Raw genomic sequence first — 57,122 nt, forward strand, 5'->3', positions numbered from 1 at the left:
CCGATTCTCTTCAATCTGCGCCGGCCGAGGAATCCGCCGATCCCCCCGTTGACCGAGGCCCGCAGTGCCTCGTCCAGATCGTCGAGACTGGACCCCGCGGAGAGCATGTCCAGCACGGCGGGTAGCTGCAGCGCGTACGAGATGTCACGGGCGACCTCGCCGGCCTCGATGAGCAGTGTGGAGTCCCAGGCGTCGTGCCCGCCGCGCAGATTCTCCACGACCAGGTCGAGCTCGTAGACGTCTTGGTCGAGTGGTGCAATGTCGGCCGGTTCCAGCCGTTCGGACAGTTCGTTCCAGCTGTCCAGTTGAGCCAGGTCGTTGGGTGCACCGGACCGGACGAAAGTGACCAGGGACTCGGGGGTCTTGAAGAGCAGCAGCCGGCCCTTGTGGCTGAGGAAGACCGGCACCTCCTCGTCGCCGGTGTCCTCCTCGGCGGCCGCTGAGTCCTCGTCCGCGTCGGCTTTCGCCCCGTCCTTCGTGTCGCGGCCCGCCTCCTCGTCGCTCTCGGCGAAATCCTGCGCGACCTCTTCGTCGAGGATGACGACGGCCTCGTCGTCATCCTCCTCCTCGGCCACGACCTGGCGCCGAGCGAGGAAGGGGTCGTCCTGGTCCCGCTCCTCGACGTCGGTCGGGGTAAGCTCCCGGGCCGGCCGGTATGCCCGCAGCGTGTAGCCGGTGCCGGCGGGCAGGGCGATCTCCACCGGGTCGATCCGCAGTTCCTCCCAGAGCGCGCGGGTCGCCCCGGCGGACGCGGATGCGGTGCCGGACTCGGCCGGGCCGTCGAGCTCGGGCTCGTCGGCGTCGGGCCGGTGAGGTGACTGGCGGGCCACGCTGACCTCCGTGTGCTCGGGCTGCTTACCCGCCGGACGCCTCCGGCGAGTGACTACGCGCACATACCCTAGTGGGCGACCCGGGGGTGACGATGCCCGCACCCCGGTGGCGGACCGGCCGGCTGACAAGTAGCGTTGCTACGTATGAAGGCCCAGGCGCTGCACGGACACCTCGACGCACTGCTGCTGGCGGTGCTGGAACAGGGGCCACTGCACGGCTACGCCGTCATCGAGGCGCTCCGCGCGCGCAGTGACGGCCAGCTCGACCTGCCGACCGGCACCATCTATCCGGCCCTGCGAAGGCTGGAGCGGGCCGGTTACGTGGCAAGCACCTGGAGCACCGTCAACGGCCGGGAGCGGCGGACGTACCAGCTCACCGACGCAGGCCGCGGTGCCCTGGCCGGCGAGCGGTCCGGGTGGCGGCAGTTCAGCAGGACCGTCGGGCGGTTCCTCGACGCCGACGTGCCGCCGACCGCGCCGGCCTGATCACCGCCGCCGGGGGCCGTGTCCCCGGCCGTCGCACCCGGTGGCCACTCGGGACCCGTCAACGAACGGCGTGTACCCAGCTTCGGGCGGCACGACCCAGCCAGAGGAAACCGACCCCCACCAGGACCGCGCCGATGATCATCGGTGGCCAGGTCAGCGCGCCGTCCCAGAGCCCCACCGACCAGCCGAAGAGGGCTGAGCCGGTGAGCGCGCCCAGGGCGGGCAGCACGGCCAGGCCGGCACCGACCAACCGGTGAAGCACCGGACTGTGCCGGCTCGCCCCGGCCACCAGGACGCCGAGGCCGCCGAGCACGGCGGCGAACAACCAGAGCCAGTCGATGGATGCCGCGAGGAGCAGATAGCCCGCCGGAGGGCGGGGGCCGTCGCTCCAGCTCGCGCCGCGCCAGGTGAGGTCGCCGGCGGCGATGCTGGCAGCGGCCACCGCCAACACCCGCCAGGACAGCCCGCGCAGCGCACCCACCGCCAGCTCGGCCTGATAGGCCGGGGCGAGCTGCGCCGGTGTGCCGAACTCGGCCACCGCCCGGCGGTGGGCCTCCGCCGTCGACAGCCCACCCTCTCGGTACGCCTCGACGGCGTCCAACAGCCCGTGCCGCGCCTCGGTCAAGAGGTCGGCCTTCAGCCCGCTCGGCCCGCGTAGCTGCTCGCCCAGCGCCCGCAGCCGCTCCTCCACCAGCAGATCATCGCCGCCCCGCATGGCAACCACCCTGCCACGCCCGTCGGTTCGATGCCGTCCGGGACATCCCTGGGCCGACCCGGATCCACCGGTTTCAACGCCGATCACGGGACGGCGGCGCGTCGCCCCGACCAACCGGTCCACGGTCAGAAGACAGGCCCGAGGGCCAGGTAGCCACGCTCGGCGGCCTCCTGGAGGAGCCACTGGTCCCGGTACCACCCCGGCGTGTCGATCAGGTCGGCGTGCCGGCCACGCTGGACCACCCGGCCGGAGTCGAGTACGACGATCTCGTCGAACCCGTCCAGGCCGCGCAGCCGGTGGCTGATCAGCAGCACGGAGTGCTGATCGGTGACGGCCAGGACGGAACCGAGCACGGTGTCCGCCGCGGTCGGGTCGAGCCCCTCGGTCGGTTCGTCGAGCACCAGCACCGCCGGCCGGGCGAGCAGCGCCCGCGCCAGGGCGAGCCGCTGTCGCTGGCCGCCGGAGAGCTGCCCGCCCTCCTCACCCACCACGGTGTCCCAACCCTCGGGCTGCTCGCGTACCCAGTCGCGCAGCCCCGCGGTGACGGTGGCCGCGACCAACTCGTCTTCGCCCGCGCCGGGCCGCCCGATCAGGAGGTTCTCCCGGACGGTGGCGTGGAAGACGTGCGCCTCGGCGAGCAGCCCCCCGACGAGTCGGGGCAGGATGTCGGCCGGGTACCCGGACAGGTCCCGTCCGGCTAGGAGAACCCGGCCGGACGTGGGTCGGACCGCGCCGGTCAGGACGGCGGCCAGCGTGCTCTTGCCCGCGCCGCTCGGCCCGACCACGGCGACCCGGCGCCCGGGCGGCAGGTCCAGGCGGAACCGGTCGAGGGCGGGATCGGCGCCGGCCCGGTACCGCACGGTCACGTCCTCGAACCGCATGGCGGCGGTCGCCGGCGGTGCGGCCTCGGCGGGGTGGGCCGGCACCGGCTCCCCGGCGGGGAGAGCTGCGGTCGACGGGACGCTTCCGGCCGCCGGCGTAGGGCCGGTGACCTCGTTCAGCAGGGCGGCCACCCGGGCCAGGCCAGCGCGCAGTCCGGTCCAGTGCCGGGCGGCGCCGACCAACGCCAGCGCGATCTCGACCGCGGCGAGTGTGAAGACCGCCAGCACGCCGACCAGCACCCCGTCCACGCCGGTGCCCAGGGCAACCAGCACGACCGCCGCAGCGGTCAGCCCCGCCACCAGTACGCCCGCCGCGTCGACTGCGAACCCGGTTGCGGCCAGCCGCCGTTCGAGCCGGGCCAGCCGCCGCGCGCGGTCAGCGGCCGTGGTCAGGGCCTGCCCGGTGGCGCCGAAGGCGGCGAGGTCGGCGGCGCCGTGGGTGAGGTCGACCGCGTCGGCGGCCAGCGCCCCACGCAGCGGAGCCAGTTCGGCGGCGGCGTGTCGGGTGAGCGCGGTGGCCAGGGCCGGCAGCGCGCCGCCGGCGAGCAGCAGGCCGGCGGCGAGCGCCCCGGCGGCGGCCGGTGAGACAAGCGCCGCGGTACCGACGGCGACCACGCTCACCAGCCCCGCGGCGGCAGCCGGTACGAGTACCCGCAGCAGCAGGTCCTGGACCGCCTCCACGTCGGAGACCAGCCGGCTCAACGTGTCACCGGTGCGCTGACCCGCGCCGTCCCGGCGGGCGGCCAGGGCGGCGAAGACCCGGGCCCGGACGTCGGTGACCAGCCGCAGCACCGCGTCGTGCCCGGCCAGGCGTTCGGTGTAGCGGAACACACCACGCCCGATCGCGAGCGCGCGGACGGCGACGATCGCGACGGTCAGGCGGTCCAGTGGCGGACGCCCGGCGGCGCTCATCAGCAGCCACGTCGCCGTGGCCATCAGGGCTAGGCCGGCGAACTCGGTGGCGGCGGCGAGCAGGCCCGCACCGAGCAGCCGGTTCAGGTACGGGCGGGCCAACCGCAGCACGGTCCGCTCGGGCGCACTCACGAGGCCGCCTTTTCCGCGGGGGCCGGGGTGAGTTCGGTGACCCGCCCGTCGGCGATCCGCAGGATGCGGTCGGCGTCGGCGAGCAGCGCGGGTCGGTGGGCGACCAGCACCGCCGTCCGGCCGGCCACCAGGGCGCGGGTGGCGTCGAGGACGGCCGCCTCGCTGGCCGAGTCCAGTCGGGCGGTCGGTTCGTCGAGCAGCACCACCGGTGCGTCCCGCAGGAACGCGCGGGCCAGCGCCACCCGTTGCCGCTGGCCGCTGGAGAGGCCGTGCCCGCGCTCGCCCAGGACGGTGGCCAGCCCGTCGGGCAGTGCGCCGACGACCTCGTCGAGCGCGGCGCCGCGGATCGCCCTGGCCAGCGCGTCGTCCGGGACGTCGGGGGAGCCGAGGCGGATGTTGTCGGCCAGCGAGGCGGCGAAGAGATGGGCCCGCTGCGGCACCCACGCGACCTGCCGGCGCCAGGCGTCCAGGTCGGCGTCGGCCAGGTCCACCCCGTCCACCGTGACCCGGCCTCCGGTCGGCGTGACGAAGCCGAGCAGCAGGTTCAACAGGGTGCTCTTGCCGGCGCCGCTCGGCCCGACGACGGCGACCCGTTCGCCCGGCCGGATGGTCAGCGTGACGTCACGCAGGGCGACCGTGCGGTCGTAGGCGACGGTCACCCCGTCGAAGCGGATTTCTCCGTGGCCGTCCGGCACGGCCGCTCCCGGACGGCGGGCGGCGGCAGGAACCGCGGCGGACAGCGTGAGTGCCTCGTCCAGTGCGGTGAGCCCCTCCATGCTGGCGTGGAAGCGGCTGCCGGCCGCGCGTAGCGGCAGGTAGGCCTCGGGAGTGAGCAGCAACACCAGCAGTGCCGTCTTCAGGGCCAGTCCGCCGCCGAGTAACCGGACGCCCACCGGCACCGCGACCAGCGCCACCGAGAGGGTGGCGACCAGCTCCAGCACCAGGGCGGAGAGGAACGCGATGCGCAGCGTCTTCATGGTCGCCACCCGGTGCCCGTCGGCCATCCGCCGGACCACGTCGGTCTGCGCCCGCGCCTGCCCGAAGGCCCGCAGGGTGGGCAGCCCGGCCACCATGTCCAGGAAATGCCCGCCAAGCAGCGACAGCCGTCGCCACTGCCGTTCGGTCGCCGCCTGCGCCTGCCAGCCGAGCAGCGCACCGAAGATCGGGATGAGTGGCACCGTGGCCGCGATGATGAGGGCCGAAGTCCAGTCGGCGACGAAGACCTGGGCCAGCACCGCCAGTGGCACCGTCACGCTCAGCACGAGCTGGGGCAGGTAGCCGGTGAAGTAGGCGTCCAACGCGTCCAGGCCCCGGCCGGCGAGGGTGGCGAGCTGCCCGGCCCGCTGCCCGGCGACCCAGCTCGGGCCGTGCCGGCCGACCGCGTCGAGCAGCTCGATCCGCAGCGCCGCCTTGACAGTTGCCGCGACCCGCGCTGACACGGTGCCCTGCGCCCAGACCAGCAGCGACCGAGCGGCCACCGTTGCGACGAACCCGGCGAGGGCCGGTCGGTCCAGCCGCCCCTCGAACGCGGTGGCGAGCAGAGCGGCGAGTGCCGTTGCCTGGGCCAGCACCAGACCCGCGGCGAGCACGCCGAGAAGCGCGAGCACGGCGATGTCGCGCCGGGCCGCGGGGACCCGACGCAGCAGACGCGGGTCGAAGGGACGGCGGTTCACCGGTACACCGGTGCCCTGCCGTCGGTCCGTCCCCGGAACACCCACCAACGCATCGCCTGAAAGCCTAGTAGGGCCGGCAGCGGCGGTTCCGGCCCGGCCGGCCGCGCAGCCGCACACCGACGGTTGGCGGGCAGCGGCCCCGCGTGCGCCGGGAGGCCACTGCCGCCCAGCTCGCGCGTGGGCACCGGCTCAGCTCAGGAAGAGGGAGATGGGCAGGGCGGCCAGGGTGGTGGTCAGGCCGAGTGCGGCGGTCCCGATCACCCGGGGTGGCCGCCCGGAGTCGAGCAGCCGCCGCACGCGGACGTCCAGGTCCTGGTCGCCCATGCCGAGCGTGCCAGCCGGCGTGATTCGGTTGCCGGCGGCGGCGAACCGGCGCAGTGCGCCCGCGAGTGGCGCCTCGGCGTGCAGCTCCCGAGCCTTGTCGTCGGCTCGCATCTCGACCAGCAGGGCGACCCGCTCGGATGCGTCGCGCACCCATCGGAACCACGGCAGCGCCCGGCGGAGCGCGGTGAACGGCAGCAGCACCAGATCGTGCCGCTCCTGGGCGTGTGCCCGCTCGTGGGTGAGCACCGCCGCCAGTTCGGCCCGGTCCAACAGGTCGAGCGCGCCGGCGCTCACCACCACGCGGGGCCGGACGCCGGGCAGGCAGTACGCCGCCGCGCTGGGGTGGTCGAGCACCAGCGCCCCGGGCACCGTCGGGTCCCGGCGGGCCACCAGCGTGAGCAGGTCGCGGTGGCGTCGCTGGGCGCGTACGGCGCTGTGCAGGCTGCGGACCGTCGTGGTCAGCAGCACTGCTCCGATGCCGAAGCCGACGCCGATCAGCCCGAGGTGGACGGCGCCCACCCCGACCGGCAGGGTGCCGTGCCCGAGATCCGCGGCGAGCGCCCACAGTGCGCTACCGGTCGGCAGGTCGTACGCGGCCAGGCCGACGGCCATCGGCAGACCCATCGCGGAAAGGCCGACGGCCAGCCCGACCGCCTGCCAGCAGAGGATCGCGACGCGGGGGCTGCGCCACGTCCACGTCGAGCGAGCCAGCACCTGGGCGGCGAGCCAGCAGGCCAGCACCGAGACGCCGAAGTGCAGCGCGTAGCCCATGGCCGTCGCCCTACCGGTCCGCCGCCTCGTCGGCCAGCCGCGTTCGCTCGGACCGGTCCCTTGCCGGCGGGGCTACCTCGTCGGTCAGTGACCCGGCGTCGGCCGGTGCGGAACGGTCGGCCGGGGCGGCGGTGTCGGTCAGGCTGGCCTCGGCGCCGAGTGCGGCACGTAACACGTCCGCCTCGGTGCCGGTGACCGAGCGAGCGAAGCGCACCAGCGCGGCATCCCGGCTGCCACCGAGATCGAGCGCGTCGAGCATGAGCTGGGCGATGTGCGCCTCGCGAGTCGCGGCGGCCCGGTACCGCCAGGCCCGGCCTTCGCGCTCCCGCTGCACCATGCCCTTGCCGGCGAGCCGGTCCAGCACCGTCATCACGGTGGTGTACGCCAACTCGCGGCTCCGCAACGCGTCGGCCACCTCCCGGACGGTGACGCCACCCGACGTGGCGGGGACCGCGTCCCACAGCACGTCCATCACCGCACGTTCGAGATCACCGAGTCGAGTCACCCCGCAATCCTACCCCGCGTAGTAGAGCGTTCGGTTCAGGGGCGGCGCACCTGACATCGACTCACTCGCCGGGACGAACTAGATCCCCTTGGGGTGCCAGACCGTCTTCGTTTCCAGCAGCGATGTCATGCGGGTGATGGCCGGGTCGGCGAGCCAGTCGTGGTCGGCCGGGGCCGGTCGGAGCACACGCTTGAGGTTGGCCGCGGCCCTGACCTCCAGGTCGGCGGCGAGGTCCGCGTCGGCCACGCCGGTCAGGTCGATCGCGTTGACGTCCATGTGGCTGGCCAGCGTCGGCACCGTCTCGGCGAGGCGGCCGGTGAGGATGTTCACCACCCCGCCGGGCAGGTCGGAGGTGGCCAGCACCTCGGCCAGCGTCACGGCCGCCAGCGGAGCCGCCGGCGAGGCAACCACCACCGCCGTGTTGCCGGAGACGATCGCCGGGGCGATCACGCTGACCAAGCCGAGCAGCGCCGGCGCCGCCGGGGCCACCACGGCGACGACGCCGGTCGGCTCCGGCGTCGACAGGTTCAGGTACGGCCCGGCGACCGGGTTCGCGCCCCCGCACACCTGGGGCAGCTTGTCGGACCAACCGGCGTACCAGACCCAGCGGTCGATCGCCGCGTCGACCTCGTCGCCGGACACGCCGAGTGCCACGAACTGCTCGCGGCGGCCCTCCAGCATCTCGGCGACCCGGTAGAGGATCTGACCCCGGTTGTACGCGGTCGCCCCGGCCCAGCCCGGCCCGGCGGCGCGGGCGGCGACGACCGCGTCCCGCGCATCCTTGCGGGAGGCCAACGACACGTTCGCGGATTGCACGATGTACGACCGTCCCGACTCGCTGCGCGGGAACTTCCCGCCGATGAAGAGCTTGTACGTCTTACGTACGGCGACCCGCTCAGACATTGAGGTACGCCTCCAGCCCGTGCCGGCCGCCCTCGCGACCGTGGCCCGACTCCTTGTAGCCCCCGAACGGTGCGGTGGGGTCGAACTTGTTGAACGTGTTTGCCCAGACCACGCCGGCGCGGAGCCGGTCGGCCAGCCACAGGATCCGGGAGCCCTTGTCGGTCCAGATGCCCGCCGACAACCCGTACGGCGTGTTGTTGGCCTTCTCGACGGCCTCCGCCGGGGTGCGGAAGGTCAGCAAGGACAGCACCGGGCCGAAGATCTCCTCCCGGGCGATCCGGTGCGCCTGGGTGACCCCGGTGAAGATGGTGGGTGCGAACCAGAAACCCCGGTCGGGTAGCTCGCACGGTGGCGACCAGCGCTCGGCGCCCTCGGCCGTCCCGGCCTCCGACAGCTCCCGGATCCGGGCCAACTGGGCGGCGGAGTTGATCGCACCGAGGTCGGTGTTCTTGTCCAGCGGGTCGCCGACCCGCAGCTGGGCCATCCGCCGCTTCAGCGACTCCAGCACCCGGTCGGCGACGGATTCCTGGACCAGCAGGCGGGAGCCGGCGCAGCAGACGTGGCCCTGGTTGAAGAAGATGCCGTTGACGATTCCCTCGACGGCCTGGTCGACCGGGGCGTCGTCGAAAACGATGTTGGCGGCCTTGCCGCCAAGCTCCAGGGTGAGCTTCTTGTGGGTACCGGCGACGGCGCGGGCGATGGCCTTGCCGACCTCGGTCGAGCCGGTGAAGGCGACCTTGTCGACACCGGCGTGCTCGACCAGCGCGCGGCCGGTGTCGCCGGCGCCGGTGACGATGTTGACCACGCCGGCTGGCAGGTCGGCCTGTTGGCAGATCTCGGCGAAGAGCAGCGCGGTCAGCGGGGTGGTCTCGGCCGGCTTGAGGACCACGGTGTTGCCGGCGGCGAGCGCCGGGGCGATCTTCCAGGCCAGCATGAGCAGCGGGAAGTTCCACGGGATGACCTGGGCGGCGACGCCGAGCGGCCGCGGGTCGGGGCCGAAGCCCGCGTACCGCAGCTTGTCGGCCCAGCCGGCGTAGTAGAAGAAGTGCGCGGCGACCAGCGGCAGGTCGACGTCCCGGGCCTCCTTGATCGGCTTGCCGTTGTCCAGGGACTCCAGCACCGCCAGCTCGCGGGAGCGTTCCTGGACGATCCGGGCGATCCGGAACAGGTACTTGGCCCGCTCCCGGCCCGGCATCGGGCCCCAGACCTTCTCGTACGCCGTCCGGGCGGCTTGCACCGCGCGGTCCACGTCCCGGTCGCCGGCCTCGGCGACCTCGGCGAGGACCTCCTCGGTGGCCGGGTTGACCGATTTGAACGTGCCGCCGTCGGAGGGATCGACGAACTCGCCGTTGACGAAGAGCCCGTACGTGGGCTTGAGGTCCACCACCGAGCGCGACTCGGGGGCGGGTGCGTATTCGAACATCGCGCTCAGTCCAGGGTGAAGTAGTCGGGACCGGCGTAGACGCCGGTCGTCAGTTTGGTGCGCTGCATCAGCAGGTCGTTGAGCAGGCTGGACGCGCCGAAGCGGAACCAGTCCGGGTCAAGCCAGTCAGGGCCTACCGTCTCGTTGACCATCACCAGGTACCTGATGGCGTCCTTGGTGGTCTTGATGCCGCCGGCCGGCTTGACGCCGACCTGCCGGCCGGTGGCGGCGCGGAAGTCGCGTACCGCCTCCAGCATCACCAGGGTCACCGGCAGGGTCGCCGCGACCGGTACCTTGCCGGTCGAGGTCTTGACGAAGTCGCCGCCGGCCAGCATCGCCAGCCAGGACGCCCGGCGTACGTTGTCGTACGTGACCAGTTCGCCGGTCTCCAGGATCACCTTGAGGTGGGCGCCCTGGCCACCGGCATCAGCGCTGCCGCAGGCCGCCTTGACCGCGACGATCTCGTCGTAGACCTCCTTGTACCGGCCGGACAGGAAGGCGCCCCGGTTGATCACCATGTCGATCTCGTCGGCGCCCGCCTCGACGGCGGCCCGGGTGTCGGCGAGTTTGATCTCCAGCGGGGCCTGCCCGGACGGAAAGGCGGTCGCCACGCTCGCGAGGTGCACGCCGGATCCACGCAGGACATCGGCGGCGTGCGGGACCATCGCCGGGTAGACGCAGACCGCCCCGACGTGCGGGCAGGACGGGTCGGCCGGGTCGGGACGCAGCGCCTTGGCGGCGAGCGCCCGCACCTTGCCGGCGGTGTCGGCCCCCTCGAGGGTGGTCAGGTCGACCATCCGGATCGCCAGGTCGATCGCCTGAGCCTTGGCCGTGGTCTTGATGGAGCGGGTGCCGAGCTGTGCCGCCCGCTGCTCCGCGCCGACCTGGTCCACGCCGGGCAGGCCGTGCAGGAAGGTCCGCAGAGCGGTCTCGGATCGTCCCAGCTCGGAGAGGTCCGACCGGGCCGACGTCGCAGTCGCCGTCATGGCCCGAAGTCTACGCACGTCATCAGCACGTGATCTTGGCCATGGTGGCGGTCCACCGTCAGTCGTCGGACCGCCGGGTCCGGCACGGGCGGACTCTGGGGCGTCTGGGGGCGCGGGTGCCGGTGGGCGGCGGAAGCCGACGGACGACCACGGAAGGGATTCCGGCAGGCGCCGGGCGTGGGCGGCGTCGCCGGCCTGGCCACACCTGCGGTGCCCGCCGCGGCGGGCGGGTAGGTTGAGCGACCGTGGACGTACTCGTCATTGACCACCCGCTCGCCCAGTCGCGGCTGACCGCCATGCGGGACGCCCGGACCGATTCCGCCTCGTTCCGGGCCGCGCTGCACCAACTCACCACCATGCTGGTGTACGAGGCCGCGCGCTTCTTCCCCGTCGAGCGGCACCCGGTGCAGACGCCGGTCACCAGCACGCAGGGCACCCGGCTGGCGAAACCACCGCTGCTGGTGCCGGTGCTGCGGGCCGGCCTCGGGATGGCGGACGCGGCGCTCGGTCTGCTGCCGGAGTCGTCGATGGGCTTCGTCGGTCTGGCCCGGGACGAGGAGACCTACGAGCCGCGTGCGTACATGGAGTCGCTGCCCCGCGACCTTGCCGGGCTGCCGGTACTGGTGCTCGACCCGATGCTCGCCACCGGCGGTTCACTGGAGCACTGCTGCCGACTGCTCGCCGACCGGGGCTGCACCGACATCACCGTGCTCTGCGTGCTCGCCGCGCCGGCCGGCATCGAGCGGATGGAACGCTCCGGTCTGCCGCTGCGCCTGGTGACGGCCTCCATCGATGAGGGTCTGAACGACCGCAAGTTCATCGTCCCCGGCCTCGGTGACGCGGGCGACCGGCAGTTCGGCGGCATGCCCCGCTTCTGACTCCGTCTCCGGGCGCCCGACCCGCTTCCGGGTGGGTCCGTTCCCACGCCCACCCGATCCGGTCGACCGTCGGTGTGAACGATCGGCGAGCGCCGGGCGCGTCCGTGCACGCGGGGTGCGGGGAGGCGCTAGCGTTCCGGGCCATGACTGGTGTTGCGCTCGCCGAGGAGTTGCTGCTCCTCGCGTACGACGACGAGACGGGCAAGGCGACCATGCCACGGATCAGCCTCGACCTGGGCATGGCGGCCGCGACGCTGATCGAGCTGGCGCTGGCCGGGCGGATCGTGTACGCCGAGGGCAACCTCGCGGTCGTCGACGCGACGCCCACCGGCGAGCCGGTCACCGACGAGGTGCTCGCCCGGATCGTCGCCGACACACCGCACACCCCGTCGTCCTGGGTGCAGCGGCTGCGGCACGGCCTGCGCGACCGGATCCTCGGCGACCTCTGCCGCCAGGGTGTGGTGCGCGACATCGACGAGACCGAGCTGGGATTCATCCACGTGCATCGCTACCCGGTGCTGGATCCCACGGTCGAGGCTGACACCCGCCGGCGGCTCGCCGAGGCCCTGACCGGCTCGGCGGCGCCCGACGAACGGACCGCCGCGCTGGCCACGCTGGTGGCGGTGCTCCGGATGGAACCGGCGCTCAGAGTGAGCGGCGACGCCGCCGCCGATGCCCGCCGCAGACTGACGGAGATCGCCAGCGGCGCCGGCTTCTCCGGCGAGGTCGGCCTGGAGGACTCCGACGTCCGCCCGTCGGTGGCGCTGGTCGTGAGCGCCCTCGGTCATGCCGTCGACGCCGCTCTGGGCCCCCGCCGCTGATCGTGCCCCGCCGCTGACCCGTGGCGTACCCGCCCGGCGTCCCACCCGTCACCGGCGCCGTGGTGGCGGATGGTCCGAGTGGCGGGCGCGGTGTCGGGCCGCTCGCGGCGGCCGTGCCGGTGGTGTGGCCCGCCTCAGATCCCCAGCGCGGAGGCTACCTCGGCGCGGAGCGCGGTGCCGGCGGTCGCCGCCCGGGAACGGGCCGCGGCGACGTCGCCGTCGGCGACCGGCTCCGTCACCTCCAGGTATGCCTTGAGTTTTGGCTCGGTCCCCGACGGGCGGATCACCACCCGGGCGGTGGCGCTGCGCAGGACGACCACGTCCGCCTCGGGTAGCAGATCCCGGCATTCGGTGACCGGCTGCCCGAGCAACGTGGTCGGGGTGGCGGACCGGACCCGGGCCATCGCGTCGCTGATCACCCGCAGGTCGTCGACGCGCACCGAGAGCTGGTCGGTGTGGTGCACCCCGAACTCGGCAGCCAGTTCGTCCAGCCGGTCGGTGAGTGTCCGGCCCCGCGCCTTGAGCTCCGCGGTCAGCTCCGCCACGGTCAGCGCCGCGGTGATGCCGTCCTTGTCGCGGACGTGGTCGGGCGCGACGCAGTAGCCGAGCGCCTCCTCGTAGCCGAAGACCAGCGGCGCCGATCCGCCCCCGGCCCGTACGATCCACTTGAACCCGGTCAGCGTCTCGTCGTACGGCAGGTCCCGGGCGGCGCACATGGCACGCAACAGCGACGACGACACGATCGTGGTGGCGTACAGGCCGGTGACGCCACGCCGCATCAGGTGGTCGGCGAGGAGCGCCCCGACCTCGTCGCCGCGCAGCATTCGCCAGCCCGGCGCTCCGCCGCCCGCCCCCGAGCCGGCGACCTCGCCCCGGGCGCGGGCCGCTGGGTCGCTCTCGCGGACCACCACCGCGCACCGATCCGCGTCCGGGTCGTTGGCGATGGCGATGTCCGCGCCGGTCGACTCGGCCAGGTCGGTCAGCCGGTCGACGGCCCCGGGCTCCTCCGGGTTCGGGAAAGAGACGGTGGGGAACGCCGGATCCGGCTCGGCCTGGTCGGGTACCACCCCGGGGACGGCGAACCCGGCCCGGGCGAAGGCCGCCGTGAGTACCGCCGCGCCGACGCCGTGCAGCGGCGTGTACGCCACGGTCAGGTCGCGCGGCCCGTCCGGCGCGACGACTGCCGCGGCCTGCTCGACGTACCCCGCGGCCAAGTCGTCGCCGAGTGTCTGCCCGGGCGGGCCCAACCGTACGTCGCCCAGCGGGCCGACCGCTCGGATGGCCGCTTCGATGCCGGCGTCGGCGGGTGGCACGATCTGCGCGCCCGCGCCCAGCTCACCGCCCAGCTCCGCGCCGAGGTAGACCTTGTAGCCGTTGTCCTGCGGCGGGTTGTGACTGGCGGTCACCATCACCCCGGCCGCCGCGCCGAGCCGGCGCACCGCGTAGGCCAGGACCGGCGTGGGCAATGGCCGGGGCAGCAGCAGCGCCGGACGGCCGGCGCCGGTGGCGACCCGGGCGGTCTGCTCGGCGAACGCGCGGGACCCGTGCCGGGCGTCGTACCCGATCACCAGCGGGCCGGACCCGCCCTGGGCCGCGAGCCAGGCGACCAGCCCGGCGGCAGCCTGCGTGACCACCGCGAGGTTCATCCCGTTCGGTCCGGCGCGTAGCGGGCCGCGCAGGCCCGCGGTGCCGAAGGTCAGCGGGCCGGCAAAGCGGTCTGCCAGCTCCGGTGCGCTGCCCGGCAACCGGTCGAGCACCGCCTGCAGCTCCGCGCGACTGGTCGGGTCCGGGTCGTCGGCGAGCCAGCGTCGGGCCTGCTCGTGGATGGGGTCGATGTCAGTGGTGTCCGCCGGCATGCCTCTTGATAGCACGCCGACGGATCATCATGTCGACTCGGCCCGGTCTCAGCCCGCCTCGGTGAGCTGGAACGACCGCACCATCTCGGCGAAGATCGGCCGGCTTTCCTCGAATTTCGCGTCCGTCGAGGTCAGGTAGAACGAGTATGCCCTGCCGTCGTGGGCGACGCCGCGCCACACGCCGTGCCGCATGCCGTCGCCCTCGCCGCAGGTGTACTCGAACTCGGCTGCCGGCCTGCCGGCCAGCTCGGTGGCCGTGTCCTCCGACACCCGGTTGTACGGTTTGACGCACGATGTGGAGCGGGTCTTCAGCCCGTTCTCGGCGACCTCCGCCCAGCGTTGCGAGGTGGCCGACCACTTCTCGTTGATAATCCGGATCTTGCGGCCGGAGTCCTCTGGGTCGACGTAGTCCACCCAGTCGCCGGCGCTGTTGCGTAGCCAACCGTCGGGCACGAGCACCCGGACACCGCGTGCCGAGTGCTCGGCCATCTCTGGCAACCCGGCCGCGGGCGCCGTCGAGGTCGGCGCGGCCTGTGGGGCGGCGGGCGTCTTGTCGTCGCCGCCGGACAGGGCCAACACGCCGAGCAGTAGCACCATGGCGACCCCGCCGGCGGCGGCCACCTGGATCTTGCGCGGCCAGCCCCTGACTGTCCGGACGAGCCGGTCGCCCGTCGCGCGGGCGGTGGCGATCGCGCCGCCGGGCGCAGCGGGCGCCCAGGGTCGGCTGCTTCCCGGCGCCGTCCACTGGGCGCCATCCAGGTGCTGCGTGGCGTCCGGATGCCCGTAGCCGCCGGCGCTGACCCGCTGGGTGGCCTCGGGCTGGCCCAAGGCCCCGACCTGCTGGGTGGCGTCGGCGCCGTAGGTGCGACCGGGGGCGGTCATCGCGTCGGTCGGCGTGTGCAGCGGCCCGGCGAGCGCGTCGGCGCTGGTGTCGTCCAGCGCGGCGGCCTGACCGGCGTCGGCCGCCGGGCGCTTGCCCCGGTGCAGCGCTGCCAGCCGGTCGGTGAGCGACTCACCCGGCGCGAGCATCGCGCGCCCGCCGATCTGGTTGTCCTGCTTGGGCGGCTCCGGTCGGGCCGCTGGCAGTGGCCGCTGCTGGACCGGCACCACCGAGTACGGGTCGGTCACCGAGTTCACCGCGGCAGCGGTGCTGGCCAGTGGGCCGGCGAGCAGCTCGCGCAGCGTGGCCCGGGCGGTGTGCACGTTCACCCGGCGGGCCGGGTCCTTCTCCAGCAGGCCCATCAGCACCGGTACCAGTGGCCCGCTGCGCTGCGGCGGGGCCGGCGGGTCCTCGACGACGGCGTGCATCGTCTCGATCGGGTCACCCTTGTCGAACGGCGGTCGGCCCTCGACGGCGGTGTAGAGCGTCACACCGAGCGAGAACAGGTCGCTCGGCGGGCCGAACTCCTGGCCCATGGCCCGCTCCGGGGAGATGAAGTGCGGGGAGCCGAGCACCATGCCGGGGGTGGTGAGCTGCACGTCGGTGGGCATCCGGGCGACGCCGAAGTCGGACAGCACGCAGCGTCCGTCGGAGCAGATCAGCACGTTGGCCGGCTTGACGTCGCGGTGCAGCACGCCGATCGCGTGCGCCACCTCCAGCGCGCCGAGTAACGCGATGCCGATCTTCGCGACCACCCGCTGGGCGACCGGCCCGTCCTCGATCACCATGTCCGCGAGGCTGCGTGCGTCCAGCAACTCCATCACGATCCACGGTCGGCCACCCTCGGTGACCACGTCATACACCTGGACCACGGCTGGGTGCTGGATCGCGGCGGCGGCGCGCGCCTCCCGGAGGGTGCGTTCGTACATTGCGTCGCGGTCGCTGGGGGCCAGCCCGGGAGGGAGGACGACCTCCTTGACGGCCACGTTCCGGCGCAGGAGTGTGTCTGTCGCACGCCAGACCGTGCCCATGCCACCGTTACCCACGGCCGAGCGCAACGAGTAGCGCCCGCCGATGGTGGTGCCGGGTGTCGCGCGGCTGCTGGGGGGACTGACTGGTCCGCCGCTCCACGTCGGGATCTGAGTCACTGAAGAGCCACCGGGGGATATCGAGGGGGCTGGGACACAACCCCGCTATTTTGCTGGTTCCGACACCCGATGCGGAAGCCGACGCGGCGGACGTTTGCGAACTCGACGAAGCGTGTCCGACTGTTCACTCTCCGATGCGCGTCGCTGACCTGCGGTTCGGCGCCCTCCTCCGATGCCCGGCGCGCCTGTCCCGCCGCCCGGTATCCGGGGTCACGCGGGTCGGGTTTCCAGATCAGGGGCGTCTACGCGGCGGCGGACCGCCCCGCCGACCCCGGACTCCCGGCCGGGCGGCCGTGGCGTGCCCGGAAGATCTCTCCGGGCGGCCGGCCGCGTGATGGGGACGCACACCGTGTGCGGTCGGGCGGGGCGCGCCTGTGTGAACGTCGGCGAGGCCTCGTCGCCGAGCGTGGTCGGGTAGTTGTCGGACCGTCAGGATCCAGGACCGACTAATGCCACAATTCGGAAAGGAGGTCTGGAGCCCGGTGACGTTTTGTTGACTGCGGACTCGGTTACGGGTTGTAGGAGGTGTGGGGCAGATGACGGCGTTCGACCGCGATCTACCTGCAGTCCCGCTGCTACACGCACGTCCCGAGCTGGGTGTTCGTGACGCAGCGCGCTCCGATCGCTACGGGAACGAGGTTGCGCAGCGTCACCGTCGGAGGGCTAGGCTGTCTGCTGTTCCCGAAGATCCATCCATTTCTAGTGATCGAGAATTCGACGTGACGAGTGCGTTGACGCTGCCAACGGGCAGCCAGCTGGCGTCGTCCTGGACAGCGGCGCCGCCCGGGTCCCAGCCCCTGCCGTTCGAGCTGGACCACCTGCTCGCCCTCCGGGTGCCCGGGTTGATCGCTACCCGCCGTCACATCCACTCGCATCCGGAGCTCTCCGGCGAGGAGTTCGAGACCGCCGCCCTGATCGCCCGAGAGCTGTCCCTCGCCGGGCTGCGTCCGCGGATGCTGCCCAAGGGCAACGGCGTCATCTGCGACATCGACGGGCGCCCCGACGGCCCGGTGATCGCGCTCCGCGCCGACATCGACGCGTTGCCGCTGGCCGACTCCAAGGAGGTGCCCTACCGGTCCACCGTCGACGGGGTCTGCCACGCCTGCGGCCACGACGTGCACACCACGGTCATGCTCGGCGTCGGCATGCTGCTGGCCCAGCTCGCCGACCTCGGCGAGCTGGCCGGCCGGGTGCGCCTGATCTTCCAGCCGGCGGAGGAGATCCTGCCCTGCGGGTCGCTGGAGGTGATCGAGGCAGGTGGCCTCGACGACGTGGTGCAGATCTTCGCGCTGCACTGCGACCCCAACCTGCCCGTGGGCCAGATCGGCCTACGGGTCGGGCCGATCACCGCGGCCGCCGACAACGTCACCGTCCGGCTGACCGGCCCGGGCGGGCACACCGCCCGCCCGCACCTCACCGTCGACCTGGTCGACGCGCTGGGCCGGCTGATCACCGAGGTGCCGGCTCTGGTCAGCCGCCGGGTGCCGGCGAACAGCGGGCTGCTGCTGGTGTTCGGCCACGCCTCGGCCGGCACCCGGTACAACGTCATCCCGTCGGAAGCCTGTGCCTCCGGCACCCTGCGGGTGATGGACCGCGACACGTGGGAGCTGGCTCCCACGATCGTCGGTCAGGTCGTGCGGGACGTCATCGCGCCGACCGGGGCCACGGTGGACCTGGAGTATCTGCGGGGCCGTCCGCCGGTCAGCAACGACGCGCGGGCAATCCAGATCCTCACCACCGCCACCGCCGCCGCGCTCGGACCCGAGGGCATCGCCGAGACCCCGCAGAGCATGGGTGGCGAGGACTTCTCCTGGTACCTGGAGTACGTCCCCGGCGCCCTCGCCCGACTCGGTGTCGGCCGCTCCGGCCCGAACGTCGACCTGCACCGCGCGTCGTTCGACGCGGACGAGCGGGCCATTCCGGTCGGCGTCCGGCTCATGGTGCAGACCGCGCTCCGGGCACTGGCGGCGGCGGCGAGCTGATCCCGGCTGCCGGAGTCGCGGCGGCGGGGCCCGGGACGGTCGTATCCGCGCCGGCGGGTGGGTCGACCGCGAGCGTCGACCGTGGTCGGCGACGGCGCATCAACCACCAGAACAGTCCCAGGGGTACGCCGAAGACGATCAGCCACGGCAGCACCGCCCCGAGGACGGTCACCAGCACGGTCATCGAGGTCAGAAAGACCCCCCAGCCGCCCTTCAGCCCAGCCAGGAAGCCGAGTTGGCGCTCACCGTCGCCGGTGCGGGCGTCCGGACCCACCAGCGAGACCGTGATCGTGGAGAGCGCGGTCAGGTCCGCCAGGCGGCGCTTCTTCGCCTCCAGCGAGGCCAGGTCCGCCTCGCGGCGGGCCAGCTCGTTCTCCAGCGACACCAGATCGCTGATCGACTCGGCGCGGGCGAGTAGCCGTCGGGCGTTCTCCACCCGGGCCCGCTGCGTCTTGATCCGGGCGTCCAGATCCACCGTCTCCTCGGTGACATCCTCGGTGTTGATCTCCTGTCGCTGCCGGGTGCCCAGCTTGGCGATGTCCTCCACCACCGACGTGAACTTCGCGGCCGGCACCCGCAGCGTCAGCTCGACGGTGGCGTCCCCGTCGGCGCTGCGCCGCTGGTCGCCGCCGACGAAGCCGCCGGCCGCCGTGGTCAGGGTGATCGCGTCCCGGGCTGCCCGCTCCACGTCCTCCACCTGCACCCGCATCGAACCGGTGTAGATGATGGCCCGCTGGTCGATGCGTAGGTCAGCCGGGCTGCTGCCTTCGGTGCTCCCGGACTGCCCGGCCCCGGCCCGGGTGTCGGCCGCCCCCGCTGGCGCCTCGACCTGTTCGCCCAGGTCCGCGCCGGTGGCCGACTCCGCCCCCGTAGTGTCGTCTCCGTCGCCCGCCGCGCCGCAACCAGCGACCGCCAGCGCCGCGGCCAGCGCCATCGCGATCATCACGCCGCGCCGGCGTGCTTCGTTTCCACCCATCCCGACTCCGATCAATCATGGCCGACCCGCTGGCCGGCACCGCCTGCCTGGAGCCCCATGACCGGGGCCGATCGGTCAGACGGGACGCGGTGCCGCGTTCGTTCCGGCAGACTGCGCTCAGGACGTCACGATTCGATAATCGAGGAGTCACGAATGCGGCTGACCAAGTACGGCCACTCCTGCGTACGTGTCGAGCACGACGGGGGAGTGCTGGTCATCGACCCGGGGATCTTCAGCGAGCGGGTCGCGCTGGACGGGGCGGACGCCGTACTGGTCACCCACGAGCATCCCGATCACCTCGACGTGGCCGCCCTGGCCGAGCAGCACGACCGCCGCCCGTTCGCCCTGTACGGCCCCGCTTCGCTGGTCGCCACCCTGGACGATCTGACCGGCCTGCTCTCGCCCGTCGAGGTCGGTTCGGAGTTCACCCCCGCCGGCGTCCCCGTCCGCGCCTACGGCGGACGGCACGCCGTGATCCACCCCGATATCCCGATCGTGGAGAACCTCGCCTATCTGGTCGACGACCGCGTCTACCACCCGGGCGACTCCCTGGTGGTCCCGGAGGACGTCGAAGTGGACACCCTCTTCCTGCCGATCCAAGCACCGTGGACCAAGTTCTCCGAGTCCCTGGACTTCCTCCGTGCGGTCGCGCCACGCCGGGCGTACGCACTGCACGACGGACTACTGAACGAAAACGGGTTGACCGCGTTCAACAACAACGTCACCCGGCTCTCCGACGTGGACTACCGGCGCCTGGAACCGGGCACCCGGGTCGACGCCTGAGCGACGATGCCCGACCCGACCCGGGAACTGGTGCGGCAGCTCTACCGCACGCCACCCGACCGGTTCGTGGCCGCCCGGGACGCTGCGGCCGCCGAGGCCCGCCGCAGCGGTGACGTCCGGGTCGCCCGGGAGATCGGCCGGCTGCGCCGCCCCACGGTGGCAGCCTGGCTGGTGAATCTGCTCGCGTTGGACCGGCCGGAGCTGGTCGCCGACCTGGGCCGGCTGGCCGAGTCGCTGCGGTCCGCCCAGCGCGAGCTGCGTGGGGCGAAACTTCGGGACCTGTCCGCACAGCGCCGGGCCGTGGTCGGCGCGCTGGTCGCCGAGGCACGCCGGCTGGCGGCCGGGGTCGAGGGTGCCCCGTCGGCCGGGAAGCTTCCGCTGGCCGAGGTGGAGGGGACCCTCAACGCCGCCATCTCCGACGTCGAGGTGGCCGAGCAGGTTCGCTCCGGTCGGTTGCTCCGCGCCGCCAGCTACGCCGGTTTCGGTGAGGTGCCTCGGCCGCAGCTGCGCCTTGTCACCGGCGGAGCCGACGAGGAGGCCGCCGGGGTGGCTGTCCGGCCGCGGAGCGACGACCGGTCGGCGCTCCGCGCCGAACAGGCGGAACGGGCCGCCCGAGCCGAGCGGGCCCGCCGGCGGCGCGCGTTGGAGAAGGAGCTCGCGCGGGCACGAACCGATCAGGAGCGGGCCGAGGCGGCGCTGACCGACGCGGCGGAGACCGAGCGCGGCGGTGCTGCCGTCCTCGACACGATCGAGACGGAACTCGCCGATTTGGAACGGCGGCGGGCCGTCGCCGGAGAGGACCTCAGCCGAGCCCGGCTGGCCCGCCGGTCGGCCGAGCGGTCGGTCACCGCCGCCCGCCGCCGTACCGGCGAGGTCGAGGCGGCGGTCGAGGCGCTCGACGCCGAAGAGGGGGATGTCGGCGGCGGCGTTGGCACGGCAGACTGACCCCTGTGGACAGACGGGACGGACCGGGAGCGCGAGCGTGACGCCGGAGCAGGTGGCCGCCGGCTGCAAGGCGGCCGTGCTGGACCTCGGGGACGCGTACACCCGCTGCCCGGTCACCCTGCGTCAGGCCCGGCTGCTCGGCATCTCCGGCTGGGCGTTCCACATCGCCGGACGGGCCGGCGCGCTCGGCGACGTCCGCGCGGAGACGGTGGCCGCCGCCCTCGGGTTCATCGCGCCGGACGCGGTCGCCGACGGCTGGGACGCGGCGCTGCGGACCGTACCGCCGATGCGGGTGGCCACCGTCACGGTGGCGGAGTGCTGCCGGTGGGGCGACGAGAACTTCGACGCCCGGCCAGGTGCCGGCCGGCTTGCCGGGCTGCTCGGTAGGGCGGTCGAGGCCGCGGACGCCACGGGGATGCCGTTGTTCGCCGCGTGGCGGGCGATGCCCGTTCCGGAGCGGACGGCTGGTGCCCGGGTGGCGGTGAGCCTGCGCCTGCTGCGGGAACACTTCGCCGGGGCGCACCTGCTCGCCGTACGCGCCGCCGGGATGACCCCGCTGGAGGCGGTGCTCGCCGGGCCCGACGGAGAGGCCAGCGCCGTGGCGTGCGGCTGGCCGCCGCCGTATCCCCCGGTGGGGCCGCTGGTCCGGCGGCGGCTGTGGGCGGAGGCGGTGACCGACCGGCTGGCCGCGCCGGCGTTCGCGGCGCTCGGCCCGGCAGACGGCGCGGAACTGGTGGAACTCCTGGCGACCTTCCGCGCCGACCTGAGCCACCCCTGATCGTGCCGACTCCGCACCGGCGGCATCGCTCCCGCAACGTCGGCGACCGTCCCGGTCACTCGCTACCAGCCGGTCAGGCTGCGCGAGGTGCGTTGGACCGACAGATACGAGCTGGGTCGCGCCGGCCGCGGGTGTGGGATTGACGACCTCGGTCGAACCCGGTCCCCGGTGGCGTCCGGGCCGGTAGCAGACTGGACGCCGTGCGACACGCCTTAGGCCGACGCGGTGCCGGTGGGGCGGGAACGCAGTTCGGTGACGTAGTCGTCCGGCGCGCCCGCCTTCTCGGCGGCATTCGCGATCTCCGAGAGGTACCACGAGGTCGGCAGCCCGCCCTCGTAGCCGTCGAAGACGTAGATCCACGCCGTGACCTCGCCGTCCAGGGTCGAGATCCGCACGTGCAGCTTCCGGTATGTGCCGGACGTGACGCCCTCGATCTCGTCGAGCTGTGCGGCGTCGTACGGGTGGATGTCGTAGAGCGCCACGAACACCCGGTCGCCGGGGGATTCGACGACTGTGCTGACCGCCCCCTCCCATCCGATGACGCCCTCGCCGCCGAAGGTGAGTCGCCAGCCCTCCAGCCAGCCGGTGCCCACCATCGGCGAATGCGGACAGTAGGCGCGCATCCGGGCAGGGTCGAGGTTTGAGCCGTAGGCGGCGTAATGACGCACGGCGATGACGATAGCCGGGTCGGCGGGTGGGGGAGAATACGACGGTGCGTGTCGGACACGTTCGGGAGAAGAAAGTCACTGTGAGCATGGACGAGGGGCGAGCGCTGTGAGCCGGATCGTGATCATCGGCGGAGGGCCGGCCGGCTACGAGGCGGCCCTGGTCGCCGCCCAGCTGGGCGCCGACGTCACCGTCGTGGAGGCGGAGGGCGCCGGCGGGGCGTGCGTACTATCCGACTGCGTTCCGTCGAAGACCTTCATCGCCAGCTCGCAGGTGGTGACCGGGTACCGGGACACCGAGGAGTTCGGGGTGCACTCCGACGGGCTGGAGGCGGTCACCGTCGACGCCGCGGCCGTCAACGGGCGCGTCAAGCGGCTCGCGCTCGCCCAGTCCGCCGACATCCACGCCAAGCTCGTCAAGGCCGGGGTGACCTTCGTGGCGGGCAACGCCCGGCTCGGTGAGGACACACTCGGTCACACCCATCGGGTGATCGTCAACTCGGCCGACGGCGGCGCTGAGTATTCGATCGACGCCTCCACCGTCCTGGTCGCCACCGGCGCGACGCCCCGCCAGCTCCCCACCGCGGTGCCGGACGGTGAGCGGATTCTGACCTGGCGGCAGGTGTATGACCTCACCGAGCTGCCCCGGCGCCTGATCGTCGTCGGCTCCGGCGTCACCGGCGCGGAGTTCGCCAGCGCCTATCTGGCGATGGGTGTCGAGGTGACCCTCGTCTCCAGCCGCGACCGCGTGATGCCGCACGAGGACGCCGACGCGGCGATGGCCATCGAACGGGTCTTCCGCAGCCGGGGGATGAGCATCCTCAACAACTCGCGGGCCGACGCGGTCCGCCGGACCGATGACGGCGTCGAGGTCGCGCTCTCCGACGGTCGCACGGTGTACGGCTCGCACGCCCTGATCGCGGTCGGCTCGATTCCGAACACGGCGGACCTGGGGCTGGCCGAGTACGGTGTCGAGCTGGCCCGCGGGTACGTCGCGGTCGACCGGGTGTCCCGCACCAACGTGCCGGGCATCTACGCGGCCGGTGACTGCACCGGTGTGCTGCCGCTGGCCAGCGTCGCCGCCATGCAGGGTCGGATCGCGATGTGGCACGCGCTCGGCGAGGCGGTCCGCCCGCTGCGGCTGCGGACCGTCGCGGCGAACGTCTTCACCGACCCCGAGCTGGCCACCGTCGGTGTGAGCCAGGACGAGGTGGACGCGGGCAAGGTGCCGGCCCGGCAGGTCATGTTGCCCCTGGCCGGCAACGCCAGGGCGAAGATGGACGAGGTCGCCGACGGCTTCGTCAAGCTCTTCTGCCGTCCGGCCAGCGGCCAGGTGATCGGCGGCGTGGTGGTGGCCCCGAAGGCGAGCGAGCTGATCCTGCCGATCACGATGGCGGTGGAGAACCACCTGACGGTCAATGAGCTGGCGCAGACCATCACCATCTACCCGAGCCTCTCCGGCTCGGTCACCGAAGCCGCCCGCCAGCTGATGCTCCACGAGTTGGAGTGAGCGTCGCCATCGTGGCGGCGACGGTCGTCAGGACCGGCGCCGTCGGGGGCCGGTCCTGACCAAGAGCTCGGATGGTCAGTCCGTCGGGAGGTCGGCGGGCGGGGTGGTGCGGGTGGTCAGGAGGGTCATCGCCCACCCCGCCGCCGCGAACCCCACCGCCGCCGCAGCGGCGATGACCGCCAGGCGCCAGGCCGAGCCGGTCAGGGCGGCGCCGCCCAGGTGGCCGACCAGCGCCCCGTACGTCGCCCAGCCCACCGCGGCCAGCGTCTCGTACAGCAGGAACAGCCGGTACGGGTAGTGGCGGCGGCCGGCCGCGAAGCATGCCGCCATCCGGCCGGCGGGCACGAACCGGCAGACCAGGATCACCACCGGCCCAGGTTGGCTCAGCCGTCGGGCGACCCGCCCCGCTGCCCGCCGGGCCGTCCCCGGTTTCCGCCGCTGCCGGGCCAGGGATTCGGCCCGTAGGGCGGAGGCGAACCGCGAGGTCGGCGCCACTCGCCCGAGCAGGTAGCAGGCCACGTCACCGGTGAAGATTCCGGTGGCCCCGGTCGCGATGGTGACCGGCAGACTCAGGTCGCCGTAGACGGTAAGCGCGCCCGACGTGATCATGAGGGCCTGGGTTGGGATCACCGGAACGAAGGCGTCCGTGATCAACAGGCCGAGCAGCGCGAGGTACGCCCAGGACGGCGACGCGACCTCGGTGAGTAGTTCGGGCACGGCTGCCACCTCGCCGGACGGGCGGATCGGATGTCGGAAAGCCTGACGGGGTGTCGGACGTCACCGGGGACAGCCCTGGTGCGTCGTGACCGTCGACACGGGCGGGACGAACAAGTGCAACGAGCTGGCCGCCGTGACGGTGACGGCCTACGGGGGAAATCCGGAGACGTGCGGCGCTCGCGGGACGGGCGTCCAGCGGCGTACCGTTGTCGGCGCGCGGCCCCGTCGGGTCCCCCGTTCTCGACGAGACGGCCGCCGCGGGCCGCCGGCAGGTCCCGTGCCGGCGGCCCGCCCCCAATCTGATCGGCGATCTGTCCGGGGCCGTTACTGCCAGCAACTGCGGGAACGGGTGCTCGGCCGGACCAGGTAGACGCGAGATCAGCGATGAACCGGCCGGGCCATGCCAACTCCTCGTCGATGATCCCGCCGGAAATCCAGGTGCCGTGGTCGGACGTAGCCCGTACTCTTCCCGCATGCATGGTGCGGTACGGACCACGACGCCGGGAGACCCCGGCGCGCCGCACTGACACGTCCGTCGACGAGGCCCCGGGGCGATCCGCCCCGGGGCCTCGTGGCGTTTCGGGCGCCTGTCGTCTCCGGGCCGTACCCGAACCAGGAGCGCGACATGATCGACCACCGCAGGCTCGGCCGTGAGCTGGGCCTCTTCATCTCCGACCCGCTCGCCGGTGCGGGGCTGCCGCTCTGGCTGCCGGCCGGGACCGCTGCCCGGCACGCCGTCGAGGAGTACGTCCGTGACCTCGAGCGCCGGGCCGGCTACCAGCATGTCCTCACCCCGCCGTTGGGCAAACGGGAGCTCTTCGCGCTCTCCGGCCATCTCGGCTACTTCGCCGACGACATGTTCCCCGCGATGCGGCTCTCGGCCGACGACGAGTTCGTGCTGCGGCCGGCGCTCTGCCCGCACCACGTGCTGGTCTACCGGGCGCGGGGCCGCTCCTGGCGGGACCTGCCACTGCGGGTGGCCGAGCTCGGCGGCATGTACCGGGCCGAGCGCTCCGGCGTGCTCGGCGGGCTGGCCCGGGTGCGCGCCATCTCGCTGAACGACGCGCACATCTTCTGTGCGCTCGAGCAGGTCGGCGCGGAGGTGGCGGAGATCCTGCGGCTGATCCGCGAGGCGCACGCCGCGCTCGGTGTCCGGCCGTCGGGGGTTCGGCTGTCACTGCGCGGCCCAGGGGAGAAGTACGCCGGCGACGACGCGCAGTGGGCGCGGGCCGAGGACCTGCTTCGCGCCGGACTCGACGGGGTCGGGTACGTCGAGGCCCCGGGGGAGGCTGCCTTCTACGGTCCGAAGATCGACATCCAGGTCGTCGACGCGGCCGGCCGGGAGTCGACCCTCTCCACCGTCCAGCTCGACTTCGACAAGCCGGAGCGCTTCGACCTGTCGTACACCGGCTCCGGTGGGGTGCGGCGGCGGCCGGTGATGGTGCATCGGAGTCTCGTCGGCAGCATGGAGCGGCTGTTCGCCTACCTGATCGAGGTGCATCAGGGGGCCTTCCCGCCCTGGTACGCCCCGGTGCAGCTGGTGGTCCTGCCAATCGACGCCCGGCAGGACGGCGCGGCCACCGGGTTCGCCGCCGCTGCGCGGGCGGCCGGGCTGCGGGCCGAGCTGGACCGGGCCGGGTCGCTGGGGGCCCGGATCCGCGACGCTGCGCGTGCTCGTGTCCCGTACGCCGCGGTGGTCGGCCCGCGGGAGGCCGCAACCGGGCGGGTCTCTCTGCGCCTGCGCGACGGCCGGAGCCTGGATCCGCTGCCCGCCGCCGAGGCGCTCACCCTGGTCGGGCGGGTCGTCGCCGCCCGCGCGCCCGGCCTCCTCCCGGCTGGCTGAGCCACCATCCGCCGGTCCCCGCGGGTGCGGCGCGGGGACCGGACGGGTCACGTGCGTCGCCGCGTCCCCACCGCTGATGACCGCCAACAACCCGCGGACCACCGCCGCCTTGGCCCGGTCGGCGTCGACGGTGTGGCCCGTGAGGTGCCCGGCCACCACGAGCAGCCGTCCGAGTGGCACGTCGTGCAGGCGGATCAGGTCCATGGGGATGAGGTTGGCGGCCTGATGGTCAGGGTCCGAACGAAATGACGACGGCGGCGGCCCGCCAGCGGTCCAGGGCGGCGCTGTGGGCGGGCGCCGCCGGCCTGCCGGCGCCGCACGGCGCGGCGGGCGACGCCACCGGTGACGCATTGGCCGCCTGGTCGATCGTGCACGGCTTCGCGACGCTGTGGACCGCCGGCGCCTTCCCCGACGGCGTGGGGGGCGATCCGCGGGAGGCCGCGCGTGCCGTCATCCGTCGCCTGTTCGGGCCGCGTTGACCGGATGGTGGCGCCGGCCGTGCGGCGGCCAGCTCAGCGGACCGGCGGGTCGTCCGGGGAGGTGGCGACGTATTCCCGCATCACCGCCGCCACCTCCCGCAGGAACGCGCTGGTGGCCGCCGCCTGCTCCGGCGTGAGTCGGGCGACCGCCTGCTCCACGCCGGCCAGCATCGGCCGCAGCGCCGCCCGCACCTGGTCGTACGCCTGGTCGGTGACCTGGAGCGCGAGTCGGCGTCGGTCCTGCGGGTGCGGGGTGCGTTCGACGTGGCCGGCGCGCACCAGTCGGTCCACCAGCGTGGTGGCGGATGCCGAGCGGATGCCGAGCCGGTTGCCCAGCTCCACCGGCCCGAGCGCGTCCGGGCTGGAGACGAGATGGTCGATGGCGGCGGCGTCGGTGGCCCCGGTCCCGAGGCGGCGGGCGAGCGCCCCGCGTGTGTCGCCGGCGGCCCGGATCACCTCGCGCAACGCCCGGGCGGTTTCACTCGTCGACGGCGCCTCGCTGTACGGCCCACGGCGCGTTCCGGTCGTATCCGGCTCGGTGGTTGACGCGGCACCCTCCACGGGTAAAAGCTAGCATCTCGGGTAGCTAGGGAAACTAGCGATCGGAGGCGCTATGCCGCAGCACGGACGCGGGCGCTGGTGGGGTCTCCTCGCCCTCAGCCTCGGCGTGGCGATGATCATCGTGGACGTCACCATCGTCAACGTCGCGGTACCCGCGATCATCCGGGACCTCGACCTCACCGCCACCGACGCCCAGTGGGTGCAGGAGGCGTACACCCTGGTCTTCGCGGCGCTGCTGCTGGTCGCCGGCCGGTTCGCCGACCGCTCCGGGCGGCGGCGGATGTTCGTCGCGGGCGTGGTGGTCTTCGTCGTGGCCAGCGTGCTCGCCGCGACGGCCGGGTCCGGCCCGGCGCTGATCAGCGCACGGGTGCTCCAGGGGCTCGGCGGCGCGATGATGCTGCCCACCTCGCTCTCCCTGCTCAACGCCACCTTCACCGGGCGTCAGAAGGTGACGGCGTTCGCTGTCTGGGGTGCCACCATCGGCGGCGCCGCAGCCCTGGGGCCGCTGCTCGGCGGGTGGCTGACCACGGAGTTCTCCTGGCGGTGGGCGTTCGGCATCAACGTCCCGGTCGGCGCGCTGGTCGTCGCCGGCGTCCTCGCGCTGGTGCCCGAGTCCCGGGACGCGCACGCGGAGCGAGGGACCGACTGGCTCGGCGCCCTGCTCTCGGTGGCCGGCATGACCGGTATCGTCTTCGCGCTCATCGAGGGGCGTACGTACGGCTGGTGGGCGCGGGAACAGCCGTTCAGCCTGTTCGGGCTGCACTGGGCCGCCAAGATCTCGCCGGTGCCGGTCGCCGGTCTGGTCGGGCTGCTCGCACTCGCGACCCTCGTCGCCCACCAGGTCCGCCGTAACCGGGCCGGGCGGGCGGCCCTGCTCGACCTGTCACTGTTCCGGATCGGTTCGTTCCGCACCGGCGTCGTCGCCGCCGCGATCGTGAGCCTGGGCGAGTTCGGCCTGCTCTTCGCCCTTCCACTGTGGTATCAGAACGTCCTCGGCTACAGCGCGTTCGACACCGGCCTGGCCCTGCTGCCCCTCGCCGTCGGCAGCTTCCTGGCCAGCGGTCTCGGCGCGCCACTCGTCCGGCGGTGGAGCGCCGTCCGGGTGGTACAGGCCGGGGTCGCCGCCGAACTCGTCGGCATCGCCGGCCTCGGCCTCGTCGTCGCCCCGGGCACGCGCTGGTGGGCGCCGCTCGGCTTCCTCTTCGTCTACGGCGTCGGCGTCGGCCTCGCCACCGCTCAGTTGACCGGCGTGTCGCTGCGGGAGGTGCCGGTGCGGCGCAGCGGCCAGGGCTCCGGCGTGCAGAGCACCGCGCGGCAGGTGGGCTCGGCGCTCGGCATCGCCGTGCTCGGCACGGTGCTCTTCGCCAGCCTGGGCGCGATCCTGGCAGACCGGCTCGCCGGCACGCCCGGAATCGATCCGGCCCAGCGCCAGCAGATCGTCACCGCGGTCCGGGAGAGTGCTGGGGCCGCGATCGGCGGTCTCGCCGCCGACCCGCGTACCGCCCCGGTCGCCGAGGAGGCGAAGGCCGCCTTCTCCGACGCCACCCGGTACGCCGCGTTCGCCGCTGCGGGCTTCCTCCTGGTCGGCCTGCTTGCCTGCGCCCGGCTGCCGAAGGACCGGCCCGCGCCGTCCGACCCGCCCCCCGACCGGGAACCGGCGGCGACCCGGGCCGGCTGAGCTGTCACCAGCTCGTCGGCAGCGGCATCCCCTCGGTGTAGCCGGCCGTGCTCTGCACGCCGACCAGCGCCCGCTCGTGGAACTCCACGAGGTTGTGGGCGCCAGCGTAGGTGAAGGCGCTGCGTACCCCGGAAATGATCTCGTCGATCAGATCCTCGACCCCGGGACGGGCCGGGTCGAGGTACATCCGGGCCGACGAGATGCCCTCCTCGAAGATCGCCTTTCGGGCCCGGTCGTAGGTGGAGTCCTCGGCGGTTCGGGCGCTTACCGCGCGGGCGGAGGCCATGCCGAAGCTCTCCTTGTAGCGTCGGCCGTCCGCCTCGACGTAGAGGTCGCCGGGGGACTCGTAGGTGCCGGCGAACCAGGATCCGATCATCACGTTCGACGCGCCCGCCGCCAGCGCCAGCGCCACGTCCCGTGGATGCCGGACCCCACCGTCGGCCCAAACGTGTCGGCCCAGCGCCCGTGCCGCCGTGGCACAGTCCCGCACCGCCGAGAACTGGGGCCGGCCCACTCCGGTCATCATCCGGGTGGTGCACATCGCGCCCGGCCCGACACCGACCTTCACGATGTCGGCGCCCGCCTCGACGAGGTCACGCACGCCCTCGGCGGTGACCACGTTGCCGGCGGCGATCGGAACGGCCGGGTTCACCTTGCGCACCGCCCGCAACGCGGAGATCATCCGCTCCTGGTGCCCGTGCGCGGTGTCCACGACCAGGGTGTCCACCCCGGCCTCCAGCAGCGCCGCCGCCTTGCCGGTGACGTCGCCGTTGATGCCGATCGCGGCGGCGATCCGGAGCCGGCCCCGGTCGTCCACCGCCGGCCGGTAGAGCGTCGCGCGCAGCGCCCCCTGCCGCGTCAGCACCCCGACCAGTCGGCCCCGGTCGTCTACCACCGGGGCGAGCCGGCGGCGGCCGGCCGAGAGCCGATCGAAGCCGGTACGCGGGTCCGCGTCGGCCGGCACGGTGTGCAACTCGGCCGACATCACGTGCCGCACCTGCGCGAACCGGTCCACGCCGACGGTGTCCGCCTCGGTCACCACGCCGACGGGCCGGCCGGCGTCGTCGACCACGATCACCGCGCCGTGCGCCCGCTTGGGCAGCAGGTGGATCGCGTCGCCGACGGTGTCGGTCGGCCGAGCGTGATCGCCGTGTCGTAGACCAGGTGTCGCTGCTTGACCCAGCCGACGACGTTCGCGACCACCTCGATCGGAATGTCCTGGGGGATCACCGCGACGGCGCCGCGCCGGGCGACCGTCTCGGCCATCCGCCGGCCGGCCACCGCGGTCATGTTCGACACCACCAGCGGGATGGTCGTGCCCGTGCCGTCGCCGGTCGCGAGGTCGACGTCGAGCCGGGACGCTACCTCGGAGCGCGCCGGCGCCATGAATACGTCGTTGTAGGTCAGGTCGTGCGCGGGAACCGCGCCGTTAAGGAACTGCACCCGGCCATCATGACCGCCCGCCGCGGTCCGCGTCGCCGGTGGTCGGACAAACCCGGGTCGCCGGTGCCCGATCTCCCGGCGCGGCCCGGCGTCAGGCCAGCAGCAGTGCCGCCGCGAGCGTGGCCATCATCACGGCGACCGCGCCGTCGAGGATCCGCCAGACGGCGGTCCGCGCGAGCAGCGGCCCGAGCCGGTACGCGCCCGCCCCGAGAACCGTGAACCAGGCGAGGCTGCCGGCGGCCGCGCCCACCCCGAACAGCCACCGGTGCGGGTGCTGCTGGGCGACGCCGCCCAGCAGCAGCACGGTGTCCAGGTAGACGTGCGGGTTGAGGTAGGTGAAGGCCAGGCACGTCAGCAGGGTGGTCCGCAGGCGGGCCGGCGGCCGGTCGTCGGCCGGCCGGAGCGCGTCGGGGCGCAGCGCCCGCCGGGCGGCAAGCAGCGCGTAGCACAGCAGGAACGCGGCGCCACCCCAGCGCACCGCGGTGACCAGCGTCGGCCGGTTCGCCACCAGGGCACCCATCCCGGCGATGCCGGCCCCGATCAACAGGGCGTCCGAGGCGGCGCAGGTGAGCACGACGGGTACGACGTGCTCCCGGCGCAGCCCCTGACGCAGCACGAACGCGTTCTGCGCGCCGATGGCGACGACCAGGGCGACGGTGATGGAGAAACCGGCGAGAGCGGAGGCGATCACGCCACGACGCTAGGCGCGGCGACTCGTGCGGTCCAGCTAAAGAATCTGAGGGTCCGTAAGATGTGCTAATGCTCGACAGTATCCAGCTCCGGACGTTCGCCGCCGTGGTGGCCGAGGGCAGCTTTGACGCCGCCGCCCGGCTGCTGCACGTCACGCCATCGGCGGTCAGCCAGCGGATCAAGGCGCTCGAGGAGACGGTCGGCCAGGTTCTGGTACGCCGACACCGACCGTGCCGGCCCACCGAGGCGGGCGAACCGCTGCTGCGCCTCGCCGGCCAGTTCGCCCTGCTCGAACGGGAGGCGCTGACCGAGGCGCAGCAGGGCCTGGCCGGCGGCGGTCCGGGCCGTACCCGGCTGGCGGCCGTGGTCAACGCCGACTCCCTGGCAACCTGGTTCCCCGCCGCGCTGGCCCGAGTGCCCGACCGGCTCGACCTCTCCTTCGACATCCGTCAGGACGACGAGGAGCACACGGCCGAGCTGCTCCGCGACGGATCGGTGACGGCGGCGGTGACCGCCCAACGGGAACCGGTGCAGGGGTGCCGGGCGCAGCGGCTCGGCGCGATGCGCTACCACGCGCTGGCGGCACCGACGCTGGTCGAGCGGTGGTTTCCCGACGGCGCCACCGCCGCGGCACTGGCCACGGCGCCGGTGATCGTCTTCGACCGCAAGGACCGGACGCAGCATCGCTTCCTGCGCTCGGTGACCAGGCGGGAACTGGACCCACCGGTGCACTACGTCCCGTCAGTGCCGGCATTCTCCGAGGCGATCCGGCGGGGACTCGGCTGGGGGCTGGTGCCCGAGCAGATAGCCGCCGCCGACCTGACGCGCGGGACCTGCGTCGACATCGTCCCCGACCGGCAGGTGGACGTCCCGCTGTACTGGCAGCACTGGCGGCTGGAGTCCACCGCCCTGACGGCGCTGACCGTCGCGGTCCGCGCCGTCGCCGCCGAGACCCTCCACTGACACCAAGCCCCTTGGTCAAGGCCTCGGTCAGGGTCCCTTCCCACCCCGCAGCGCCGCGGACCGTGCCTCTGGCACCCCAGGCGGGGGTGCGGATGGTGCGGCCTTCGTGTCCAGGCGATGCTGCGGCCTTTGCCCGTCAGGGAAGGTGCGGCCGTTGCGCGTCAGGCGATGGCGCAGATGGCCGCCCCGGCGGTGATGACCGCGCCGACCTCGGCGGAGAGGCCGCTGACCGTGCCCGCCTTGTGCGCGTGCAGCGGCTGCTCCATCTTCATCGCCTCCAGCACCACGACCAGGTCACCCTCGGCCACGGTGTCGCCGTCGGCGACCGCGATCTTCACGATCGTGCCCTGCATCGGCGAGGTGAGGGCGTCCCCGCTGACCGCGGCACCGGCCTTCGCGCCGCCGCCCCGGCGGGACGGCTTCTTCGCGGCCGGCGACGCGGTGGTCGTGCCCCCGCCGATGCCGGCGGGGAGGCTGACTTCCAGCCGCTTGCCCCCCACCTCGACCACGACGGTCTCCCGTTCGGCCGGGCCCGCGCCGGCAGCGGCGGGCGCGGTGAACGCCGGGACGGTGTTGTCGAACTCGGTCTCGATCCAGCGGGTGTGCACAGTGAAGGGCTCGGCGGTGAACGCCTCGTCCCGGACCACCAGGCGGTGGAACGGCAGTGCGGTGGCCATGCCCTCGACGATCATCTCGTCCAGCGCTCGGCGGGCTCGCTCGATCGCCTCGGTACGTGTCTCGCCGGTGACGATCACCTTGGCGAGCAGCGAGTCGAAGTTGCCGCCGATCACGTCACCAGCCGAGATGCCGGTGTCCACCCGGACGCCCGGGCCGGTGGGCAGGCGCAGCGCGGTGATCGTGCCCGGGGCGGGTAGGAAGTTGCGGCCCGGGTCCTCACCGTTGATCCGGAACTCGATGGAGTGCCCACGTGGCGTCGGGTCCGCGGTGAAACGCAGCTTCTCGCCGTCGGCGATGCGGAACTGCTCGCGTACCAGGTCGACGCCGGCGGTCTCCTCGGTGACCGGGTGTTCGACCTGGAGGCGGGTGTTGACTTCCAGGAAGGAGATCGTGCCGTCGGTGCCGACCAGGTACTCGACCGTGCCTGCGCCGTGGTAACCGGCCTCCCTGCAGATCGCCTTGGCCGACTCGTGGATCTGCGTGCGCTGGGCCTCGGTGAGGAACGGCGCCGGGGCCTCCTCCACCAGCTTCTGGTGCCGGCGCTGCAGCGAGCAGTCCCGGGTACCGACCACGACCACGTTGCCGTGCTGGTCGGCGAGGACCTGGGCCTCGACGTGTCGGGGCTTGTCCAGATACCGCTCGACGAAGCACTCACCACGACCGAACGCGGCGACCGCCTCCCGGGTGGCCGACTCGAACAGGTGCGGGATCTCCTCCATGGTGCGGGCCACCTTGAGACCCCGCCCACCGCCACCGAACGCAGCCTTGATGGCGACCGGCAGGCCGTGGTCGACGGCGAAGGCCATCACCTCGTCGGCGCTGCCGACCGGGTCCGGCGTACCGGGGACCAGCGGCGCGCCGGCACGCTGGGCGATGTGCCGGGCGGTCACCTTGTCACCGAGGTCCCGGATCGCCTGCGGGGTGGGACCGATCCAGGCCAGCCCGGCGTCGATGACCGCCTGGGCGAAGTCGGCGTTCTCCGAGAGGAAGCCGTAACCGGGGTGGACCGCGTCGGCGCCCGCCTTCGCGGCGATGTCGATCAGCTTGTCGATCCGCAGGTAGCTGTCGGCGGCAGTGTCCCCACCGAGGGCGTACGCCTCGTCGGCTAGGGTGGCGTGCAGGGCGTCCCGGTCCGAGTCCGCATAGACGGCGACGCTGCCCAGTCCGGCGTCGCGGCAGGCACGAATGACGCGGACGGCGATCTCGCCGCGGTTGGCGATGAGTACCTTGCGCACCTTGATGGCTCCTCCCCGGAGGTCGTTGACCGGGAGTGTATCGGCCGCTCTGACCCCCCTAACGATCGCTCAGTGTGGGATATGCCGCAGTGTCGGCTCTCCCGGCCGCGCGATCAACACCGGCACCCGGACATCGCGGTACCCGGGCAGCTCACACACCACGACGTGCGGGCAGGCGAGTCGATCAGCGCACCCGGGCCAGGGTGAGCCCGTCGGCCACCGGGAGCATCACCGCGTCGACCCGGACGTCGGCCAACACCTCGTCGTTGAACGCCGCGATGGCCCGGTCGTCCTCGTCGCGCGGCGCGATCACCCGACCGTCGCGCAGCACGTTGTCGACCGCGATCACCCCGCCCGGTCGCATCCGCGGCACCAGCTCCGACCAGTAGATCGGGTATCCGGTCTTGTCCGCGTCGATGAAGGCGAAGTCGACGTGGCGCTCGTACGGCAGCTCGCGCAGCGTGTCACCGGCGGGCCCGATCCGTAGGTCGATCCGGTCGGCCACCCCGGCACGCGCCCAGCACCGCCGGGCAATGCCGGTGTACTCCTCGGAGATGTCGAAGCAGGTCAACCGGCCGCCGTCCGCCAGCCCCCGGGCGATCGCCAGCGCGGAGAGCCCGGTGAAGGTGCCCACCTCGACTGCCTGCCGTACGCCGAGGAGCCGGGTCAGGAAGGTCAGGAACGCGGCCTGCTCTGGGGCGACCAGCATCTTTGCGTCCTCGGGCAACGCCGCACGGGTCTCCTCGATCAGGTCTCGCATGACGTCGTCGGGTGCGCCGCCGTGAGCGACGAGGTATGCGTGCAACTCCTCGGTGAGCGGGATCGACTTCGTGGTCACTCGGTGCTCCTCGTGGTGTCGGCGCCGGTTCAGCGGAGCGGCTCGACTGACTGGTTGCCGGGCGCGACCTTCATCCACAGATCGGTGATCCGCAGGTCCAGCTCGGCCAGAAGACGGCGCAGCAGCGGCAGGGAGAGACCCACCACCGTGCCCGGGTCACCCTCGATCCGCTCCACGAACGGTCCGCCCAGACCGTCGATCGTGAACGCCCCGGCCACCGCCAGCGGCTCGCCGGTGCCGACGTAGGTGGCGACCTCGTCGTCGCTGACGTCGGCGAAGTGCACCGTCGTCGAGGCAACCGCCTCGGCCCGGCGCCCCGCAACGATATCGATCAGGCAGTGTCCGCTGTGCAGCACGCCGCTGCGTCCCCGCATCCGTTCCCACCGACGGACAGCGTCCGCCGCGTCGGCCGGCTTGCCGAAGATCTCACCGTCGAACTCCAGCACCGAGTCGCACCCGATCACCAGCGTGCGCTGGTCGTTCGTCGGCCGTAGCCGGGTCAGGACGGCCTGCGTCTTGAGCCGCGCCAGCTCCAGGCAGAGTTCCTCCGCCCGGTCGGTCACCACCAGGGACTCGTCGACGCCGCTGACCAGCACATCTGGTTCGATGCCGGCTGCTTGAAGCGTCTTTCGGCGGGCCGGGCTCGCCGAGGCGAGCACGAGGCGGAGCGGTAGAGATCCGGACACCCCGCCGACGTTACCGGGCGGCCCGGGGAGACGGGGCAGCGAGGCCGGCCGCGCCTCGCGACGGGTCACCGACCGCACGGCAGGGCAGGTCACCGACGGCAGGGCAGGGCCGCGGCCGTCGTGGGCGCAGCCGATGCTTTCGCGGCATCCGGACCGAGAACAGGACGACGGTGAACGTGGCGCTCCTAGAAGGCGTCTCACGCCTTATCGACTGATCCGCGGGGGCGGAGCGTCACCGCGCCGGCGCCGTCTGGCGACGATCACCCACGCGCCCCCGGCCGCCAGAAGCACCCCTAATGTGATGAGGCCGCGCGTCGTCGCCGGACCTTCCTCGTCCGGGGACCCTGCCCGGCGCGTTCTCGACGCGGTGGCCGATGCGGCAGGTGGGATCGAGTCGAAGCCGAGCGGAGGCACATCCGCAGTCAGGGCGGCAACAATGTCGATCACCCCGTAGCCGTACTGTTCGTCCCGCCCCGGTGGGCCCTTGTCGATGGCCGTGGCGGTCAGTCGGTGCACCACCTCGTCCGCCGGCAGGTACGGATACTTCGCCCTGATCAGAGCAACCGCCCCCGCAACGATGGCAGTTGCGCCAGAAGTTCCTGTACCACTGCGGTATCGGTCGCGGGAACTGGTGCTGTAGATTTTCACGGCCGGCGCAACTAAGTCTACTCCCGTGCCGGTAACCGAGACTTCTGCGTGCCGGCCATTCTGATCTATTCCGCCTACTGCAACGACGCCAGGGTAGGATGCCGGGAAGCCGACTTCCTGCTGTTGATTGTTATTGCCGGCACCTGCTACTACGACAATATTGGCACTGAGAGCCTTCTCGATCGCCCTTCGCTCATTGCTGTCAGGTGCGCCCCCGGAGGATATGCTAATTACGTGAGCGTTACTTGCGATGGCAAACTCGATCGCTTGACTAAGAGCAATGGCTGTCCCTTCCGGATTCCTTAACTTGAAGCGAACTGGAAGGATCTTCGCCATGGGGGCAATTCCGAGTGCGCCAGTTCCCGAACCGCGGCCATGGGCGGCGATTAGGCCCGCCATGCCGGTGCCGTGACCGTCGTGATCCTCATGGCCATCGCCACTGCCCCCATAGATGATGTCGGCGCCAGGAAGGAGATTGTCTTTTAGGTCGGGGTGAGGGTGTACGCCTGTATCTAACACGGCCACGGTAATACCGGCGCCCTGGCTAATTCGCTGCGCTCGCTCCACAGCGAGGTAGCGGAGATGCCATTGCTTTTTGCGAATCTCGCTTGCCTCGCTTCGTGTGGCACCTGGCGTGGTTTGTGCCTGCATGGCCGGCGTCACGAGAGTTATTGCTGAGGGCGCGGCGGCGAGGGTCATGAGTAGGAGTCCGGTGTGAACACTCACCGACTGATACCAATGGCGGGACCGGGGTCTATCGGCCCCTCGTCGTCTGGTGGGCGAACGACAGGGCTCACCCCCTGGTCTGTCTGCCACGGGTGGTCGGGATCCCACTGGCGTAGCTCCTTGCCGTTACGGTCGCGGCGGCTAGCGCGTTCCGGGGCGTTGCCCAATGCGCTCATGTTGGCGTTGCCCATATTCGGGGAACCGCCAATGGGCGGAAAGGCGTGGCTTCCGCTGAAGCTTCGGCCGCCGCCCGGGCGGGAGCCGGCCCCGCCACTCGGGGCGGTTCCGGCGGCTCCGCCGCCGATCACCCCACCGATCGGATTGATCCGACGCGGCTGAGCATTGCTCGCTCCGGGCTGGCTTAGCCCCATGCTCGATGTGCCGCCGATCAGTCCACCTGGCGGCATGGCGTGCGGCGAACTCGTATTGTTGCCGCCGACCATGGGTCGACCGGGCTTGATCTGGCTTGGTCCCTTAATATCTGGCCGATGCCCCGAGCCAGGGATGGGTGTAGGTGTCGGCGGCACACCGAGGTACGAGGGTGAAGTGTTTCCTGCGCTGGGCGTCACACCGGGTGCTCCTGGGCTCGCAGTGGGAGACGGTGCCAAGCTCGGTCCAGCGCCACCGAGTACCGGACCAACCCCGGAACTCGGCGCTAGGATCGGCTGAGGTGTCGATGTCCTTGGAACGGAGGGTGCGGGCATAGCAGGCATCGCCATAGGCAGGATGGGAGGAATGGTCGGGGCGGAGGCTCCTGAAACCAACTGCCCCTCGGGTGGTGTCTGATCCAGGCCCGGCTTGGTCCGTGTTGGTGCTGGGGGTTGGCGGAGCATTACTTGGGCCTGTTGGAGCTCGCCGCTGAGGCTGTACATGATGCCGCGCGCCTGCACATTCAACCGTTCCAGGTCCGCGTCGGTCACCGGTGGTTCGGAGACGCGACCGCCGGCGATCGCCTTCGGGTCCGCTGCCGTCGCCTCAAACGACCGCTTTTGCTGGAGCTTTGCCGCGTACTCGTCGTGGATCTTTTTGAGGGCGGTGCGGGTGGTGCCGATGGCCTGGGTCGCGGCGGCGAGCGCAGTGTAATTCGTGGACGCTGCGTCATGGGTGTGCTGCACCTGAGTGATGAGCTGGTCGAGTTCGGCGAGGTAGGTGCGGGCGGCGGCATTGGTCTCCGGCGGCCAGACCAGGGCAAGGCCCCGGCGGTACGCCTGCAACCGGCCGAGGTGGGCCTGAGCGAGGTCGCAGACCTTGCGCCAGCCAGCGACCTGCCGCCACTGGTTGGTGGTGTCTTGATCCTTGAGGCAGGCCCACATGCTCGCCACGTCCATCAGGTGCCAGTCGGTGAGGCCGCCGGAGCGGCCGACTCCGGGTTCGTTCACGGCAGCACCACCGGCCCGGGCCGGGTCTCTTCCGGGCCGGTCGGGTCGGGTAGCACTACGGAGGGACGGGTCGGCGTGACGGTGGTCGGAGCGGCCAGTGCCCGTTCGACGTCGACCACCCGGGCGGACGAGAAGGCGTCGGAGTCGCGGTAACGGTCGGCGACGGCGCTGGCCGCGGCGGCCAGGTGGCCGGTCGCGCTGCCGACGTTCCAGACCGTGTCGGCCGCGGCCTGTTGGGTTTCCCAATGGGCGTGTAGGAACTGCACCAGTTCGATGAACGCGTCGGCCGGGTTGGGTACCGCAGCCGACATGTCCTCGGCGATGTACGACAGGTGTGGCCCGTAGTGGCGCTCCACCTCGGCCTGGAGTTTGTCGGCGAACTCGCGCAACTGGCGGATGTCGGCCTCGATGCCGCCGTTGCCACGGAGCCAGGCCGCTGGGCGGTCCTCCTCGGGGGTCATTGTCCCTCCCTACCCGTTACCGCACCGTTTCCGAGAGTGAGGTTAACGGGTGTCCGTTGGGAGTTGCAGCCCCATGGTGGTGCATACCGGGCGACCTGCCCCTGACGCAGTGGCACAGAGCTGGGCTGATGCGTACAAAAAGTCAACGTGGCAGGGCGGAGGTGCGCCAGCCGCCGGGACCGGCGGCCAGGATCGCGCTGGCCGGGCGAGCGCTGCGGGCCCAGGCGGACACCGGGGCCGGGACGGGCGGTGTGGCCTGCCTGGACCGGACGATGATCGCACCCACGACGGCGGCCAACTCCTCGGCTGTTGGCACGCCACGCACGACCCGGAACAGCGGCTCTTCGGCAGACATGGCATCAGGGTACGCGGTCGGAGCTCTTGACCTTCGTGGCACAGTGGCGTGCCGCCGGTGTGACTGTCGTGGCCGCCGGGTACCGTCTCAGCGATGTCCAACGCGCCTCCCCAACTCGTCGCTGACCGATACCGGCTGATTTCGCCGCTCGGTCAGGGTGGCATGGGTCGGGTGTGGAAGGCGCGCGACGAGGTGCTGCACCGGGATGTGGCAATCAAGGAACTCGTCCCGCCGCCCAGTCTCACCGATGAGGAACGCCGCGAGATGCGGGAACGCTCGCTGCGGGAGGCGCGGGCCATCGCCCGGCTCAACCACATCAACGTCGTCCGCATCTTCGACGTGCTGCGCACCGACGGCGATCCGTGGATCGTGATGGAGTACGTCGCGTCGAAGTCTCTCCAGGACACCCTCACCGAGGAAGGGCCAGTGTCCCCGGCCCAGGCGGTCGAGATCGGGCTCGGTGTACTGGGCGCCCTGAAGGCGGCGCACAAGGCCGGCGTCATGCACCGCGACGTCAAACCCGGCAACGTGCTGCTCGGCAACGACGGCCGAGTGGTGCTGACCGATTTCGGTCTCGCCACGATCCCCGGAGACCCCAACGTGACCCGCACCGGGATGGTGCTCGGCTCTCCCGCATACATCGCGCCGGAGCGGGCCCGGGACGGCACCGCCGGACCGGAAGCGGATCTCTGGTCCCTGGGCGCGACCCTGTATGCGGCAGTCGAGGGTAAGTCCCCGTACGCGCGGCCGTCGGCGATCGCCACCCTCGCGGCGCTGGCCACCGAACCGCTGCCGCCGCCGAGGAACGCCGGGCCGCTGCGGCCGGTGCTCAACGGCCTGCTCCGCAAGGAACCGAACGACCGGATCACCGCCGAGGTGGCGGAGCGGCTACTGCGCCGCGCGCGTGGCAAACAATCGCGGAGTATTTCGCTGCTGGCTGGAGTGCGCCGGCCGGGGCCGAACGGCCGGCGCGAGCCGCGCCCTCCGGTGGTGCCCGCGCCACGACCGGCGGAGCGGCAGTCCGACAAGCTGACGACCCCGCCCGCTCCGCGTACCCCGACGACTGGCGCCACCGCGGCGGCCGGTGCGGACGCGACCGCCAAGGTGACTCCGGCCGCGCCGGAGGTGGATCCGACGGCGAGGGTTGGGTCGTCGTCCGGTTCGGAGGTGGATCCGACGGCGAGGGTTGGGTCGTCGTCCGGTTCGGAGGTGGATCCGACGGCGAGGGTTGGGTCGTCGTCCGGTTCGGAGGTGGATCCGACGGCGAGGGTTGGGTCGTCGTCGGGTTCGGAGGTGGATCCGACGGCGAGGGTTGGGTCGTCGTCGGGTTCGGAGGTGGATCCGACGGCGAGGGTTGCGTCGTCGTCCGGCCCGGAGCCCGACCCGACGACGAAGGTTGCGGAGGCCGCGCCGGCGGGCGTGGTGGACGACACGAAGGTCGAGGTGGCCGCGCCGTCCGTCCAGCCCGCGCCGGCGGAGCACGCACCGGTCCAACCGTCCGACGGTACGAAGTCCGCACTCACCCGTCGTAACCTGCTGATCGGTGTCGTGGTGGCCGTGCTGCTCCTCGGTCTCGCCGTGGTCGCGCCGCTGCTCGCCAACGACGACGGTGGCGACATCCCCGAACCCGGGGCGACGCCCCCCGTCGCGCCTACCTCGGCCGCGCCGCCCACGTCAGCGCCGGACAGCCCGGCCCCGAGCGGCACCGCGCCGACGTCCGCTCCGGCCAGTCCCACGGCGGACCGAAACGCCCTGCCGGCAGGCTGGAAGCTCCACGAGGACCGCGCGGGATTCGCGCTGCCGCTGCCGGCGGGCTGGGCGCGGCGTGACGCCGGCACCAACACGGTCGTCTTCGACGAGCCCAACGGTGTGCGTGAGCTGCTCGTCCAGTGGACGGACACGCCGAAGGCGGACGCCTACCGGGACTGGCAGCAGCTCGAACCGGCCCGCAAGAACTATGTGCGCAACTATGAGTACATTGACATCAAGCGCTGCGACTACGGGCGGACCTGCGCGGACTGGGAGTGGCGGGAGACGCGGGACAACATGCGGATCCGGGTCCGCAACCGGGGTTTCGTGACAGCCAGTAATCGGGGGTATGCGCTGCGCTGGGAGGTTGCCGACCAGGACTGGGCGGCCAACCTGCCGAACTTCGACCTGATCATGAAAGGCTTTCGACCGGACCGCCAGGACTGAGGCCGCGGCCCGTGATCAAAGCAGGGTAGGCTCCCCGCCCATGGTGGCGATCGACGGGCTGACCGACCTGTGGGACAAGCTGCTCGGCGCGCAGCCGGACCCACCCCCGCTGCTGGTGCTGCTCACCGGCCTGGCCGCGCTGGTGGTGGTCGCCACCCGGCTGCCCTGGCGGATCGGCCGCAACGCGATCACGATTGCGCACGAGGGCGGGCACGCCCTGGCCGCCCTGCTCACCGGTCGTCGGCTGCACGGCATCCGGCTGCACTCGGACACGTCCGGGCTCACCCTGTCCGCAGGTCGGCCCTCCGGCCCGGGCATGGTTCTCACGCTGCTCGCCGGCTATCTGGCCCCGCCACTGGTCGGCCTGGCCGGGGCCGGGATCCTCGGCGGCAACCGGATCACCCTGCTGCTCTGGATCTCCGTCGCACTGCTGTTCGCCATGCTGATCATGATCCGCAACGTGTTCGGCGTGCTGTCACTGCTGGTCACCGGCGGCATTGTGCTCGTCGTCTCGTGGTACGCCAGCCCGCAGGTGCAGGCGGCGTTCGCCTACACCGGGGTCTGGTTCCTGCTGCTCGGTGGGTTCCGCCCCGTGGTCGAGTTGCAACGGCTGCGCGCCCGGGGCCGGATGCCGGCCTCCGACGCCGACCAACTGGCCGGCATCACCCCGTTCCCGCCGTTCTTCTGGGTCACGGTCTTCGCCCTGGTCAACCTGGCCGTACTGGCGATCGGCGCGGTTCTGCTCGCCGGTCCGATCCTCACCGGCGCCGGCCTCACCCGCTGACCGCGGTCACCAGGCGCGAGGCGCCGGCATAGAAGCCGCGACGCGCGGTGGCCGCCTGCGTGATGGCACGGGCGGAGAGCCGCTCGGGCGGGACCGAACCGGGCGGGGCGCGCCGGTGCGCAGGCAGGGGCACGACAGATCCGGCCCGGGGAGTTCCCGCGCCGGGACCTGGCCCGGCTGCTGGGCTGAGCACCGCCGGAGACCGGAGGAACCCGCGGGACGCGGGCGACTGTCCGCTGGCGTTGCGTCTCCGGCGACCGTCGGCGGGCGGTGCACTGTCGGCGGGCGGTGCCACTGTCGCGGCGGGAGTAAGCGCGATCCCGGGTGGTGCCGTGCACCCGCTGGGAGCACGGCACCACCCGACGTCTGCGCTACAGCGGGATGTTGCCGTGCTTCTTCGGGGGCAGGGTCTCGCGCTTGGTTCTCAGCACCCGCAGGGCGCGGACGACCTGCGCCCGGGTCTCGTGCGGCGGGATGACCGAGTCGATGTACCCGCGCTCGGCGGCGATGTACGGGTTGGCCAGGGTGTCCTCGTACTCGGCGATCCTTTCGGCGCGCACCGCGGCCGGGTCCTCGGCGGCGCCCAACTCCTGCCGGTAGAGGATGTTGACCGCGCCCTGGGCCCCCATCACCGCGATCTGCGCGGTCGGCCAGGCGAAGTTCAGGTCCGCGCCGAGGTGCTTGGAGCCCATGACGTCGTACGCGCCGCCGTAGGCCTTGCGGGTGATGACGGTGACCTTTCCGACGGTGGCCTCGGCGTACGCGTAGATGAGCTTCGCACCGCGCCGGATGATGCCGTCCCACTCCTGGCCGGTGCCGGGCAGGAAGCCGGGGACGTCCACGAAGGTCAGCACCGGGATGTTGAATGCGTCGCAGGTGCGTACGAACCGGGCGGCCTTCTCACTGGCGGCGATGTCCAGTGTGCCGGCGAAGTGCATCGGCTGGTTTGCCACCACACCGACCGGGCGGCCCTCGACGCGGCCGTAGCCGATGACGAGGTTCTGCGCGTACAGCGGCTGCACCTCGAGGAACTCGCCGTCGTCGAGGACGTGCTCGATGACGCGGTGCATGTCGTACGGCTGGTTGGCCGAGTCGGGGATCAAGGTGTCCAGTTCCCGGTCCTCGTCGGTGACGTCGAGGTCTGGGTCGACCGGGTGGACGACCGGCTCGTCCAGGTTGTTCGACGGCAGGTACGACAGCAACGCCTTGACGTAGTCGATCGCGTCCTCCTCGTCCGTGGCGAGGTAGTGCGCGTTGCCGCTGCGGCTGTTGTGGGTCCGGGCGCCGCCCAGTTCCTCCATCGCCACGTCCTCGCCGGTGACCGTCTTGATGACGTCGGGGCCGGTGATGAACATGTGGGAGGTCTGGTCGACCATAACGGTGAAGTCGGTGACCGCCGGGGAGTAGACGGCGCCGCCGGCGCACGGGCCCATGATCAGCGAGATCTGCGGGATGACGCCACTGGCCCGGACGTTGCGGAAGAAGATCTCGCCGTAGAGGCCGAGCGAGGCGACGCCCTCCTGGATCCGGGCGCCACCGGAGTCGTTGATGCCGACGACCGGGCAGCCGATCTTCATGGCCAGGTCCATCACCTTGACGATCTTCTCGCCGAAGACCTCGCCGAGGGAGCCGCCGAAGACGGTGAAGTCCTGCGCGAAGACGCAGACCTGCCGACCGTCGACGGTGCCGTAGCCGGTGATCACCCCGTCGCCGTAGGGGCGGGTCTTCGCCAGTCCGAAGGTGGTCGACCGGTGGCGGGCAAGCTCGTCCAGTTCGACGAAGGAGCCCTCGTCGAGCAGCAGCTCGATCCGCTCACGTGCGGTCCTCTTGCCCCTCGCGTGCTGCTTCTCGACGGCGCGTGCCGACCCGGCGTGTACTGCCTCGTCGATTCGACGCTCCAGGTCCGCCAGCTTGCCCGCGGTGCTGTGGATGTTGATCCCGGTCTCGGTAGTCACCCAGGGAATATAACGATGGTTCAGGTGCGGGCCGCTGTGCAGTACACCTCACTGCACCTGTTGGCGGGGCCCGTAGGCTGGCGGGATGCCGGGCTCCCCGTACACCGATCTGGACCGCCCGCCGCTGTCGGTGACCCGGCTGCGGCGGGCGTTGGTCGCGCCGCACGGTCCCTGGGCCCGACTGGAGTTGCGCACCGAGACCGGTTCGACCAACGCGGACGCGGTCGAGGCCGCCCGCTCCGGTGAGCCGGAGGGTCTGGTGGTGGTCGCGGAGCGGCAGACCGCCGGCCGTGGGCGGCGGGGCCGGGCGTGGCAGTCGCCCGCCCGGGCGGGCATCGCGACCAGCGTGCTGCTCCGGCCGGGGGAGGCGGTGCCCGACCGTGGCTGGCCGCCGGCGCCTCCGGCGGCGTACGGCTGGCTGTCACTGCTCGCCGGTGTGGCCCTGGTCGAGGCGGTGGCCCGGCTGGCCGAGCTGGACGCCACCCTCAAGTGGCCGAACGACCTGCTGCTCGGTGACGCCAAGTGCGCCGGGATCCTCGCCGAGGCGGTGCCCGCGGCGAGGCCGGCTGAGCCGCCCGCGGTGGTCCTCGGTATCGGTCTGAACGTCACCCTCCGTGCCGACGAGCTGCCGGAGAACCACACCGGTCTGTCGGCCACCTCGCTGCAACGTGCCGGTGCTGCGGCTACCGACCGGGATCCACTGCTGCGTGCCCTGCTGCGCGGGGTCGCCGACTGGTACGGCCGTTGGCGTGCTGCGGGGGGCGACGCTGTCGACAGTGGGCTGCACGACGCCTACCTGGCGTCGTGTGTCACGGTCGGCAGGCGGGTCCGGGTGCTGCTGCCCGACGGCGGCGAGCTGACCGGGACCGCGACGGGCGTCGACCCCGAGGGACACCTCCTGGTCACCACCCCAGCCGGCGACCACCGTCTCACCGCCGGCGACGTCCGCCACCTCCGCTGATCGCTCGCCGGGGCGGGTCACCGGTGCTTCCGGCGATCCGGCGGTTGCTACCGGCGCGTAATCCGCGGAGGCCGCAGAAGGCTTGCGGGAGTGCGAGGTCGCGGAGGCCGGGTGGGTCTGTCCGCGCGGCTGATCGTCCGCCGGGGTGCGCGCCGGTTACCGTCTGCGCGTCCGGTTCTGTGATGGAGGTTTCCGTGGCGTTCCCCGAGGACGTGCTCACCGAGGACGAGCATGTCGTGCTGCACCTGCACCCGCACTGGAGGGCCTTGGTCCGGCCGGTCGCGGTGGTGGTGCTCGCCGTCGCCGTGCTGGCGGCGGCCGTGGTCCTGTTGCCGTCCGGTGGGGTCGGGTTGGTCGCGCTGGCCGTGCTCGGTGGGCTGGCACTGCTGGTGGTGCTCTGGTTCGCGTTCTGGCCGTTCCTGGTCTGGCGCACCACGCACTATCTGTTCACCGACGAGCGGGTGCTGATCCAGCAGGGCGTGCTCTCCCGGGACCGTCGGGACATCCCGCTGACCCGGGTCAACGACCACGCGATGAACCAGCGGTTCAGCGAGCGGCTCTTCGGCTGCGGCACCCTCACCATCGAGTCCGCCGGCGAGCGCGGACAGTCGGTGCTGCACGACGTGCCGCAGGTGGAGCGGGTCCAGACCACGCTGTACGAGTTGGTGGAGGCCCACCACGACAAGCACTCCCTCGGCGACGCCGAGATGCGGGACATTCTCGCCGACGTCCAGGACGGCAGGCCGCTTCGCGAGCCGAACTGACGGTGGCGTGCGGCGCGGCCGGTCGACGAGGCCGTTCCGTTCGGGCCGGGTCGTGCCCCTGCTGGCCGGCCGCCTCGCCACACCTCAGGGGCGGCGGCCGCGGCGGGTGCTGGCCTGGAGTTCGGCGGCGATCTCGGCTGCCAGCTCCCGATCCAGGGCGTCGCGTGGCACCGCTGGGGTCTGCACCGATGCGTCGGGTGGCTGCCGGGTGCCCGGCGGTGGCTGTGCCTCCTCCAGCTCGGAGACCGACTCCGCCAGCTCGGCCACGGGGTCCATCTCGGCCATGGTGTCCCATTCGTCGCGGGGGATGGTGTGCCAGGTGTCTGCCGCGTGCGCGGGGGCCGGCTGGAAGACGAACGTGCGGTACGACCAGAATCGGAAGAGCGTGGCGAGCCCGATGCCGCAGGTCTTGGCGAGGTTCAGGGCCAGCAGGCTGGTGAGACCGAACCCGTACTTGGCGAGGGCCAGCACGCCCAGCTCGATGAGGAGACCGACGCCGTTGAATAGGAAGAATAGGGCGTATTCGCGCCTCATCGCCGATTTCGGGCGGTCGCGGTACGTCCAGTGACGATTCATCAGATATGACGTGATCGTCGCCACGATGGTCGCGACAATCGCCGCCTTCAGCTGGCCGTCCTGAAACACGGTGAGTGCCAGGGCGTTGAACACCACGTAATTGATGACGGTGTTGGCGCCGCCGACGATGCCGAATTTGAGCGCCTCGCTGATGAACTTTCGCCAGCGCTCGGGCAGGAGACGGACAGGACGCATGCGGGACACCTTAGGGCTGTTGGCGGGGAGAACTGGCCCCGGCTCGACGAGGTGGGCGTCAGATCACGCCGCGCGTCGGTCGGTCTTCACCTCAGGCGCAGACGGAGTTCCCGCCTCGACGAAGACGAACCGTCGGTAGGACCAGAATCGGAAGAGTGTCGCCAGCCCCGTGCCGACGATGTAGCTGGCGATGTTGTCCGCCAGCGGGGTCTGGAAGACCTGCGGCCAGACCTGGCCCAGCCCGTAGCGGCTGATTGCCAGGCATGCCACCGTGATGCCGAGGCCCACCCCGTTGAAGAGGAAGAACAGGGCGTACTCGCGGGCCGGGTTGGGACCCCGGCGGTGCCGCCAGGTCCAGAACCGGTTGCCGAGGAAGGCCAAGGTCGCCGCGACCACCGTGGAGATGGTCTTCGCGGTTACCTGCTCGACGCCCTGCGCGGCGGTCAGGACGTTGAACAGCGCGAAATCGAGCAGGAAGGCGACCCCGCCCACGGTGGCGAACTTGCTCATCTCCCGGACGAGGTGACCGAAGCGGTCGATCAGGGAGCGGAGCAGACCTGGGCGGGTCTGTCGGGGGTTGGGCTCCCCGATCATCGTCGCGGCCACCTCGCGAGCGTACCGGCTGTGGGCTCGCCGTACCGGTAGCAACGGCGAGCGGCGCAGCCCACGACGGTGTCGATGAGCGGAGCGTAACGAACCGCCTGGCGCTGTGGAGGGGTTTCGACGGGACCCGTCGGGCGAGCCTCCGGCATCGGACGGCGGCGCCATCTGTTCCGAGGTTCGCCGCAGGGTTTGCGTGAAACTGCGCGCGAAAGCGGGTATCAGCTCGTGATGCCGCAGCGTGGCCGTACCTTGTGCAGTTCTTCACAACCAGTCCCACTGACTGTCCGACGCGACCCGGTTTACGCTGAGGCCAATCCCAGGTTTCCACGAAGGCGACGCTCAGTCGTCATGAGTCGTGCACCCCATAGACCGGTCAGCGTCGACCACAAGGAGATGTGTCATGGTTGCTCCGGCTACCGCTCAGGGTATCGATCAGGCCCCGACGTCCCACCCCGAACTGCTCGCCTGGGTCCGTGAGGTAGCGGAACTGACCACCCCGGACCGCGTTGTGTGGGTGGACGGGTCCGACGAGGAATGGCGTCGTCTCACCGACGAGCTCGTCGAGGCCGGCACCCTGATCCGGCTCAACCCGGAGAAGAAGGCCAACTCGTTCTACGCGCGGACGGACCCGACGGACGTCGCCCGGGTCGAGGAGCGCACATTCATCTGCTCCGTGGACGAGGCGGACGCGGGCCCCACCAACAACTGGATGGCGCCGGCGGAGATGAAGCGGACGATGACCGAGCTGTACCGCGGCTCCATGCGCGGTCGCACCATGTACGTCATCCCGTTCTGCATGGGCCCGGTCGAGGCCGAGAACCCGATGTTCGGCGTCGAGATCACCGACAGCCCGTACGTGGTGGCATCGATGCGGATCATGACCAGGATGGGAGCGAGGATCCTGGCGGCCATGGGCGACGACGCCGACTTCGTGCACGCGCTGCACTCGATCGGCGCCCCGCTCGCGCCCGGCCAGCAGGACGTGGCGTGGCCGTGCAACGAGACGAAGTACATCTCGCACTTCCCGGAGACCCGGGAGATCTGGTCCTACGGCTCCGGCTACGGCGGCAACTCGCTGCTCGGCAAGAAGTGTTACTCGCTGCGCATCGCCAGCGTGATGGGCCGCGACGAGGGCTGGCTCGCCGAGCACATGCTGATTCTCAAGATCACCTCGCCGGAGGGTCGGGTCTACCACATCGCCGGCGCCTTCCCGTCGGCGTGCGGCAAGACCAACCTCGCCATGCTGGAGCCGACCATCCCCGGCTGGAAGGTCGAGACCATCGGTGACGACATCGCCTGGATGCGGTTCGGCCAGGACGGTCGCCTCTACGCGGTCAACCCGGAGTACGGCCTGTTCGGCGTCGCGCCCGGCACCGACTGGAAGACCAACGCCAACGCCATGCGGACGCTCGACCGCGGCAACTCCATCTTCACCAACGTGGCCCTGACCGACGACGGGGACATCTGGTGGGAGGGCATGGGTGAGCCCCCGGCGCACCTGATCGACTGGAAGGGCAACGACTGGACGCCGGAGAGCGAGAACCTCTCCTCCCACGCGAACAGCCGGTTCTGCACCCCGATCACCCAGTGCCCGATCCTCGCCGAGGACTACTACGACCCGAACGGGGTGCCGATCGACGCCATCCTGTTCGGCGGCCGCCGCCGGGACACCATTCCACTGGTCACCGAAGCCCGCGATTGGGTACACGGGGTCTACCTGGGCGCGACGCTCTCCTCGGAGACCACCGCCGCGGCCGCCGGCGCGGTCGGCGTCGTCCGCCGGGATCCGATGGCCATGCTGCCCTTCATCGGCTACCACGGCGGCGACTACTTCCGGCACTGGATCGAGATGGGTAAGGGCGTCGACGGCGACGAGTCGAAGCTGCCGAAGGTCTACTACGTCAACTGGTTCCGCAAGGACGCCGAGGGCAACTTCCTCTGGCCGGGCTTCGGCGAGAACTCCCGCGTCCTGAAGTGGATCGTCGGACGGATCGAGGGGCACGCCGACGCCGTCGAGACCCCGATCGGCATGGTCCCCGCCCAGGACGCGTTGGACGTCGAGGGCTTGGACATGACCCCGGAGGACGTCCGGATCGCGCTGAAGGTCGACGCCGACGAGTGGCGCGACGAGCTGCCGTTGGTCACCGAGTGGTTCGAGAAGTTCGGCGACAAGCTGCCCGGCGTCCTCTGGGCCGAGTTGGACGCCCTGCGCGCGCGCCTCGACGCGGAGCAGCCGCGGAGATAGGTACGATCCCCGGCACCACGGCGCCGCGTGACTCCATCCGGACGGCCGTCGAGACCAGCGAGGTCCGGCGGCCGTCCGCCGGCCGGGGGCTCACCAGGCTGCTTGCCGTGTGGGCGGCGGGCGACCGTTCGGACTGAGCCGCTGACCATCCGGTTCGCCCCGGGGCAGGGCTTCGCCTCGCGGTCCGAACCGGTCGGGCGTTGCGGCCGGGGGGCAGGATGGCGGGTGGTGAAGCTGGTCCGCGCCGCCGGCCCGATCGCCCGGGGAGGGTGCGCCGGCCACCGCCTACGGAAGGAGCCGCCGTGGACGACGAGTTCGACGTGGTGGTGGTCGGGGCGGGGCCGGCTGGTTCGGCCGCCGCCCTCGCGGCCCGGCGGGCGGGGGCGCGGGTGCTCCTGGTTGATCGGTCCGACTTTCCCCGGGACAAGGCCTGCGGAGACGGCATCGCCGCGCACGCGCTGGACGTCCTGAACGAGCTGGGCGTACCGGACGCGGTTGCCGGTTACCAACCGCTTCCCGCGCTGCGGCTGGTCGGCCCCGGGGGCGGCGCGGTCGCGCGGGCGCTACCTCGGCCGGCGTACACCGTGCCCCGGACGGTCTTCGACGCGCGGCTGGTCGCGGCCGCGGTCGCGGCCGGGGCCCGGCTGGCCCGGCACACGGTGCGTCGGATCGAGCTGCGCGCCGACCGGGTGGTGCTCGACGGCCGGATCACCGGGCGCGTCGTGGTGGGTACGGACGGCGCCGGCTCCGTCGTGCGTCGGGCACTCGGGCACCGCCCGAACCCGGACCGCCACCTGGCCCTGGCCCTTCGGGGGTATGCACCCGCGCTGCCCGGCCCGCCCGAACAGCTCATTGTCACCTCGGCCCCGCGTTGGCCGGCGTATGCCTGGTCGTTCCCGATCGGTGACGGTCGCGCGAATGTCGGGTACGGGGAGGTGCTGCGGGGCGAGCCGCTGAGCCGGATGCACCTCATCGAGCGGCTTGGCGGGTTGCTGCCGGGGACCGATCCGGCGACGGTGACCGACCTGCGCGCCCACCACCTGCCGCTGTCCACCCATCGGCCCGAACCGGGGCGGGGGCGGGTGGTGCTGGCCGGCGACGCACTCTCGTTGGTCAACCCGTTCACCGGCGAGGGGATCTTCTACGCACTGCTGTCCGGTGCGCTGGCGGGCGCGGCCGCCGCCCGGGCACCGGAGCAGGCCGCCCGGCGGTATGTGGCGGCGATGCGCCACCGGCTCGGTGTGCACCTGCGGCACAGCTCGGTGGCGGCGTGGCTGGCGCGGCGGAGGTCGGTGGTCGACGCGGCGGTCCGAGCGGCGACCCGGGACGACCGGGTGTACCGGACGGTGGTCGAACTGGGGCTCGGCGACGGGCGGCTCGACGCCCGCACGCTCGGCATGATCGGCCGCGAGCTCCGGAGAAGGGAACGGTAGCCCGACACCTGATCCGTCGTTCTGGTCGTTACCCTGAAGATGATGACTCTGCGGGATCTTGTCTACACGGTGTACGAGCGCCGCCTGACGGCGAGGCTCGCGGGCAAGCCGGTGCCCCGGCACGTCGGCGTCATGTGCGACGGCAACCGCAGGTGGGCCAGGGAGATGGGCTTCGTCGACCCGAACGACGGCCACCGGGTCGGTGCCGAGCGCATCAAGGAGCTGCTGCGCTGGTGCGACGCGGCCGGCGTCGGGCACGTGACGCTGTGGCTGCTCTCCACCGACAACCTCTCCCGGCCGGCGGCCCAGCTCGATCCGCTGCTTCAGATCATCGAGGACTTGACGACCGAGCTGGCCGAGGAGGGCAACCCCTGGCGGCTGCGCATGGTCGGTGCTCTCGACGTGCTGCCGGCGCAGCACGCGGCCGCCCTCAAGGCCGCCGAGGAACGCACCCGGGAACGCACCGGTGGCGCGCAGGTCAACATCGCGGTGGGGTACGGCGGCCGGCGGGAGATCGCCGACGCGGTGCGCTCGCTGCTGCAGGAGCACGCCCGGGCCGGCACCAGCATCGAGGAACTGGCCGAGGTGCTCGACGTCGAGCACATCGCCGAGCACCTCTACACCCGGGGTCTGCCCGATCCAGATCTGATCATCCGAACCAGTGGCGAGCAGCGCCTGTCGGGTTTTCTGCTCTGGCAGTCCGTCCACTCGGAGTGCTACTTCTGCGAACTCAACTGGCCGGACTTCCGCCGGATCGACTTCCTCCGCGCACTCCGCTCGTACGGCAACCGCCAGCGTCGGTTCGGCGCCTGACGCACGCTCGACGCCCGGCGGAGGTCAGGTCAGTCGGCCGACGGCGTCGGTGAGGAAGTCGCCGAGAGCGGCGGGGGAGTCGATCGTCAGATCGGCGGCGTCCGCGACCTCTTGGCCGGTCTCCGGGTTGGCAACGGCGACGCAGACGCCGAGGAAGTGCGGGTCGGCCGCGCAGCGGGCGCGCAGCGCCGCGAACGCCTTGATGTCGGAGACGTCGTCGCCGAAGTACCAGGCTCCCTCGGCATCCCGCACGAGCTCGTCGATGACCATGCCCTTGTCCCGGTTCACCGGGGGCTTCAGCTCCAGCACCATGCGCCCGGCCTGGACCCGCAGGCCGAGCTGCTCGGCCCGGGACCGGCCCCACTCCACCGCCGTCGCCCCGAGGTGCGGGACGGTCCGCCAGTGCAGCGCCACGGAGAGCCGCTTGTACTCCACCAGAGTGCCGGCGGGCAGCTCGGCGCGGGCCTGTTCGGCGAGGTCCGCCATGGTGGGCATCCAGGGCAGCGCCGCCGGTTCGGTGACGGTCTCGCCGCCGGAGTGGCTGTGCTCCAGCCCGTACAGGCCGTAGAGGTCGACCCCGGTGAGCCCGCCGAGCCGTTCGCGGAGGAATTCGACCGGGCGCGCGGAGACGATCGCCACCCGGCGTACGACGGGGGCGAGGGCCTCGATGGCGGCGAGCACCTTCGGCGCTGGCTGGACCGCGGTCGGGTCGTCGTCGACCGGCGCCAGTGTGCCGTCGAAGTCGAAGAAGAGGACGATCCCGGCGGCCCGGGCTGCGGTCGTGTTCCAGGCCAGGTCGGCGTTCAACGGGGAGCTCGGCTGTTGTCTGCCCAGATTCAACGGCGGCACGCGCGACAGCGTACCCCGGGCGTGGCGGCTCACACCCGGGCGTGACGTATGCCTCCGCCCGGCCTCGCGGTGGGCGGGCGGCGGTGTGCGGTCAGCGTTCGGCGGCTCCCCGCCCCCGCCGTCCGAACGGGACGACGGCCGCTTCCTGGCTGTGGCTGAGCAGATACCCCTCCACGAAGCCGCTGTTCCGGTCGCCGCTGCTGCTCTCGATCTCGTTGAGCCGGGCCACCAGGAACTCGGTGAGCGCGCTGATCCGGTCGTTGAGCCGGTCATGTAGTTCGGCGACCACGGCCAGGACGACCGCGGTGCCGGTGGTGGTGAGCGTGAGGATGTTGACGAACAGCGGCAGCTCTCCGCCGTTCACCGTATGGATCACCGTGTTTCCGGTCAGGAACAGTGTCAGTGACACGGTCGCGACCACGACTGCCAACCACTTCAGGGTCATGGACAGACCCCTCCTTCTGTCCCGCAGGGGCTGGGTTCGGCTTTGTCCCGTCCCCCCGCCGGTCACGAGCCCAAGCAGTACGAGTACGGACGCTAGCGCGCCGAATCGGGCCCGGGAGCGAAACGAATGAGTCTGACCTGCCGTTCTTTCGCCATCTGAGGAACTACCCGGCCTGTTTACCTCGTTTCCGGACACCGATCGGAAGAGTCGGGCGATATGCGAGGTAACGAATGGTCTCTCTGATGTGGAATTTCTCCGCGTCCGACACGTCGGGGTCGACCAGTCGGCGCAGCAGCGCCTCCACGTCCGGGTCCATCGGCGGTGGCGTCGGTGTGGTGCGCGGGGTGGCCCGACGGTCCCAGCCGAGCGCGGCGAACGCGGTTGCCGGGTTGAGGCCCAGACCCTCGCAGAAGGCCACGACGCGTTCGGCCTCCGGGTCGCTGGCCCAGTCGCCCCGCACCCATCTGTTGATCGTTTGGCGGGAGACGCCGGTCCGCCGGGAGACCTCGGTGCCGCTCCAGGCCCGGGTGGCGCGGGCCTCTTCGAGGCCGCGGCGGACGAAGGTGGCGAAGGCGATCTTCCGCGCGTTGGCCGTCTCGGTCACCCGGTGACCGTACGGCCAGCCGGCCGTCGCCGGGCTGTCCGGCGCGCGGTTGTCACGCGAATGTGACGGACGATTCGGGTTCTCGGTGGACGGTCCGGGAGCGCTCCTGAGGGGTATCACCTGGGCAGAATAGATAAACTTAGGTGTCGAGGGGATCAGACAAGAAGATGATACTGTCACGCCCGTGGGACAATCTAACGTGTGTCACGTGCAGGAGACGACGAGTGCTCACATGCGTGACATCTCCGGCACGAGGGGGATCTGGTGACCGAACTCGCCACCCGAGCGCAGGCCTTCGGTCTGATCGCCGAGGGAGTCGCCGCCGGCCTGAGCGCGCCCTGGCGCCTCTACCTGGCCCGGGGCTGCCGTTACCTGTCCCTCAGTGTCGGTGACCGTGCCGAGTGGAACGCCTGGCGTACCCACCTCGGCTGCCCAGAACTCAGCGTCCGCGTCTACGAGGCCGGCGGCGAGATCCGTCGCGCGTCGGTGGCCGAGATCATGCTGGACGGATGCCGGATCAGCGTCGAGCTGGTCGAGGAGGTCAGCACGGACGACCTCGACCGGCTGCTGACCGTCGATCCCACCCCGGTGGAGCCGGAGGAAAGATGAGCCGACACCTAACCCGGGCCGGAGCGGCCGGATGAGTCCATTCCTCGCGGTGTTCCTCGTCCTCGTCCTCGCGGCAGCCAGCTACGCCGCAGGTCGGCTACACGGTCAGCTCAGCTACCGGATCGGCTACCGCTTCGGCTACCGGCAGGGCTACTTCGACGGTGACCGGGGAGCGTGGAACCGGCGCCGGCGGGACGCCCAAGCGGCGATCGCCTCCGCGCTCGCCGGCCCTCCGCCGGCCGACACCGCACCCGCCCGGGCCATCGGCACGGTGGTGCGTCCCGGTACCACGTACACCGGCTCGTCGTTCGGCGCGCCAGCCGCCCCGGTCACCGGGCGGCACCCGACTGGGACGCTGGTGCGACGGACCGGCTGAGTCCGGTCGGCGGGGACCCGAGGCCCGCCAGCCGGGCTTTCGAAGGCACGGTGCGTCGTCCGCGGCGGAGGCGCACCGTCGGGGTCACGTCAGACCGGTGACGCCGACCCCACCGGCCGGGATGCGCGCAGGGGGCATGCATCCCGGCCGGTCCCACCGCGCCGCCGCTGCGGGCCCGGCCAGCCGCCGCTGCCGGAGCGCCTGCCCTGTTCACGCGCCGGTTGCCGGAAGATCCACGCTCGCCCTCTAGCCGGGACGGTTCGGCGCCGCTAGCGTCAAGACATGGCACGGGGTTGTCCCGGGCCAGCCGGCAAGCCCGGACCCGCGATCTCGCGCACGGGGCCCGCATCCGTCCCCGTGTCCCGGGCACCGGAGGAGGCGGAACGCGGATGGCGGGTGCCCATCCGTCGGAGCAGGCCTGTGACGACTCGCCGTACAACCACCGGTGCCGATCAGCCGCCGGCCGCGACTGCCACGACCCGCCGCGCCACCCGGAGCCGCCGCCTCGCTGCCCGGGCCGGCAGCGAGGAGCCCGGACCATCCGGCCAGGCGTTCGTCCTGGACACCTCGGTGCTGCTCTCCGACCCGGCGGCGTTGCACCGGTTCGCCGAGCACGAGGTGGTGCTTCCGTTGGTGGTCATCTCCGAACTCGAGGGCAAGCGGCACCACCCGGAGCTGGGCTGGTTCGCGCGCCAGTCGCTGCGGTCGCTGGACGAGCTGCGGGTGCGGCATGGCCGGCTGGACCGGCCGGTGCCCGCCAACGACAACGGCGGCACGCTGCGTGTCGAGCTGAACCACACCGACGACGGGGTGCTGCCGCCGGGCTTCCGCACCGAGTCCAACGACGCCCGGATCCTCTCCGTGGCGCTGAACCTCGCCGCCGAGGGGCGTGCGGTCACGCTGGTCAGCAAGGACATGCCGTTGCGGGTCAAGGCGGCCTCGGTTGGTCTGCGGGCCGACGAGTACCGGCACGGCCAGGCCGGCGACCCAACCTGGACCGGGATGTCGGAACTGGAGCTGACCGAGGATCAGATCGGCCGGCTGTACGCGGGCGAGTCGCTGGACGTCGACGCCGCCGCCGGGCTGACCTGCCACACCGGCCTGGTGCTGCACTCGGCCCGTGGCTCGGCGCTCGGCCGGGTGCTGCCGGACAAGACGGTCCGGTTGGTCCGGGGCGACCGCGAGGCGTTCGGCGTGCACGGCCGCTCCGCCGAGCAGCGGATCGCGCTCGACCTGCTACTGGACGACTCGGTAGGGATCGTGTCGCTCGGTGGTCGGGCCGGCACCGGTAAGTCCGCCCTGGCGCTCTGTGCCGGTCTGGAGGCGGTGATGGAACGCCGCCGGCACAAGAAGGTGATCGTGTTCCGGCCGCTGTACGCGGTCGGCGGCCAGGAACTCGGCTACCTGCCCGGCTCCGAGTCCGAGAAGATGTCGCCGTGGGCGCAGGCCGTGTTCGACACCCTCGGTGCGGTGATCCACGAGAACGTCCTCGACGAGGTGACCGCACGGGGGCTGCTGGAGGTGCTGCCGCTGACCCACATCCGGGGGCGCAGCCTGCACGACGCCTTCGTCATCGTGGACGAGGCGCAGTCGCTCGAACGCGGCGTGCTGTTGACGGTGCTGTCCCGGATCGGTCAAGGTTCTCGGGTCGTCCTGACCCATGACGTGGCGCAGCGGGACAACCTGCGGGTAGGACGGCACGACGGGGTGACGGCCGTGATCGAGGCGTTGAAGGGTCATCCGCTCTTCGCTCATGTCACGCTCAGCCGTTCGGAGCGCTCCCCGATCGCCGCCATGGTGACGGATCTCTTGGAGGACAACCCGCACTGACGCCCGCTTTGAGGGGGTTTGGGCGTATTATTTGCGTGGCCCACGTCACAATCGAGTCTGATGATTTCCCATCAGACGCACTGTGCGCGATGGTGTCCAACGAGCGCTCGCGCACCATGGAGATCGTCAACGATCGCCCGCCCCGCCAGGCGGACGGCGTCGACGGCGCCCGGGTGCGTCGGCCGCGACCGCGTGGCCCGGGCGCTCACGGCGCGGAGACCGGCCCATCCCTGGGTGCGCCCCCGTGTCGTGTCCTTGCACCCGACGAAGGGACCACTTCGTGAGTCGGCTGTGGAGTCGGTTGGGCGCCCGTACGGCCGCTGCCGCACTGCTCTCCGTGGGCGTCGCCGGCGGCTTCTACCTGGGTGGCGACCGGGATCAGGGTCCGAGCGCGCAGGTCGGCCTCGCGGTCGAACAGGTCGCGTTGGAGCAGGCCCGGCCGGTGTATTCCGCGAAGGAGCGGACGACTCAGTACCACGCGAAGCTGCGGGCAGCCGCGGCCGCCGAGGCGGCCGCGGAGCGGAAGCGCCGGGCCGCGGCGGCCGCCGCGTCACGGAAGAAGGCCCGGGAGGCCGCCGCCAAGGCCGCCGCGGTGAAAGCCGCCGCGGCGGAAGCCGCCGCGAGCAAGCCGTACGACGGCCCGATCCCGTCCTCCTGCACCGAGTACAGCGGCAACCGGGAGATCGGTTGTGCGCTCACGCTCGACGCGGGCTTCGAGATCGATCAGTTCCCTTGCCTGGA

General features: G+C 72.0%; 51 protein-coding genes and 2 pseudogenes (2 of these 53 cut by a window edge). 23 read left to right on the forward strand and 30 right to left on the reverse strand.

What is annotated here, in order from left to right; genetic code table 11:
• Positions 1–893 carry the 5' portion of a SatS C-terminal domain-containing protein gene (locus QTQ03_RS23670; protein WP_289279949.1) on the reverse strand. The gene continues 73 nt to the left of window position 1, outside the view, so only the first 893 of its 966 coding nucleotides appear in the window; its start codon is at positions 891–893; its stop codon lies off the left edge, out of view.
• A gap of 81 nt (positions 894–974) precedes the next feature.
• On the opposite strand from QTQ03_RS23670, the gene QTQ03_RS23675 reads away from it, so the two are divergent.
• On the forward strand, positions 975–1,316 hold the full coding sequence (locus QTQ03_RS23675) for a PadR family transcriptional regulator (RefSeq protein WP_289279950.1): 342 nt from the start codon (positions 975–977) through the stop codon (positions 1,314–1,316).
• 58 nt (positions 1,317–1,374) lie between these two features.
• Here QTQ03_RS23675 and QTQ03_RS23680 read toward each other — a convergent pair whose 3' ends face one another.
• The 8 genes from QTQ03_RS23680 to deoC form a co-directional block, all read right to left on the reverse strand.
• The gene (locus tag QTQ03_RS23680) at positions 1,375–2,031 is read right to left on the reverse strand and encodes a permease prefix domain 1-containing protein (protein ID WP_289279951.1); all 657 of its coding nucleotides are present in this window, start codon (positions 2,029–2,031) and stop codon (positions 1,375–1,377) included.
• A gap of 125 nt (positions 2,032–2,156) precedes the next feature.
• Positions 2,157–3,956 (reverse strand): thiol reductant ABC exporter subunit CydC, encoded by a 1,800-nt coding sequence (gene cydC / locus QTQ03_RS23685; RefSeq protein ID WP_502889815.1) that lies wholly within the window; start codon positions 3,954–3,956, stop codon positions 2,157–2,159.
• Entirely contained in the window at positions 3,953–5,629 is a 1,677-nt protein-coding gene (gene cydD, locus QTQ03_RS23690) for a thiol reductant ABC exporter subunit CydD (RefSeq protein ID WP_289279952.1), read from the reverse strand. Before cydD ends, cydC begins: the two co-directional genes overlap by 4 nt.
• A gap of 189 nt (positions 5,630–5,818) precedes the next feature.
• Entirely contained in the window at positions 5,819–6,724 is a 906-nt protein-coding gene (locus QTQ03_RS23695; protein ID WP_289279953.1) for a M56 family metallopeptidase, read from the reverse strand.
• A gap of 10 nt (positions 6,725–6,734) precedes the next feature.
• Positions 6,735–7,229: a BlaI/MecI/CopY family transcriptional regulator gene (locus QTQ03_RS23700; protein ID WP_289279954.1), complete on the reverse strand. Its 495-nt coding sequence runs from the start codon at positions 7,227–7,229 to the stop codon at positions 6,735–6,737.
• A 78-nt stretch (positions 7,230–7,307) separates the two neighbouring features.
• On the reverse strand, positions 7,308–8,132 hold the full coding sequence (locus tag QTQ03_RS23705) for an aldehyde dehydrogenase family protein (protein WP_289279955.1): 825 nt from the start codon (positions 8,130–8,132) through the stop codon (positions 7,308–7,310).
• Positions 8,125–9,555 carry an aldehyde dehydrogenase family protein gene (locus QTQ03_RS23710; protein ID WP_289279956.1) on the reverse strand — a complete coding sequence of 477 codons (1,431 nt, stop codon included), beginning with the start codon at positions 9,553–9,555 and terminating at the stop codon, positions 8,125–8,127. Before QTQ03_RS23710 ends, QTQ03_RS23705 begins: the two co-directional genes overlap by 8 nt.
• A gap of 5 nt (positions 9,556–9,560) precedes the next feature.
• The gene (deoC, locus tag QTQ03_RS23715) at positions 9,561–10,541 is read right to left on the reverse strand and encodes a deoxyribose-phosphate aldolase (RefSeq protein ID WP_289279957.1); all 981 of its coding nucleotides are present in this window, start codon (positions 10,539–10,541) and stop codon (positions 9,561–9,563) included.
• 245 nt (positions 10,542–10,786) lie between these two features.
• On the opposite strand from deoC, the gene upp reads away from it, so the two are divergent.
• Positions 10,787–11,419: a uracil phosphoribosyltransferase gene (upp, locus tag QTQ03_RS23720; protein ID WP_289279958.1), complete on the forward strand. Its 633-nt coding sequence runs from the start codon at positions 10,787–10,789 to the stop codon at positions 11,417–11,419.
• A 143-nt stretch (positions 11,420–11,562) separates the two neighbouring features.
• The gene (locus QTQ03_RS23725; RefSeq protein ID WP_289279959.1) at positions 11,563–12,240 is read left to right on the forward strand and encodes a GOLPH3/VPS74 family protein; all 678 of its coding nucleotides are present in this window, start codon (positions 11,563–11,565) and stop codon (positions 12,238–12,240) included.
• A 134-nt stretch (positions 12,241–12,374) separates the two neighbouring features.
• On the opposite strand, the gene QTQ03_RS23730 is transcribed toward QTQ03_RS23725, so the two are convergent.
• The gene (locus QTQ03_RS23730) at positions 12,375–14,096 is read right to left on the reverse strand and encodes a phospho-sugar mutase (RefSeq protein WP_289279960.1); all 1,722 of its coding nucleotides are present in this window, start codon (positions 14,094–14,096) and stop codon (positions 12,375–12,377) included.
• A 48-nt stretch (positions 14,097–14,144) separates the two neighbouring features.
• Entirely contained in the window at positions 14,145–16,124 is a 1,980-nt protein-coding gene (locus QTQ03_RS23735) for a serine/threonine-protein kinase (RefSeq protein ID WP_289279961.1), read from the reverse strand.
• A 719-nt stretch (positions 16,125–16,843) separates the two neighbouring features.
• Here QTQ03_RS23735 and QTQ03_RS23740 point away from each other — a divergent pair.
• Positions 16,844–18,106, forward strand: coding sequence for an amidohydrolase (locus tag QTQ03_RS23740; protein WP_289279962.1), 1,263 nt, complete (start codon positions 16,844–16,846; stop codon positions 18,104–18,106).
• Here the strand turns inward: QTQ03_RS23740 and QTQ03_RS23745 are convergent.
• Entirely contained in the window at positions 18,060–19,082 is a 1,023-nt protein-coding gene (locus QTQ03_RS23745; RefSeq protein WP_289279963.1) for a DUF4349 domain-containing protein, read from the reverse strand. The two genes, QTQ03_RS23740 and QTQ03_RS23745, sit on opposite strands and share 47 nt — an antisense overlap.
• A 153-nt stretch (positions 19,083–19,235) precedes the next feature.
• Between QTQ03_RS23745 and QTQ03_RS23750 the strand changes: the two genes are divergently transcribed.
• Genes QTQ03_RS23750 through QTQ03_RS23760 form a run of 3 tightly spaced genes read left to right on the forward strand, consistent with a single transcriptional unit; the run spans position 19,236 to position 21,588 of the window.
• A complete protein-coding gene (locus QTQ03_RS23750) occupies positions 19,236–19,865 on the forward strand; it encodes an MBL fold metallo-hydrolase (protein WP_289279964.1) in 630 nt (209 codons plus the stop codon).
• Positions 19,866–19,871: 6 nt separating this feature from the next.
• Positions 19,872–20,810, forward strand: a complete 939-nt coding sequence (locus QTQ03_RS23755; RefSeq protein ID WP_289279965.1) for a coiled-coil domain-containing protein — start codon at positions 19,872–19,874, stop codon at positions 20,808–20,810.
• A 37-nt stretch (positions 20,811–20,847) separates the two neighbouring features.
• Entirely contained in the window at positions 20,848–21,588 is a 741-nt protein-coding gene (locus QTQ03_RS23760; protein ID WP_289279966.1) for an SCO6745 family protein, read from the forward strand.
• 212 nt (positions 21,589–21,800) lie between these two features.
• Here QTQ03_RS23760 and QTQ03_RS23765 read toward each other — a convergent pair whose 3' ends face one another.
• Complete coding sequence (locus tag QTQ03_RS23765; RefSeq protein WP_289279967.1) at positions 21,801–22,256, reverse strand: gamma-glutamylcyclotransferase; 456 nt, start codon at positions 22,254–22,256, stop codon at positions 21,801–21,803.
• A 106-nt stretch (positions 22,257–22,362) separates the two neighbouring features.
• On the opposite strand from QTQ03_RS23765, the gene QTQ03_RS23770 reads away from it, so the two are divergent.
• Entirely contained in the window at positions 22,363–23,763 is a 1,401-nt protein-coding gene (locus tag QTQ03_RS23770; RefSeq protein ID WP_289279968.1) for an NAD(P)H-quinone dehydrogenase, read from the forward strand.
• 75 nt (positions 23,764–23,838) lie between these two features.
• Here the strand turns inward: QTQ03_RS23770 and QTQ03_RS23775 are convergent, their stop codons facing one another.
• Positions 23,839–24,480, reverse strand: coding sequence for a DedA family protein (locus QTQ03_RS23775; protein ID WP_289279969.1), 642 nt, complete (start codon positions 24,478–24,480; stop codon positions 23,839–23,841).
• A 625-nt stretch (positions 24,481–25,105) separates the two neighbouring features.
• On the opposite strand from QTQ03_RS23775, the gene thrS reads away from it, so the two are divergent.
• Positions 25,106–26,323: a threonine--tRNA ligase gene (gene thrS, locus QTQ03_RS23780; RefSeq protein WP_289279970.1), complete on the forward strand. Its 1,218-nt coding sequence runs from the start codon at positions 25,106–25,108 to the stop codon at positions 26,321–26,323.
• Positions 26,324–26,538: 215 nt separating this feature from the next.
• Positions 26,539–26,802: pseudogene (locus QTQ03_RS23785) on the forward strand (TetR-like C-terminal domain-containing protein); the annotation flags it as partial.
• Positions 26,803–26,835: 33 nt separating this feature from the next.
• Here QTQ03_RS23785 and QTQ03_RS23790 read toward each other — a convergent pair.
• Positions 26,836–27,363 (reverse strand): MarR family winged helix-turn-helix transcriptional regulator, encoded by a 528-nt coding sequence (locus tag QTQ03_RS23790; RefSeq protein ID WP_289279971.1) that lies wholly within the window; start codon positions 27,361–27,363, stop codon positions 26,836–26,838.
• 52 nt (positions 27,364–27,415) lie between these two features.
• Between QTQ03_RS23790 and QTQ03_RS23795 the strand changes: the two genes are divergently transcribed.
• The gene (locus QTQ03_RS23795; protein ID WP_289279972.1) at positions 27,416–29,041 is read left to right on the forward strand and encodes a DHA2 family efflux MFS transporter permease subunit; all 1,626 of its coding nucleotides are present in this window, start codon (positions 27,416–27,418) and stop codon (positions 29,039–29,041) included.
• A gap of 4 nt (positions 29,042–29,045) precedes the next feature.
• On the opposite strand, the pseudogene QTQ03_RS23800 reads toward QTQ03_RS23795, so the two are convergent.
• Together QTQ03_RS23800 and QTQ03_RS23805 are read right to left on the reverse strand one after the other, a co-directional pair.
• Positions 29,046–30,484: pseudogene (locus QTQ03_RS23800) on the reverse strand (GuaB1 family IMP dehydrogenase-related protein).
• Positions 30,485–30,575: 91 nt separating this feature from the next.
• Positions 30,576–31,175 carry a LysE/ArgO family amino acid transporter gene (locus tag QTQ03_RS23805; protein WP_289279973.1) on the reverse strand — a complete coding sequence of 200 codons (600 nt, stop codon included), beginning with the start codon at positions 31,173–31,175 and terminating at the stop codon, positions 30,576–30,578.
• Positions 31,176–31,243: 68 nt separating this feature from the next.
• Here QTQ03_RS23805 and QTQ03_RS23810 point away from each other — a divergent pair, with 68 nt between their 5' ends.
• Positions 31,244–32,137 (forward strand): LysR family transcriptional regulator ArgP, encoded by an 894-nt coding sequence (locus QTQ03_RS23810; protein ID WP_289279974.1) that lies wholly within the window; start codon positions 31,244–31,246, stop codon positions 32,135–32,137.
• A 161-nt stretch (positions 32,138–32,298) separates the two neighbouring features.
• Here QTQ03_RS23810 and QTQ03_RS23815 read toward each other — a convergent pair whose 3' ends face one another.
• From QTQ03_RS23815 to QTQ03_RS23845, 7 genes are all read right to left on the reverse strand, one after another.
• On the reverse strand, positions 32,299–34,050 hold the full coding sequence (locus QTQ03_RS23815) for an acetyl/propionyl/methylcrotonyl-CoA carboxylase subunit alpha (RefSeq protein ID WP_289279975.1): 1,752 nt from the start codon (positions 34,048–34,050) through the stop codon (positions 32,299–32,301).
• Positions 34,051–34,234: 184 nt separating this feature from the next.
• Complete coding sequence (locus QTQ03_RS23820) at positions 34,235–34,888, reverse strand: O-methyltransferase (protein ID WP_289279976.1); 654 nt, start codon at positions 34,886–34,888, stop codon at positions 34,235–34,237.
• Between the two features lie 29 nt (positions 34,889–34,917).
• Positions 34,918–35,574 (reverse strand): Maf family protein, encoded by a 657-nt coding sequence (locus QTQ03_RS23825; RefSeq protein WP_289279977.1) that lies wholly within the window; start codon positions 35,572–35,574, stop codon positions 34,918–34,920.
• Between the two features lie 204 nt (positions 35,575–35,778).
• Complete coding sequence (mycP, locus tag QTQ03_RS23830; protein WP_289279978.1) at positions 35,779–36,921, reverse strand: type VII secretion-associated serine protease mycosin; 1,143 nt, start codon at positions 36,919–36,921, stop codon at positions 35,779–35,781.
• Between the two features lie 23 nt (positions 36,922–36,944).
• Entirely contained in the window at positions 36,945–38,327 is a 1,383-nt protein-coding gene (locus QTQ03_RS23835; RefSeq protein ID WP_289279979.1) for a hypothetical protein, read from the reverse strand.
• Positions 38,324–38,788: a hypothetical protein gene (locus tag QTQ03_RS23840; RefSeq protein ID WP_289279980.1), complete on the reverse strand. Its 465-nt coding sequence runs from the start codon at positions 38,786–38,788 to the stop codon at positions 38,324–38,326. The genes QTQ03_RS23835 and QTQ03_RS23840 overlap by 4 nt, the downstream gene beginning before the upstream one ends.
• 142 nt (positions 38,789–38,930) lie before the next feature.
• Positions 38,931–39,143, reverse strand: coding sequence for an acyl-CoA carboxylase subunit epsilon (locus tag QTQ03_RS23845; RefSeq protein ID WP_289279981.1), 213 nt, complete (start codon positions 39,141–39,143; stop codon positions 38,931–38,933).
• A gap of 93 nt (positions 39,144–39,236) precedes the next feature.
• On the opposite strand from QTQ03_RS23845, the gene QTQ03_RS23850 reads away from it, so the two are divergent.
• Positions 39,237–41,339 carry a serine/threonine-protein kinase gene (locus QTQ03_RS23850; RefSeq protein WP_289279982.1) on the forward strand — a complete coding sequence of 701 codons (2,103 nt, stop codon included), beginning with the start codon at positions 39,237–39,239 and terminating at the stop codon, positions 41,337–41,339.
• A 40-nt stretch (positions 41,340–41,379) separates the two neighbouring features.
• Entirely contained in the window at positions 41,380–42,123 is a 744-nt protein-coding gene (locus QTQ03_RS23855) for a M50 family metallopeptidase (protein ID WP_289279983.1), read from the forward strand.
• A gap of 371 nt (positions 42,124–42,494) precedes the next feature.
• On the opposite strand, the gene QTQ03_RS23860 is transcribed toward QTQ03_RS23855, so the two are convergent.
• The gene (locus tag QTQ03_RS23860) at positions 42,495–44,078 is read right to left on the reverse strand and encodes an acyl-CoA carboxylase subunit beta (protein ID WP_289279984.1); all 1,584 of its coding nucleotides are present in this window, start codon (positions 44,076–44,078) and stop codon (positions 42,495–42,497) included.
• Positions 44,079–44,163: 85 nt separating this feature from the next.
• Here QTQ03_RS23860 and QTQ03_RS23865 point away from each other — a divergent pair, with 85 nt between their 5' ends.
• A complete protein-coding gene (locus QTQ03_RS23865; RefSeq protein WP_289279985.1) occupies positions 44,164–45,039 on the forward strand; it encodes a biotin--[acetyl-CoA-carboxylase] ligase in 876 nt (291 codons plus the stop codon).
• A gap of 194 nt (positions 45,040–45,233) precedes the next feature.
• Positions 45,234–45,803 carry a PH domain-containing protein gene (locus QTQ03_RS23870; RefSeq protein WP_289280964.1) on the forward strand — a complete coding sequence of 190 codons (570 nt, stop codon included), beginning with the start codon at positions 45,234–45,236 and terminating at the stop codon, positions 45,801–45,803.
• A gap of 84 nt (positions 45,804–45,887) precedes the next feature.
• Here the strand turns inward: QTQ03_RS23870 and QTQ03_RS23875 are convergent, their stop codons facing one another.
• The gene (locus tag QTQ03_RS23875) at positions 45,888–46,574 is read right to left on the reverse strand and encodes a GtrA family protein (RefSeq protein WP_289279986.1); all 687 of its coding nucleotides are present in this window, start codon (positions 46,572–46,574) and stop codon (positions 45,888–45,890) included.
• A 63-nt stretch (positions 46,575–46,637) separates the two neighbouring features.
• On the reverse strand, positions 46,638–47,168 hold the full coding sequence (locus tag QTQ03_RS23880) for a GtrA family protein (protein ID WP_289280965.1): 531 nt from the start codon (positions 47,166–47,168) through the stop codon (positions 46,638–46,640).
• A 409-nt stretch (positions 47,169–47,577) separates the two neighbouring features.
• Between QTQ03_RS23880 and QTQ03_RS23885 the strand changes: the two genes are divergently transcribed.
• From QTQ03_RS23885 to QTQ03_RS23895, 3 genes are all read left to right on the forward strand, one after another.
• Positions 47,578–49,422 carry a phosphoenolpyruvate carboxykinase (GTP) gene (locus QTQ03_RS23885; RefSeq protein WP_289279987.1) on the forward strand — a complete coding sequence of 615 codons (1,845 nt, stop codon included), beginning with the start codon at positions 47,578–47,580 and terminating at the stop codon, positions 49,420–49,422.
• A 302-nt stretch (positions 49,423–49,724) separates the two neighbouring features.
• On the forward strand, positions 49,725–50,855 hold the full coding sequence (locus tag QTQ03_RS23890; protein WP_289279988.1) for a geranylgeranyl reductase family protein: 1,131 nt from the start codon (positions 49,725–49,727) through the stop codon (positions 50,853–50,855).
• Positions 50,856–50,897: 42 nt separating this feature from the next.
• A complete protein-coding gene (locus QTQ03_RS23895; RefSeq protein ID WP_289279989.1) occupies positions 50,898–51,668 on the forward strand; it encodes an isoprenyl transferase in 771 nt (256 codons plus the stop codon).
• A gap of 24 nt (positions 51,669–51,692) precedes the next feature.
• Here QTQ03_RS23895 and otsB read toward each other — a convergent pair whose 3' ends face one another.
• From otsB to QTQ03_RS23910, 3 genes are all read right to left on the reverse strand, one after another.
• The gene (otsB, locus tag QTQ03_RS23900; protein WP_289279990.1) at positions 51,693–52,517 is read right to left on the reverse strand and encodes a trehalose-phosphatase; all 825 of its coding nucleotides are present in this window, start codon (positions 52,515–52,517) and stop codon (positions 51,693–51,695) included.
• Positions 52,518–52,608: 91 nt separating this feature from the next.
• The gene (locus tag QTQ03_RS23905; protein ID WP_289279991.1) at positions 52,609–52,962 is read right to left on the reverse strand and encodes a hypothetical protein; all 354 of its coding nucleotides are present in this window, start codon (positions 52,960–52,962) and stop codon (positions 52,609–52,611) included.
• Between the two features lie 163 nt (positions 52,963–53,125).
• A complete protein-coding gene (locus QTQ03_RS23910; protein ID WP_289279992.1) occupies positions 53,126–53,566 on the reverse strand; it encodes a helix-turn-helix domain-containing protein in 441 nt (146 codons plus the stop codon).
• Between the two features lie 264 nt (positions 53,567–53,830).
• Between QTQ03_RS23910 and QTQ03_RS23915 the strand changes: the two genes are divergently transcribed.
• The 4 genes from QTQ03_RS23915 to QTQ03_RS23930 form a co-directional block, all read left to right on the forward strand.
• Positions 53,831–54,175, forward strand: a complete 345-nt coding sequence (locus QTQ03_RS23915; protein ID WP_289279993.1) for a hypothetical protein — start codon at positions 53,831–53,833, stop codon at positions 54,173–54,175.
• Between the two features lie 31 nt (positions 54,176–54,206).
• Positions 54,207–54,551, forward strand: a complete 345-nt coding sequence (locus QTQ03_RS23920) for a hypothetical protein (RefSeq protein WP_289279994.1) — start codon at positions 54,207–54,209, stop codon at positions 54,549–54,551.
• Positions 54,552–54,971: 420 nt separating this feature from the next.
• Positions 54,972–56,381: an RNA 5'-3' helicase PhoH2 gene (gene phoH2, locus QTQ03_RS23925; protein ID WP_289279995.1), complete on the forward strand. Its 1,410-nt coding sequence runs from the start codon at positions 54,972–54,974 to the stop codon at positions 56,379–56,381.
• 280 nt (positions 56,382–56,661) lie between these two features.
• A protein-coding gene (locus QTQ03_RS23930; RefSeq protein ID WP_289279996.1) for an aggregation-promoting factor C-terminal-like domain-containing protein crosses the window boundary here: on the forward strand, positions 56,662–57,122 show its 5' portion. It continues 226 nt past the right edge of the window; only the first 461 of its 687 coding nucleotides appear in the window; it begins with the start codon at positions 56,662–56,664; its stop codon lies off the right edge, out of view.

The organism is Micromonospora sp. WMMA1363 (assembly GCF_030345795.1).
In the GTDB taxonomy this organism is placed as follows: Bacteria; Actinomycetota; Actinomycetes; order Mycobacteriales; family Micromonosporaceae; genus Micromonospora.

Bases quoted from the DNA above. Each gene is read 5' to 3' on its own strand.
- QTQ03_RS23675 (WP_289279950.1), top strand. From the start codon at position 975: ATGAAGGCCCAGGCGCTGCACGGACACCTCGACGCACTGCTGCTGGCG.
- QTQ03_RS23680 (WP_289279951.1), bottom strand. From the start codon at position 2,031: ATGCGGGGCGGCGATGATCTGCTGGTGGAGGAGCGGCTGCGGGCGCTG.
- QTQ03_RS23695 (WP_289279953.1), bottom strand. From the start codon at position 6,724: ATGGGCTACGCGCTGCACTTCGGCGTCTCGGTGCTGGCCTGCTGGCTC.
- QTQ03_RS23705 (WP_289279955.1), bottom strand. From the start codon at position 8,132: ATGTCTGAGCGGGTCGCCGTACGTAAGACGTACAAGCTCTTCATCGGC.
- QTQ03_RS23710 (WP_289279956.1), bottom strand. From the start codon at position 9,555: ATGTTCGAATACGCACCCGCCCCCGAGTCGCGCTCGGTGGTGGACCTC.
- deoC (WP_289279957.1), bottom strand. From the start codon at position 10,541: ATGACGGCGACTGCGACGTCGGCCCGGTCGGACCTCTCCGAGCTGGGA.
- QTQ03_RS23725 (WP_289279959.1), top strand. From the start codon at position 11,563: ATGACTGGTGTTGCGCTCGCCGAGGAGTTGCTGCTCCTCGCGTACGAC.
- QTQ03_RS23730 (WP_289279960.1), bottom strand. From the start codon at position 14,096: ATGCCGGCGGACACCACTGACATCGACCCCATCCACGAGCAGGCCCGA.
- QTQ03_RS23745 (WP_289279963.1), bottom strand. From the start codon at position 19,082: ATGGGTGGAAACGAAGCACGCCGGCGCGGCGTGATGATCGCGATGGCG.
- QTQ03_RS23750 (WP_289279964.1), top strand. From the start codon at position 19,236: ATGCGGCTGACCAAGTACGGCCACTCCTGCGTACGTGTCGAGCACGAC.
- QTQ03_RS23755 (WP_289279965.1), top strand. From the start codon at position 19,872: ATGCCCGACCCGACCCGGGAACTGGTGCGGCAGCTCTACCGCACGCCA.
- thrS (WP_289279970.1), top strand. From the start codon at position 25,106: ATGATCGACCACCGCAGGCTCGGCCGTGAGCTGGGCCTCTTCATCTCC.
- QTQ03_RS23795 (WP_289279972.1), top strand. From the start codon at position 27,416: ATGCCGCAGCACGGACGCGGGCGCTGGTGGGGTCTCCTCGCCCTCAGC.
- QTQ03_RS23810 (WP_289279974.1), top strand. From the start codon at position 31,244: ATGCTCGACAGTATCCAGCTCCGGACGTTCGCCGCCGTGGTGGCCGAG.
- mycP (WP_289279978.1), bottom strand. From the start codon at position 36,921: ATGACCCTCGCCGCCGCGCCCTCAGCAATAACTCTCGTGACGCCGGCC.
- QTQ03_RS23840 (WP_289279980.1), bottom strand. From the start codon at position 38,788: ATGACCCCCGAGGAGGACCGCCCAGCGGCCTGGCTCCGTGGCAACGGC.
- QTQ03_RS23845 (WP_289279981.1), bottom strand. From the start codon at position 39,143: ATGTCTGCCGAAGAGCCGCTGTTCCGGGTCGTGCGTGGCGTGCCAACA.
- QTQ03_RS23850 (WP_289279982.1), top strand. From the start codon at position 39,237: ATGTCCAACGCGCCTCCCCAACTCGTCGCTGACCGATACCGGCTGATT.
- QTQ03_RS23855 (WP_289279983.1), top strand. From the start codon at position 41,380: ATGGTGGCGATCGACGGGCTGACCGACCTGTGGGACAAGCTGCTCGGC.
- QTQ03_RS23865 (WP_289279985.1), top strand. From the start codon at position 44,164: ATGCCGGGCTCCCCGTACACCGATCTGGACCGCCCGCCGCTGTCGGTG.
- QTQ03_RS23875 (WP_289279986.1), bottom strand. From the start codon at position 46,574: ATGCGTCCTGTCCGTCTCCTGCCCGAGCGCTGGCGAAAGTTCATCAGC.
- QTQ03_RS23880 (WP_289280965.1), bottom strand. From the start codon at position 47,168: ATGATCGGGGAGCCCAACCCCCGACAGACCCGCCCAGGTCTGCTCCGC.
- QTQ03_RS23885 (WP_289279987.1), top strand. From the start codon at position 47,578: ATGGTTGCTCCGGCTACCGCTCAGGGTATCGATCAGGCCCCGACGTCC.
- QTQ03_RS23895 (WP_289279989.1), top strand. From the start codon at position 50,898: ATGACTCTGCGGGATCTTGTCTACACGGTGTACGAGCGCCGCCTGACG.
- QTQ03_RS23905 (WP_289279991.1), bottom strand. From the start codon at position 52,962: ATGACCCTGAAGTGGTTGGCAGTCGTGGTCGCGACCGTGTCACTGACA.
- QTQ03_RS23920 (WP_289279994.1), top strand. From the start codon at position 54,207: ATGAGTCCATTCCTCGCGGTGTTCCTCGTCCTCGTCCTCGCGGCAGCC.